This window comes from Mycolicibacterium houstonense, assembly GCF_900078665.2.
Taxonomy (GTDB): domain Bacteria; phylum Actinomycetota; class Actinomycetes; order Mycobacteriales; family Mycobacteriaceae; genus Mycobacterium; species Mycobacterium houstonense.
On record NZ_LT546207.1, the window covers coordinates 4,619,365 to 4,661,823 of the forward strand.

35 protein-coding genes and 1 pseudogene are annotated in these 42,459 nt (G+C 66.0%); 16 read left to right on the forward strand and 20 right to left on the reverse strand.

Features of this window, described 5'->3' with window-relative positions; translation table 11 throughout:
- Positions 1-221 precede the first annotated feature (221 nt).
- The gene (leuS, locus tag BN4332_RS23155) at positions 222-3,065 is read left to right on the forward strand and encodes a leucine--tRNA ligase (protein ID WP_066901871.1); all 2,844 of its coding nucleotides are present in this window, start codon (positions 222-224) and stop codon (positions 3,063-3,065) included.
- Positions 3,066-3,113: 48 nt separating this feature from the next.
- On the opposite strand, the gene BN4332_RS23160 is transcribed toward leuS, so the two are convergent.
- Entirely contained in the window at positions 3,114-3,797 is a 684-nt protein-coding gene (locus BN4332_RS23160) for an SDR family oxidoreductase (RefSeq protein WP_066901841.1), read from the reverse strand.
- 77 nt (positions 3,798-3,874) lie between these two features.
- On the opposite strand from BN4332_RS23160, the gene ggh reads away from it, so the two are divergent.
- A complete protein-coding gene (ggh, locus tag BN4332_RS23165) occupies positions 3,875-5,215 on the forward strand; it encodes a glucosylglycerate hydrolase (RefSeq protein WP_066901842.1) in 1,341 nt (446 codons plus the stop codon).
- 4 nt (positions 5,216-5,219) lie between these two features.
- Here the strand turns inward: ggh and BN4332_RS23170 are convergent, their stop codons facing one another.
- The 12 genes from BN4332_RS23170 to BN4332_RS23225 form a co-directional block, all read right to left on the reverse strand.
- Positions 5,220-5,699, reverse strand: a complete 480-nt coding sequence (locus tag BN4332_RS23170) for a MarR family winged helix-turn-helix transcriptional regulator (protein ID WP_066901843.1) — start codon at positions 5,697-5,699, stop codon at positions 5,220-5,222.
- Between the two features lie 76 nt (positions 5,700-5,775).
- Positions 5,776-6,513: an amino acid ABC transporter ATP-binding protein gene (locus BN4332_RS23175; protein WP_066901844.1), complete on the reverse strand. Its 738-nt coding sequence runs from the start codon at positions 6,511-6,513 to the stop codon at positions 5,776-5,778.
- Positions 6,513-8,285 (reverse strand): ABC transporter substrate-binding protein/permease, encoded by a 1,773-nt coding sequence (locus BN4332_RS23180; protein WP_066901845.1) that lies wholly within the window; start codon positions 8,283-8,285, stop codon positions 6,513-6,515. The genes BN4332_RS23175 and BN4332_RS23180 overlap by 1 nt, the downstream gene beginning before the upstream one ends.
- Before the next feature lie 45 nt (positions 8,286-8,330).
- Positions 8,331-8,996 carry a GntR family transcriptional regulator gene (locus BN4332_RS23185; RefSeq protein ID WP_066901846.1) on the reverse strand — a complete coding sequence of 222 codons (666 nt, stop codon included), beginning with the start codon at positions 8,994-8,996 and terminating at the stop codon, positions 8,331-8,333.
- Positions 8,997-9,099: 103 nt separating this feature from the next.
- Positions 9,100-9,906, reverse strand: coding sequence for an LLM class F420-dependent oxidoreductase (locus BN4332_RS23190; protein WP_074133159.1), 807 nt, complete (start codon positions 9,904-9,906; stop codon positions 9,100-9,102).
- A gap of 44 nt (positions 9,907-9,950) precedes the next feature.
- Entirely contained in the window at positions 9,951-12,035 is a 2,085-nt protein-coding gene (locus BN4332_RS23195; RefSeq protein WP_066901848.1) for a PhoX family protein, read from the reverse strand.
- Between the two features lie 103 nt (positions 12,036-12,138).
- Entirely contained in the window at positions 12,139-13,053 is a 915-nt protein-coding gene (locus tag BN4332_RS23200) for an Rv0045c family esterase (RefSeq protein WP_066901849.1), read from the reverse strand.
- Positions 13,054-13,074: 21 nt separating this feature from the next.
- Positions 13,075-14,646 (reverse strand): alkyl hydroperoxide reductase subunit F, encoded by a 1,572-nt coding sequence (ahpF, locus tag BN4332_RS23205; protein ID WP_066901872.1) that lies wholly within the window; start codon positions 14,644-14,646, stop codon positions 13,075-13,077.
- Between the two features lie 129 nt (positions 14,647-14,775).
- Entirely contained in the window at positions 14,776-15,339 is a 564-nt protein-coding gene (gene ahpC, locus BN4332_RS23210; protein ID WP_066901850.1) for an alkyl hydroperoxide reductase subunit C, read from the reverse strand.
- Positions 15,340-15,522: 183 nt separating this feature from the next.
- A complete protein-coding gene (locus BN4332_RS23215) occupies positions 15,523-16,614 on the reverse strand; it encodes an inositol-3-phosphate synthase (RefSeq protein WP_066901851.1) in 1,092 nt (363 codons plus the stop codon).
- 59 nt (positions 16,615-16,673) lie between these two features.
- Complete coding sequence (locus BN4332_RS23220; RefSeq protein WP_066901873.1) at positions 16,674-17,219, reverse strand: PadR family transcriptional regulator; 546 nt, start codon at positions 17,217-17,219, stop codon at positions 16,674-16,676.
- Between the two features lie 189 nt (positions 17,220-17,408).
- Positions 17,409-18,278: a DUF1707 SHOCT-like domain-containing protein gene (locus BN4332_RS23225; RefSeq protein ID WP_096866973.1), complete on the reverse strand. Its 870-nt coding sequence runs from the start codon at positions 18,276-18,278 to the stop codon at positions 17,409-17,411.
- Between the two features lie 70 nt (positions 18,279-18,348).
- Between BN4332_RS23225 and BN4332_RS23230 the strand changes: the two genes are divergently transcribed.
- Genes BN4332_RS23230 through BN4332_RS23240 form a run of 3 tightly spaced genes read left to right on the forward strand, consistent with a single transcriptional unit; the run spans position 18,349 to position 22,929 of the window.
- Entirely contained in the window at positions 18,349-18,771 is a 423-nt protein-coding gene (locus BN4332_RS23230; protein WP_066901853.1) for a DUF5318 family protein, read from the forward strand.
- The gene (locus BN4332_RS23235; protein WP_200820337.1) at positions 18,764-21,283 is read left to right on the forward strand and encodes a transglycosylase domain-containing protein; all 2,520 of its coding nucleotides are present in this window, start codon (positions 18,764-18,766) and stop codon (positions 21,281-21,283) included. Before BN4332_RS23230 ends, BN4332_RS23235 begins: the two co-directional genes overlap by 8 nt.
- The gene (locus BN4332_RS23240) at positions 21,280-22,929 is read left to right on the forward strand and encodes a glycosyltransferase family 87 protein (RefSeq protein WP_235654178.1); all 1,650 of its coding nucleotides are present in this window, start codon (positions 21,280-21,282) and stop codon (positions 22,927-22,929) included. Before BN4332_RS23235 ends, BN4332_RS23240 begins: the two co-directional genes overlap by 4 nt.
- 78 nt (positions 22,930-23,007) lie before the next feature.
- Here BN4332_RS23240 and BN4332_RS23245 read toward each other — a convergent pair whose 3' ends face one another.
- From BN4332_RS23245 to BN4332_RS23255, 3 genes are all read right to left on the reverse strand, one after another.
- The gene (locus BN4332_RS23245) at positions 23,008-23,598 is read right to left on the reverse strand and encodes a hypothetical protein (protein ID WP_066901854.1); all 591 of its coding nucleotides are present in this window, start codon (positions 23,596-23,598) and stop codon (positions 23,008-23,010) included.
- An 82-nt stretch (positions 23,599-23,680) separates the two neighbouring features.
- Complete coding sequence (locus tag BN4332_RS23250; protein ID WP_066901855.1) at positions 23,681-24,235, reverse strand: ABC transporter permease family protein; 555 nt, start codon at positions 24,233-24,235, stop codon at positions 23,681-23,683.
- Positions 24,236-24,274: 39 nt separating this feature from the next.
- Positions 24,275-24,538 carry a hypothetical protein gene (locus BN4332_RS23255; protein ID WP_066901856.1) on the reverse strand — a complete coding sequence of 88 codons (264 nt, stop codon included), beginning with the start codon at positions 24,536-24,538 and terminating at the stop codon, positions 24,275-24,277.
- A 737-nt stretch (positions 24,539-25,275) separates the two neighbouring features.
- Here BN4332_RS23255 and rpsF point away from each other — a divergent pair.
- The 9 genes and pseudogenes from rpsF to BN4332_RS34610 all read left to right on the forward strand — a co-directional run.
- Positions 25,276-25,566, forward strand: a complete 291-nt coding sequence (gene rpsF / locus BN4332_RS23265) for a 30S ribosomal protein S6 (protein WP_066901858.1) — start codon at positions 25,276-25,278, stop codon at positions 25,564-25,566.
- Between the two features lie 70 nt (positions 25,567-25,636).
- A complete protein-coding gene (locus BN4332_RS23270) occupies positions 25,637-26,143 on the forward strand; it encodes a single-stranded DNA-binding protein (RefSeq protein WP_066901859.1) in 507 nt (168 codons plus the stop codon).
- Between the two features lie 35 nt (positions 26,144-26,178).
- Positions 26,179-26,439 (forward strand): 30S ribosomal protein S18, encoded by a 261-nt coding sequence (gene rpsR / locus BN4332_RS23275; RefSeq protein WP_003884147.1) that lies wholly within the window; start codon positions 26,179-26,181, stop codon positions 26,437-26,439.
- 11 nt (positions 26,440-26,450) lie between these two features.
- Positions 26,451-26,906 (forward strand): 50S ribosomal protein L9, encoded by a 456-nt coding sequence (gene rplI, locus BN4332_RS23280; protein WP_066901860.1) that lies wholly within the window; start codon positions 26,451-26,453, stop codon positions 26,904-26,906.
- A gap of 497 nt (positions 26,907-27,403) precedes the next feature.
- On the forward strand, positions 27,404-28,789 hold the full coding sequence (dnaB, locus tag BN4332_RS23290) for a replicative DNA helicase (RefSeq protein ID WP_019345200.1): 1,386 nt from the start codon (positions 27,404-27,406) through the stop codon (positions 28,787-28,789).
- A gap of 435 nt (positions 28,790-29,224) precedes the next feature.
- A complete protein-coding gene (locus BN4332_RS23295; RefSeq protein WP_074133160.1) occupies positions 29,225-32,809 on the forward strand; it encodes an IPT/TIG domain-containing protein in 3,585 nt (1,194 codons plus the stop codon).
- Positions 32,806-34,077, forward strand: coding sequence for an alpha/beta hydrolase (locus BN4332_RS23300; RefSeq protein ID WP_066901863.1), 1,272 nt, complete (start codon positions 32,806-32,808; stop codon positions 34,075-34,077). Before BN4332_RS23295 ends, BN4332_RS23300 begins: the two co-directional genes overlap by 4 nt.
- 95 nt (positions 34,078-34,172) lie before the next feature.
- The gene (locus tag BN4332_RS23305) at positions 34,173-34,643 is read left to right on the forward strand and encodes an LppA family lipoprotein (RefSeq protein WP_074133161.1); all 471 of its coding nucleotides are present in this window, start codon (positions 34,173-34,175) and stop codon (positions 34,641-34,643) included.
- A gap of 425 nt (positions 34,644-35,068) precedes the next feature.
- Positions 35,069-35,284, forward strand: a pseudogene (locus BN4332_RS34610) (SDR family oxidoreductase); the annotation flags it as partial.
- A gap of 30 nt (positions 35,285-35,314) precedes the next feature.
- Here BN4332_RS34610 and BN4332_RS23315 read toward each other — a convergent pair.
- Entirely contained in the window at positions 35,315-36,205 is an 891-nt protein-coding gene (locus tag BN4332_RS23315; protein ID WP_066901866.1) for a serine hydrolase, read from the reverse strand.
- Positions 36,206-36,453: 248 nt separating this feature from the next.
- On the opposite strand from BN4332_RS23315, the gene BN4332_RS23320 reads away from it, so the two are divergent.
- Together BN4332_RS23320 and BN4332_RS23325 are read left to right on the forward strand one after the other, a co-directional pair.
- Positions 36,454-37,281 carry an NHL repeat-containing protein gene (locus tag BN4332_RS23320; RefSeq protein ID WP_160110914.1) on the forward strand — a complete coding sequence of 276 codons (828 nt, stop codon included), beginning with the start codon at positions 36,454-36,456 and terminating at the stop codon, positions 37,279-37,281.
- A gap of 141 nt (positions 37,282-37,422) precedes the next feature.
- A complete protein-coding gene (locus BN4332_RS23325; protein ID WP_066901868.1) occupies positions 37,423-38,469 on the forward strand; it encodes a coiled-coil domain-containing protein in 1,047 nt (348 codons plus the stop codon).
- A 24-nt stretch (positions 38,470-38,493) separates the two neighbouring features.
- Here the strand turns inward: BN4332_RS23325 and BN4332_RS23330 are convergent, their stop codons facing one another.
- From BN4332_RS23330 to BN4332_RS23340, 3 genes are all read right to left on the reverse strand, one after another.
- Entirely contained in the window at positions 38,494-39,228 is a 735-nt protein-coding gene (locus tag BN4332_RS23330) for a hypothetical protein (RefSeq protein WP_235654179.1), read from the reverse strand.
- 37 nt (positions 39,229-39,265) lie between these two features.
- Positions 39,266-40,036 (reverse strand): DUF1906 domain-containing protein, encoded by a 771-nt coding sequence (locus tag BN4332_RS23335; RefSeq protein ID WP_066901869.1) that lies wholly within the window; start codon positions 40,034-40,036, stop codon positions 39,266-39,268.
- A gap of 89 nt (positions 40,037-40,125) precedes the next feature.
- Positions 40,126-42,213, reverse strand: a complete 2,088-nt coding sequence (locus tag BN4332_RS23340; protein ID WP_066901870.1) for an AMP-binding protein — start codon at positions 42,211-42,213, stop codon at positions 40,126-40,128.
- Positions 42,214-42,459: the final 246 nt, after the last annotated feature.

Consider the following 42,459-nt stretch of genomic DNA (forward strand, 5'->3'; position numbering starts at 1 on the left):
GTCCTTCACTAGGCGCCGAGACTATCCACGGCCGACCGCCTGCCACCAGCAACTCAATCGACCTGGAACCAACCCCTGACTGTGCCGCGACGCAACCGATACCAAGCCGTGGCCAACGGAGCCGGAAGACGGGTGGTGAGCTGCTCAAACCGTGGCCTTATACCCTGAACGGCGTGATCGAACGCGCCACCACCTCCCAGCCAGGGCAATCAGAGCCTGATTTGTCCTCCTCGCGTGCGGAAGAGACCCCGCAGCACCGTTACAACGCGGAGCTGGCGGGCCAGATCGAGCGCGCCTGGCAGGAGCAGTGGCACAAGCTCGGAACCTTCAACGTGGCCAATCCGGTGGGCTCGCTGGCGCCGCAGGACGGCTCGCCGGTCCCCGCCGACAAGATGTTCGTGCAGGACATGTTCCCCTACCCGTCCGGTGAAGGCCTGCACGTCGGGCACCCGCTGGGCTACATCGCCACCGACGTCTATGCCCGCTACTACCGGATGACCGGCCGCAACGTGCTGCACGCTCTCGGCTTCGACGCCTTCGGCCTGCCGGCCGAGCAGTACGCCGTGCAGACCGGGACCCATCCCCGGGTCCGCACCGAGGCCAACATCGTCAACTTCCGCAGGCAGCTGGGCCGGCTGGGGCTGGGCCACGACTCGCGGCGCAGCTTCGCCACCACCGACGTCGACTTCTACAAGTGGACGCAGTGGATCTTCCTGCAGATCTACAACGCCTGGTTCGACACCACGGCCAAGAAGGCCCGGCCCATCGCCGAGCTGGTGGCCGAATTCGAGTCCGGCGCACGAACTCTCGATGATGGACGGGCGTGGGCCGAGCTGTCCGCCGGCGAGCGGGCCGACGTGATCGACGGCTACCGGCTGGTGTACCGGGCCGACTCGATGGTGAACTGGTGCCCGGGGCTGGGCACGGTGCTGGCCAACGAAGAGGTCACCGCCGACGGCCGCAGCGACCGCGGCAACTTCCCGGTGTTCCGCAAGCGCCTGCGGCAGTGGATGATGCGCATCACCGCCTACTCCGACCGGCTGCTCGACGACCTGGACGCGCTGGACTGGCCGGACAAGGTCAAGACCATGCAGCGGAACTGGATCGGCCGGTCCACCGGCGCCTCCGTCGAATTCGGTACCGCCGCAGGCGATGTGGAGGTGTTCACCACCCGCCCGGACACCCTGTTCGGGGCCACCTATCTGGTGCTGGCACCCGAGCACGATCTGGTGGATGCGCTGGCGGCCGACTCCTGGCCCGAGGGCACCGATTCGCGGTGGACCTACGGTGCCGCCACGCCGGCCGAGGCGATCGCCGCCTACCGCGCCGCGATCGCCGCCAAGTCGGATCTGGAGCGCCAGGAGAACAAGACCAAGACCGGCGTGTTCCTCGGCGCCTATGCCGCCAATCCGGTCAACGGCGCGCAGGTCCCGATCTTCATCGCCGACTATGTGCTGGCCGGCTACGGCACCGGCGCCATCATGGCGGTGCCGGGCGGTGACCAGCGTGACTGGGACTTCGCCACGGAGTTCGGCCTGCCCATCATCGAAGTGGTTGCGGGTGGCGACATCTCGGTGTCGGCGTACAACGGCGACGGCACCATGGTGAACTCGGGCTACCTCGACGGCCTGTCGGTGGCCGAGGCCAAGGCAAAGGTCATCGAGCACCTGGAGGCCGACGGCCGCGGGCGCGCCCGCATCGAATACAAGCTGCGGGACTGGTTGTTCGCGCGGCAGCGGTATTGGGGCGAGCCGTTCCCGATCGTCTACGACGCCGACGGCCGCGCCCACCCGCTGCCCGAATCGGCCCTGCCCGTGGAACTTCCGGACGTCCCGGACTATTCGCCGGTGTCGTTCGACCCCGATGACGCCGACAGCGAGCCGTCGCCCCCGCTGGGCAAGGCCACCGAATGGGTTCACGTCGAGCTGGATCTCGGGGACGGGCTGCAGACCTACACCCGCGACACCAACGTGATGCCGCAGTGGGCGGGCAGCTCCTGGTACGAGCTGCGCTACACCGATCCGCACAACTCGGAAGAATTGTGCGCCAAGGAGAACGAGGCCTACTGGATGGGCCCACGGCCCGCCGAGCACGGCCCGAACGATCCGGGCGGGGTGGATCTCTACGTCGGCGGCGTCGAGCATGCGGTGCTGCACCTGCTGTACTCGCGCTTCTGGCACAAGGTGCTGTTCGACCTGGGGCACGTCAGCTCGAGCGAGCCGTACCGCCGTCTGGTCAACCAGGGCTACATCCAGGCGTTCGCCTACACCGATTCCCGCGGCAGCTATGTGCCTGCGGCCGAAGTCGTTGAGCGCGAAGGGAAGTTCTTCTGGACCGGGCCGGATGGCGAGATGGAGGTCAACCAGGAGTTCGGCAAGATCGGCAAGAGCCTGAAGAACTCCGTCTCACCCGACGAGATCTGCGACGAGTACGGTGCGGACACCCTGCGCGTGTACGAGATGTCGATGGGACCGTTGGAGGCGTCGCGGCCGTGGGCCACCAAGGACGTCGTCGGCGCCCACCGCTTCTTGCAGCGGGTGTGGCGTGTGGTGGTCGATGAGGAGACCGGGGCCACCGACGTCGCCGCACACGAGGCGCTCGACACCGACACCCTCAAGATCCTGCACCGCACGATCGCCGGGGTGACCGAAGACTATGCGGCACTTCGCAACAACACCGCGGCGGCCAAGCTGATCGAGTACACCAATCATCTGACCAAGGCCGGGGTGTCGGCACGCGCCGCGGTCGAACCGCTGGTGCTCATGGTGGCCCCGCTGGCCCCGCATCTGGCCGAGGAGTTGTGGAAGCGGTTGGGCCACGACACCTCGCTGGCGCACGGGCCGTTCCCGGTCGCCGACCCGCAATACCTGGTGGATGACACCATCGAGTTCCCGGTCCAGGTCAACGGCAAGGTGCGCGGCAAGATCACCGTGGCCGCCGACGCAGACAAGGCGGCGCTCGAGGCCGCCGCACTGGCCGACGAGAAGGTGCAGGCCTTCCTCGACGGCGCCACGCCGAAGAAGGTCATCGTGGTGCCCGGCCGGCTGGTCAACCTCGTCGTCTAGTGATTGGTGTACCTCCGGTAACGCTGACCGTTACGCGAGGTGCACAAATCACCCGGGGCGGACCACGATTTCGTGCACATGCCCATCGGGCGGGGTGGTGACGGCGGTGGCCACCAGCCCGGCGACGGTCTCGGGCTTGAGGAACTTGGCCGGGTCGTAATCACCTGCGCCGTCGGTCACCGCACTTTCGTAGGCCACGAGGCTACGTTGCATCTCGGTGTCGGTGCGGCCCGGGAAGATCGAGGTGACCCGCAGCGTCGGCTCGTCGGCGCGCAGCGAATCGGCGAAGGCCCGCAGCGCGAACTTGCTGGCCGAGTACGACGCCATGCCGGGCGAAACCTTCTGTCCGGCACCGGAGTTGATGAACACCACGTGACCGCGGGCGGCGCGTAGGGCCGGTAGCAGGGCCAGGGTGAGCGCCACCGCACCGGTGACGTTGACCTCGAAGGAGGCCCGCCACTGCTCGGCGATGGACTCCGACACCCGGCCCGGGTAGAGCACGCCGGCGTTGTGCACCAGCACGTCGAGTTCGGCGAGCACCTCGGTGGCGGCCTCGATCGAATCGGGGTCGGTCAGGTCCAGCGGCCAGGTGGGCGCGCCGAGCCGCTCGGCGAGTGCGTCCAGCCGCGCGGACGGGCGCCCGGCGAGCAGCAGCGTGTGGGTGGGAGCAAGGGCAGCGGCAATCGCCGATCCGATGCCGCCGGCGGCTCCGGTGATCAATGCAGTCGGCACGACTGCAACGTTACTGTGACGCTGAAAGTGACGGGGCCGACCTGCGGACCGGGCGGCGGAGTCGCATCATGGTAGGAATGCCACCGGATCCCAGCTTCGCACCCACCCAGCTCGCCGCGCGGGCCGCCTACCTGCTGCGCGGCAACGACCTGGGGGTGATGACCACTGCGGCGCCACTGCTGTATCCGCACATGTGGAGCTGGGATGCGGCATTCGTGGCGATCGGGCTGGCCCCACTGAGCGTGGAGCGCGCCGTGGTGGAACTCGACACCCTGCTCTCGGCACAGTGGCGCAACGGGATGATCCCGCACATCGTGTTCGCCAACGGTGTCGACGGCTACTTTCCCGGCCCGGCCCGGTGGGCCACCTCGGCGCTGGCGGCCAACGCGCCCCGGGCCAGGCACACCTCGGGCATCACGCAGCCGCCCGTGCATGCGATCGCGGTGCAGCGGATCCTCGACCACGCCCGCAGCCGGGGCCGGTCCACCCGGGCGGTGGCGGCGGCGTTCCTGGACCGGCGGTGGGTGGACCTGGGGCGGTGGCATCGTTGGCTGGCCGAGATGCGTGATCAGGACGGGCACGGCCGCATCACGCTGTATCACGGCTGGGAGTCCGGGATGGACAACTCACCGCGCTGGGACAGCGCCTACGCCAACGTGGTTCCCGGCGACGTGCCGGAGTATCAGCGTGAGGACAACGCGATCATCACCGACGCGACGCAGCGTCCCAGCGATCTCGAGTACGACCGGTACCTGTGGCTGCTCGAAGAGATGAAATCCGTTCGCTACGACGACGATCTGCTGCCCAAGGTGATGAGCTTCGCGGTCGAGGACGTGTTCGTCTCGGCCATCTTCTCGGTCGCCTGTCAGGTGCTGGCCGAGATCGGCGAGGACTACAAGCGCCCGCATGCCGACGTCCGCGATCTCTATTCGTGGGCGGAGCGGTTCCGGTCCGGCGTGGTCGAGACCACGGACGAACGCACCGGCGCGGCAAGGGATTACGACGTCCGCGCCAAGAAATGGGTGCCTACCGAGACCGTGGCGCAGTTCGCGCCGTTGCTGTGTGGCGGATTGCCGCACGATCGGGAACGCGCGTTGCTACGTCTGCTCGAGGGGCCGCGGTTCTGTGGCCACCCGGACCTGCGGTACGGCCTGATCCCGTCGACGTCGCCCGTGTCGCGGGACTTCCGCCCCCGCGAATACTGGCGCGGGCCGGTGTGGCCGGTGATGACCTGGCTGTTCTCGTGGTGCTTCGCGCGGCGGGGCTGGGCCGAACGGGCCCGGCTGCTGCGACAGGAAGGTCTCCGCCAGGCCAGCGATGGCACTTTTGCCGAGTACTACGAGCCGTTCACCGGAGAACCCCTGGGCAGCATGCAACAGTCGTGGACCGCCGCGGCGGTGCTGGACTGGCTGGGTTAGCCGGTCACTCGGTTTTTGCGGCCGCCTGGGCCGGCTCGTTCTGGCTGGCCAGCCGCTCCAGCGGGGCCAGCGCGGTGGCGAGGGTGGCGAGATCCTCCGGGCTCAGGTTGGCCAGCCGGGCGGCCAGATCGGCCCGACGGGCCGCCAGCGACTCACGGTGCTGCACCAGGCCGCGCGGAGTCACCTCGACCAGGACCGCACGCAGGTCGGAGGGGTCACGCGACCGTTTGACCAGACCCAGCTTCTCGAGCCGGCGGATCGCCACGGTGGTGGTGGGGGTGCGAACGCGCTCGCGGGCGGCCAGCTCGGTCATCCGGATCGGGCCCTGGTCGAGCAGGGTGAGCAGGATCGAGAGCTGGGCCAGCGTGAGCTCTCCGGCGGTGCCCTTGTTGGTGTCGCCACGACGCAGCACCGAGAACACCTTGGAGAGCACTCGTTGTAGCTCCCCGGCCAACTCTGTGACCTGCGGATCGTGCTCCGTCATAATTCGCTAGTCTAACCTGTCTGGAGCTGACAGGTCGTCAGCTTGTCGGGTTTGGTGAAGGGGTTTCCCGTCACCCTTACAGAACCTGCGACAGGAAGCGGCGCAGCCGATCTGTTTCCGCCGCCTCGAAAATCTGGTCCGGCGGGCCCGATTCGACCACCTTGCCGTGATCCATGAAGACCACCGCGTCGGCGGTGGAGCGGGCGAAGCCCATCTCGTGGGTGACCGCCAGGATCGTCATCCCCTCGGCGGCCAGCTCGGCCATCAGCTCCAGGATGCCCTTCACCAGCTCGGGGTCCAGCGCCGAGGTGGCCTCGTCGAAGAACATCACCTGCGGGGCCATGGCGAGCGCCCGCGCGATCGCGACGCGCTGCTGCTGACCGCCCGACAGTGTGCTCGGACGTACATCGGCCTTGTGGCGCAGGCCAACCCGGTCGAGTTGCTCCAGTCCCAGGGTGCGGGCATGGTCGGCGCTGAGCCCCTTGAGCTTGCGCGGGCCCAGGATGACGTTGTCCAGCACGGTCTTGTGCGGGAACAGGTTGAACTGCTGGAACACCATGCCGATGCGCTGACGCAGCTGGTCGGGATTGTCGGCGAGCACCGAGCGGCCGTCGAGCAGGATGTCGCCGCGATCGGGCTCATAGAGCCGATTGAGGGTGCGCAGCAGCGTCGACTTCCCGGAGCCGGACGGTCCGATCACGGCGGTCGTGGTGCCGGCCGGAACGTCGAGATCCACCCCGCGCAGCACCGCGTTCGGTCCGAATGACAGGTGAACATCCTTGGCGGCCAGCGCAACTGGCTGTGGTGCCGACATCAGATCATCTCCTGGGTGGTCGCCGGGGGCAGGGGGTCCTCCTCGGTCGGGGGACGTCCTCGGCGCAGCCGGTTGTCGACGTAGTTCACCAGATGGGTCAGCGGGATGGTCAGCAGCAGATAGAACAACCCGGCCGCCACCAGCGGCGACAGATTTCCGGTCTGCGCGTTGAGATCTCGGCCCACCTGGAACAGCTCCCGTTGGCTGGCCACCAGGCCGAGGAAGTACACCAGCGACGATGCCTTCAGCAGTGAGATGAACTGGTTCATCAGCGCCGGCAAAACCCGCCGAATTCCCTGCGGGACGACGATCAGGCGCATCGACGAGGCATAGCTGAAGCCCAGTGCGCGAGAGGCTTCCAGCTGTCCGGGCTCCACGCTCTGGATGCCGGAGCGGAAGATCTCCCCGATGTAGGCCGCAGCCATCAGCCCCAGCGCCGCGATGCCGAGGGGATAGGGGCTGTTCCCGGTGAGGGATCCGACGACCGGCCCGATGCCCAGCCCGATCAGCAGGATGATCACCACTTCGGGCAGGCCGCGGAAGATGTCGGTGTAGACCCGGGCCGGCCAGCGCAGCCACCGGGACCGCGAGATGCCGGCAACCGCCAGCACCATCCCGAGCGCCAGGCCGATGATGCTCGCGCTCACGGTCAGGATCAGCGTGTTGGGCAGGCCGGTACGGAACAGATCGGGGATCGCCTGCTTGTACAGGTCCCAATCGAGAAACGAGTCCGCCAGTTGCGAGAGGGTGGATTTCGGTGCGACCGGGGCCCCGGCGGCCGGTTGTTCCCGACCGGCGGCGATCGCCGCGAAGTCGGGCAGTTGGGGAGTGGGTGCGGCCTTGGATCCGGGCTTCCAGCCGGGCGGCAGCGCGCGCGGGACCCAGTCGGAGTAGAGCCTGGCCCAGGTGCCGTCGGCGATGACCGCGTCCAGTCCGGAGTTCAGCGCGTCGATCAGCGGCCGGTTCTCCTTGGCCACCGCCCACGCCACGAAATTGTCCAGGCTGAAGGTGTTTTCGATGATCTGAGCCGGGTCACCGGGCTGCACCGTGCCCGATGCCTGCTGGGACGGGGCCACCCAGGCGTCGATCTGACGGGTCTTGAGGCTGGCGTAGACGGTGTTGTAGTCGGGGAACTTCACCGGCTGCAGATGCAGCGTGTCGATGACGTAGGCCTCCTGCACGGTGCCCTGCACGACCCCGATGCGTTGTCCGGCGGCGAGCTGGCCGAACCCGGTGATCGGTGACCCGGTGGGCACGACGAGCGAGAAGTAGCCGAAGTCATAGCCGTTGGTGAAGCCGACGGTGCGTCGCCGGGCGTCGGTGGTGGTGATCGAGGAGGACGCCACGTCGAACCGGCGGGATGCGGTCTGGGCCAGCAGACCGGAGAAGTCGGTGCCGACGAAATTGATCCGCAGGCCCAGCTTGTCGGCGATGGCGCGCAACAACTCGTTGTCGAATCCGGTGAACTGCCCGGCCGAGTTGATACAGATGCTGGGCGGTGCGTCCGACAGCGTGCCGACGGTCAGGACGCCCGGCGTGCCCAGCCCCAGGTTCTCGGGGCGGATGGTGTTCAGCGGGGCCACCGTGGGTGTCGTGTACTTGTCGGCGCCGGGCCCGGTGGCCGCGGCGGCCAGGTTGGTGGGCAGCGCGCTGGCACTGTCCACGCCGGGCGGCGCACATTGGTCGACGTCCGCTGCGACCGGTGCTGCACACACCAGCCCCAGCAGCATCAGGACCGTGGTCAGCAGCGCGGCCGATCGTCTGACGTCCATTTGATGCAACCTAGTGGCCGGATGTCCGGTGATGAGTGATTCCGCTCAAGGGGACCGCAAGTCGCCGAACACTCCACGCCGCGTGAGCTCGGCGATCATGATCTGCGCCATCAGGTCGGCGCGCTCGGTGCAGGCCCGGCGGGCACCGTCGGGATCATGGGCGTGGATGGCGCTGGTTTCGGCCTCGTAGCTGGGCAGAAAGTCGGCCTTGGCCTTCGGGTAGCTGATCCAGAACTCCGAGGGGGCGAAGCTCTTGCCTGCGCGGATCGTGGCGTGCAGGCGCGGTCCGGCGTACTCGTCGTTGATCGCGTCGCGGTACACCCAGCAGGCCTCCTGGAAGGACCTGGTGTCCTTTGCTGCGCGCATGATCCGCAACGTGTCATCGAGGTGAGCGAGGATGCGCGGCGTGGGGTTGGTGGCGCAGCGGGCCGAGGCGATGCCGTTGAGGATCCCGTACAGCTCGTGATGTTCGGCCACGGTCGCCTCGTCGAACCGGGAGACGAACGCGCCACGGTGGTAGCGGGTCGAGAGGATACCGTCGTGCTCGAGCTGAACCACCGCTTCCTGGATCGGAACGCGGCTCAGCCCGAGGTCGCGGACGATCTCGTTGCGGTCGATGCGGTCACCGGAGCGCAGCTTGCCCGTCATCACCAGGTTGATGATGTGCGTGACAACCTGATCTTTCTCCTTGACCCCGTAGTTTTTCGGCACCCTTGTTAACTCCCCCATTGAGTTGGGACGCACACCCCCCGTGCGTTGGCGATGCGCAAGTTTCTCACGGGTGGATGCGAAGGGTGATGCGAGTGCCCTCAGCTCATCCGCTGATCTTTGCGTTGCGGCCGTCGCGCCACCGGCAGAGCGCCTCGGCGGCGGTCAGGTCGTAGTCGGGCCCGTTGACCCCGACGGTGAGGATGCTGACCCCGAGATCGGCCAGCGCATCGGCCTCGGCCAGCATCGCGTCGATGCCGCCGGATTCTTGCACCCCGGCCGAGCGCTGCACGGTGGCCGGATCCCGTCCGGTGATCCCGCAGTGCTCGGCGAGCACCTCCGCCTTGCCCGGGTAGGTGTTCCGGTCGACGAAGGCGTGCCAGATGTCGGCATGCTCGGCCACCAGCCGCAGGGTCTTGCGTTCGCCCTGGCCGCCGATCAGGATCGGGATCTCCCTGGTGGGTGCCGGGTTCAGCTTGGCCAGCCGGGCCTCGATCCGGGGCAGCGCCTGTGCGAGGTCGTCAAGCCGGCTGCCCGCGGTGCCGAACTCATAGCCGTACTCGTCGTAATCCTTTTGTTTCCAACCACTTCCGATGCCGAGAATGAGCCGGCCATCGGAGATGTGGTCGACGGTGCGGGCCATGTCGGCCAGCAGTTCGGGGTTGCGGTAGGAGTTGCAGCTCACCAGGGCGCCGATCTCGATGCGCGACGTCTGCTCGGCCCAGGCGCCCAGCATCGTCCAGCACTCATAGTGCGCGCCGTCGGGATCACCGTAGAGCGGGAAGAAATGATCCCAGTTGAAGGCGATGTCGACGCCGATGTCCTCACAGCGGCGCACCGCATCGCGGATATGGCTGTACTTGGGAGAATGCTGCGGCTGCAGTTGCACGCCAATGCGAATGGGATGGCTCACTTTCTCGAGCCTACTCAAGTGCCGGATGGTCTTCGCGCAAGAGCTCAGACGGTGCCGATCTGGCCGCCGGGCTTCCACACCGCGACCACGGCGGGCCGCGCGGGAGTGTCGGCGCCTCCCGGCCAGTGCGACAACGGCTTGTCCAGGCTGTGATCGTCACCCTCGCCCGGATGCTGCACACAGACCGTGACGAGTTCGTCGGTCACCACCGGCCCGCACGTCTCGGCCCCGACCGGCACGGTGAGGAACTGCTTGGTCTCACCGCGGTTCGGGCCGTCGAGCGCCACCGCGAACAGTCCGTCGTTGGCGTCGAGCGCATTGCCGTCGGTCGAGATCCACAGGTTGCCGTGGCTGTCGAAGGCCAGGTTGTCCGGGCAGGAGATCGGGCTGACCCGCTCCTTGTCGAACCCGGCGTAGTAGGTGTCGGCCGCCCTGGGGTCACCGCACACCAACAGCAGATCCCAGGTGAAGTCGGTGCCGGTGTGGTTGTCGGTGATCTCCAGGACCTGGCCGTTCTTGTTCTCGTTGCGCGGGTTGGCGGCGTCGACGCCGGCCTTGCCTTCGGTTCCGCGCTTGTCGTTGTTGGTCAGCGCCACGTAGACCTTGCCGGTGCGCGGGTTGGCCTCGAAGTCCTCGGGCCGGTCCATCTTCGTGGCGCCGGCCTTGTCGGCGGCGATACGGGTGAACACTGCCGCCTCCTGGGCGGTAATGCCCTCGACGAGCGATTCGGCCTGTCCGTTCGGTCCGGACTTCAGCAGGGGGATCCAGGTCCCGGAACCGGAGAACGAGCCCTTGACCGGCAGCTTGCCGGTGCCGTCGATCTCTCCGGCGGGGATGTCGCTGCTCAGCTTGGCCACGTACAACGTGCCCTCATCGAGGAGGGTCATGTTGTGGGCCATCGCGGCGGGATCCCCGGTCTTCCAGCCGGGTGCGATTTTCTTGGCGGAGACGAACTTGTACATGTAGTCGAAGCGTTCGTCGTCACCGGTGTAGACCACCACGCTGCCGTCGCCGGTGACGTAGACGTTGGCGCCCTCGTGCTTGAACCGGCCCAGCGCCGAGTGTTTGACCGGCGTCGAGGCCGGATCCCACGGGTTGAGTTCGACGACGTAGCCGAAGCGGTTGACCTCGTTCGGGGTCTTGGTCAGGTCGAAACGCGGGTCGAAGTCTTCCCACTTGAGCTCGGAGCGCTCGTGCTCGACGCCGTAGCGGTCGTAGCGTTCGGCGTCAGCCGGTTTCGGCGCCGGAGCCCCTTCGCCGGCCCCGAAGTAGCCGTGGAAGTTCTCTTCGCCCGAAAGCACTGTGCCCCAAGGCGTCACGCCGCCCGCGCAATTGGCGAAGGTGCCTGCCACGGTGCGTCCGGTGGGGTCGGCGGCGGTCTTGACGAAGTCGGTGCCCGCCGCGGGTCCGGTCAGCGTGAACGGAGTATCCGCCGTGATCCGGCGGTTGTAGCGGCCCATCACCGGCTTCAGCGCGCCGTCGGCGCCCCGCTCCACCTCGACCACACCCATGCCGACCGCGGCGATCTCGATGTCGAACTGCTCACGGGTGGGTGCCTCGGCGTTGTAGCCGGGGAACATGAACTCCGGTGTCACGTACTCGAAGTTGGTCACCAACAGGTACCGGTTGGCCTGCCCTGCGACCGGCAGCAGTGCGGCGAAGTCGTTGTTGAAGCCGAACTGCTTGCGCTGGGCGTCGGCGGTCTGCCGGTTGACGTCGAACATCGGGGCGTCGGGCAACACCGGGTCGCCCCACGCGATCACCACCCGCTGCTGGTAACCGTCCGGGATCACCACGGCGTCTTCCGTGTTCGGGGCCACCGCGGCGAACTTCATGCCGGGTGGCGTCTCGACCGGCAGCGCGGCCGGTGACGGCGTCTGTCCGGTCTTGGTGTCGGTACCGCAGGCGGCAAGCGCCGATCCGGCGCCGACGGCCAGCACCGTGACACCGGCGGCCTGCAGCATCGACCGGCGTGACATCTGCTTGACGATGTCGCCGAAATACTGGTTGTCACTGGTGTTCGGGGCCGGCTTCGAACATGCGTCACCACATCGGTAGCGGCAGGTCACGTGCTGACGCGACGACGTTCCACGGTGGGTGACAAACAGATTCAACGGTACGAGCGGCATTCCGCGCAGATCCTTCCGCCAGACACCGGCCGCGGGCTGAGCGGCCGGACTCGCGGAAACCTACGGGAGCTGAACTAGCAGCGGGTTAACAGCAGGCAACCTGCTAGCTACCGAGAATGCCGCGCAGGATCTCCACCAGCCGGGCGGGCTGATCGCCCTGCACGGAGTGTCCGGAGTCGGCCACCACATGGGTGCGCTGAAAGCCCGGTGCGGTCCCGGAGAACGTCTCGGCGTCCTCGTCGTTGACGAAGAACGAGTTCGCGCCGCGGATCAGGGTGGTGGGCATGGTGATCGCCGGAACGTCGTCCCACAGCCCCTCAAACCCGTCGCCCTTGCGGAACGAGTCGTAGCGCCAGGTCCAGGTGCCGTCCTCGAGCTGCTTGGAGTTGTGGAAGACGCCGCGCCGCAACGATTTCCGGTCTCGATGCGGGGCCGCGGCGATGGTCACGTCGAGCATGGACTGAAACGTCGGGAAGGTGCGGTGCTCCTGGACCAGGGCCACGGTGCCCATCTGGGCCTTGGTCATCTCGTTGTGGCGTTCGGGTGCCGACGGGGTGACGTCGACGAGCGCGAGTTCGGGCACCAGCCGGGGTTCGGTGGCCGCGATCCGCAGTGCGGTCAGCCCGCCCAGTGACATCCCGACCACCAGCCGTGGTTCGGGGGCGAGTGCCTCGAGCACCGGAATCAGGCTGGCCGCATTGAGTTTGGGACCGTAGTCGCCGTCCTCGCGCCAGGCGGAGCGGCCGTGGCCGGGCAGGTCGACCGCCAGCGCGGGCTCACCGAGCCCCAGGATCACGGTGTCCCAGGTGTGGGCGTTCTGGCCGCCGCCGTGCAGGAACACCACCCGAGGGGCGTCGGTGCCGAACTTCAGCGCGCTGATCGGTCCCTGCTCGATGCGCTCGACCGCCGGCAGCGGCCCATTCACACCGATTTGCTCGGCGTTCTCGGGCAGCAGCGCGAACTCGTCGAGGGTCAGCAGTTCCTCGTCAGAAATCTCCGGGGCCACGTCTGCGGACATTACTCCGGAGCCGGGCCGCCCTCAGCTGCCGACCGGGGCGGTGGTCCGGATCAGGTGATCGAATGCGGACAGCGCTGCCGTCGCGCCGGCTCCGGCGGCGATGACGATCTGCTTGAACGGCACCGTGGTGCAGTCGCCGGCGGCGAACACACCGGGGACCGACGTCTGGCCGCGCTCGTCGATGACGATCTCGCCGCGCTTGGACAGCTCGACGCTGCCCTCGAGCCACTCGGTGTTGGGCAGCAGACCGATCTGGACGAAGACGCCCTGCAGCTCGAGGTTGTGCGACTGGCCCGTGGTGCGGTCCTGATAGGTCAGGCCGGTCACCTGGTCGCCGTCGCCGAGGACCTCGGTGGTCAGCGTGCTCAGCAGGATGTCGACATTGGGCAGGCTGCGGAGCTTGCGCTGCAGCACCTCGTCGGCGCGCAGCACCGAATCGAATTCGATCAGCGTCACGTGGGAGACGACGCCGGCCAGGTCGATCGCCGCCTCCACGCCGGAGTTGCCGCCGCCGACGACGGCGACCCGCTTGCCCTTGAACAGCGGTCCGTCGCAGTGCGGGCAGTAGGTGACGCCCTTGTTGCGGTACTCGGCCTCACCGGGCACGTCCATCGCGCGCCAGCGGGCGCCGGTGGCCAGGATGACGGTGCGCGCGGTCAGCGAGGCGCCGCTTTCCAGCGAGATCTCGATGAGCCCGCCCTCGTCGATCGCGGGCAGCAGCTTCGCGCCGCGCTGGGTCTTCATCACGTCGACGTCGTACTCGTTGACGTGGGCTTCCAGCGCCGCGGCGTACTTCGGTCCCTCGGTGTGCGGGACGGAGATGTAGTTCTCGATCGCCATGGTGTCGAGCACCTGACCGCCGAACCGCTCGGCAACCACACCGGTGCGAATTCCCTTGCGGGCAGCGTAGATTACGGCTGCGGCTCCCGCGGGTCCGCCACCGACCACCAGCACGTCGAAGGGGTCCTTCTCGGTGATCGCCTCGGCGGTGCGCTGCGCGGCGCCGACGTCGACCTTGCCGATGATCTGCTCGAGGGTCATGCGGCCCGAGTCGAACATCTCACCGTTGAGGAACACGGTGGGCACGGCCAGCACCTTGCGCTGTTCGACCTCGTCTTTGAACAGCGCGCCGTCGATGGCGACGTGGGTGATGCGCGGGTTGAGGATCGCCATCAGGTTCAGGGCCTGCACCACGTCGGGGCAGTTCTGGCAGGACAGCGAGAAGTAGGTCTCGAAGTGCAGGTCGGTGTCGAGGTTCCGCACCTGCTCGAGCAGTTCGGGGGCTTCCTTCGACGGGTATCCACCGACCTGCAGCAGCGCCAGGGCCAGCGAGGAGAACTCGTGGCCGAGGGGGATACCGGCGAACCGCACCTCGACATCGGTGCCGGTGCGGCGGATCGCGAACGATGGCCGCCGGGCGTCGTCGTCGGCGCGCGAATAGGTGATCTTGTCCGACATCGCCGCGATCTCGGTGAGCAGTTCGGCGAGTTCGGCGGACTTGGCGCCGTCATCGAGGGAGGACACCAGCTCGATCGGCGCGGTCAACCGCTCCAGTAGGGACTTCAATTGGCCGGCGAGTGAGGTGTCGAGCATGCGGATCAACTCCATCGATGAGGGGACTGGCTGGGCCGGCTGCGGCCCGAAAAACTGTGGTGGGCAGAGGTTCTGGCGAGCGGTACGGGCCGGGCGGACCGGGCCCGTACCGTCGACAGCGGCGGAGAGCTAGATCTTGCCGACGAGTTCCAGCGACGGGGCCAGGGTCTCTTCGCCCTCTTCCCACTTGGCCGGGCAGACCTCGCCCGGGTGGTTGCGAACGTACTGGGCGGCCTTGACCTTGCGGACCAGCTCGGCGGCGTTGCGGCCGATGCCCTCGGCGGTGACCTCGGTGAACTGGATGACGCCGTCGGGGTCGACCAGGAAGGTGCCGCGGTCGGCCAGGCCCTGGTCCTCACGGAGCACCTCGAAGTCGGTGCTGATCTGCAGGGTCGGGTCGCCGATCATGGCGTACTGGATCTTGCCGATCGTTTCGGACGAGTCGTGCCAGGCTTTGTGGGTGAAGTGGGTGTCGGTGGACACCGAGAACACCTCGACGCCGAGGCGCTGAAGCTCCTCGTAATGGTCAGCCAGGTCGCCGAGCTCGGTCGGGCAGACGAAGGTGAAGTCGGCCGGGTAGAAGAAGAAGATGGCCCACTTGCCCTTGATGTCGGCGTCCGACACGGGAATGAATGAGCCGTTTTTGTAGGCGGTCGCGGAGAACGGCTTGATCTGCTTGTTGATCAGGGCCACGGGTACCTCTATTCGTCACTGTCGGATGTTTACTGCGCCTCCCAGCGTAGTTGTTTTCTTGAATAGATCCAGTTTATCCGCCCACTTGTGGTAGGACTCACAACGCCGCGAACCACGCTGCGGCCCCTCAAATACCAAGTGGGCGGCCAGGTTTCACCTGGCCGCCCACTGAGGCAAGAGGATCTAGCCTTCGATGAAGGTCTCCAGCTCGGTGCGCGCGACATCGTCGGCGATCTGCTTCGGCGGGCTCTTCATCAGGTAGGCCGAGGCCGCCTCGATGGGGCCTCCGATGCCGCGGTCCTTGGCGATCTTGGCGGCACGCACCGCGTCGATGATCACGCCGGCCGAGTTCGGCGAGTCCCAGACCTCGAGCTTGTACTCCAGGTTCAGCGGCACGTCACCGAAGGCGCGGCCCTCGAGGCGCACGTAGGCCCACTTGCGGTCGTCGAGCCAGGCGACGTGGTCGGACGGGCCGATGTGGACGTTCTTGTCCTCGACCTTGCCGGCCAGCGAGCCGGTCAGGTTGGAGGTGACGGCCTGGGTCTTGGACACCTTCTTGGACTCCAGGCGCGAGCGCTCCAGCATGTTCAGGAAGTCCATGTTGCCGCCGACGTTGAGCTGGTAGGTGCGGTCCAGTGTGACGCCGCGGTCCTCGAACAGCTTGGCCATCACGCGGTGGGTGATGGTGGCGCCGACCTGGCTCTTGATGTCGTCGCCGACGATCGGGACGCCCGCATCCTCGAACTTCTTGGCCCACACCGGGTCCGAGGCGATGAACACCGGAAGGGCGTTGACGAAGGCCACGCCGGCGTCGATGGCGCACTGGGCGTAGAACTTGTCGGCCTCTTCGGAGCCCACCGGCAGGTAGGAGACCAGCACGTCGACCTTGGCGTCCTTGAGGGCCTGCACCACGTCGACGGGCTCGAAGTCGGAGACCTCGATGGTGTCGGCGTAGTACTTGCCGATGCCGTCCAGCGTCGGGCCGCGCTGCACCGTCACGTTGGTGGGCGGCACGTCGGCGATCTTGATGGTGTTGTTCTCGGAGGCGAAGATGGCCTCCGACAGGTCGAAGCCGACCTTCTTGGCGTCCACGTCGAACGCGGCCACGAACTTCACGTCGCGCACGTGGTACGGGCCGAACTTCACGTGCATCAGGCCCGGCACGGACGCGTTCTCGTCGGCGTTGTGGTAGTACTGCACGCCTTGGACCAGGGACGATGCGCAGTTACCGACGCCGACAATGGCGACCCGGATTTCTCCTGAGTGCTCAGACATGGACGATCTCCTTACTCGTTCTGTGTGCTCGGCCTGGGGGGCCTCGTACGGAGCTGTGCTCATATGTTTTCTGGGCGCCCCTGCGCCGTACGTTCGGCCGCGATCAACTCGTTGAGCCATTTCACTTCTCGTTCGCTGGACTCCAGGCCCAGCTGGTGCAGCTGACGGGTGTAGCGGTCGAACGAACTGCTGGCCCGCGCCACGGCTTCACGCAGACCTTCCCGGCGTTCCTCCACCTGACGACGCCGCCCCTCCAGAATTCGCATCCTGGCCTCGGCTGGGGTGCGGTTGAAGAAGGCAAGGTGGACACCAAATCCGTCGTCGGAGAAGTTCTGTGGTCCCGTGTCGGCGACCAGCTCGGTGAACCGCTGCTTACCGGCATCGGTCAGCTGATACACCCGACGAGCCCGGCGCACCTTGGTCGGTCCCAAGGGTGCGGCGTCCTCGACGATCAGGCCGTCGGCCTGCATGCGACGTAGTGCCGGGTAGAGCGACCCATACGAGAACGCTCGGAACGCCCCCAACAGACCCGTCAAACGCTTGCGCAGCTCGTAGCCGTGCATGGGTGATTCGAGCAAGAGGCCGAGGATCGCGAGCTCCAGCACCGAGATCACCCCCTTTCGACAGATCAGATGGAATTGATCGCTACGACGGATCAACACCTCGCCAAACTGTATCGCGCCGATATATTTGATGCCAAGTGTTGGCCGTTTCCGCGCGCGAGCGTGACGCCGGAGTTGCTCTCGAACGCGAGCGTCACCCCAGCGTGACGACGTGTTGGTGACTGCCGACTATCAGCTGTTGCGGTACATGCCCTTGACGGTGCCGTCCGGGTACAGGTCGATGGACCCACCGCCGAAATCGCTGCTGACGATCACCGAGACGTTGATGGCCTCGGGAGTGGACGGATCCTCCGACGGGGTGATGCGCAACCAGGTGCTGTCGACGTCGTCCCGCTTGGTGTTGAGGGTGTCGGGAGCGCCGCGCATCACGCCGAGGGTCTTCTCGTAATCGAAGGCCGCGAGGTCGACGAGGCGGTCGTCGTCCTCGACATTGCGCGGATCCGAGCTGGGATCGCCCCACCCGCCGGTGTAGCGGTAATAGACCTTCTTGCGGCTGTCCTGCGGGTCGGGCCGGTAGACCATCGCAGAGTCCGGGTCGATGTGCAGTTCGAAGCCCATGGTGTTGCCGAACTTCTGGCGCATCTGGGCGAACAGCCCGTTGAAGCCGTTGAGTGATTGCAGTTGCCGCGGCGGGGTCAGCACCACCGGGGCGATGCCGTCGGGCACCGCCCCCGGGTCGGGATTGAAACTCAGCGGCGATGACGTGTTGCCGTACAGGCCCCAGCCGATCCCGATGCCGAAGATGACCAGTACGACGGCCATGGCCAGCCGCAGGCCCCACCCGGGTGCCTGCGTTCGGGGGATCCGCGGCATCCGGGGCTTGGACAGCTCGGGCAGTTGTACCGGCGCGTTCGAGTTCTGCAGATCGTCGACCAGGCCGGCCAGATCGCCCAGCGTGGTCGCGTTGGTGGCCGCCGCAACCCGTTGGCGGTGCTCCTCCATGGACAACTGGCCTTCGCTCAGCGCGTTGTCGAGCACCTTGCAGGTGTCATTGCGATCACTGTCTTTGGCCCGGGTAGTCGAGGTCTGCCGTGTCGCCACGGAAGATGATCGTAGGAGCTGTGACGCGGTCGCGCCTCGGTGTCCAGGGGGCCGACGTACTCTGGTCATCGTGCGATTGCAGAGACAGGTGGTGGACTACGCGCTTCGGCGACGGTCCCTGCTGGCTGAGGTCTATTCGGGGCGCACCGGCGTCTCGGAGGTCTGTGACGCCAACCCGTACCTGCTGCGCGCTGCGAAATTCCACGGCAAACAAAGCTCGGTGATGTGCCCGATCTGCCGTAAAGAGCAGCTCACGCTGGTGTCGTGGGTTTTCGGTGATCATCTGGGCCCGGTCTCGGGCTCGGCGCGCACCGCGGAGGAGCTGGTGATGTTGGCAACTCGTTACGACGAGTTCGCGGTCCATGTGGTGGAGGTATGCCGCACCTGCAGTTGGAATCATCTGGTCAAGTCCTATGTGCTCGGCGCGCCTCGGCCGCCGAAGGCCCGTGGTACCCGATCCACGCGCAAGTCCGCGCGTACGGCCAGTGAATAACGAAGGGCGCCATAGCCGGTCAGCCAACGACGCCCGTAGCGCGGCTGACCGCCTCGGCGCGCGCGACAACCGGCCACCGGCGAACGAGGGCCGACCGCAGGCGCGGGACAAGCGGCCACCGGTCCGCGACACCGGCCCGGCGCCACGTGAGAGCGGGCCCACGAGTCGTTCCCGGTCCAGCGTCCCGCCCGATGATCGGCTCACCGCGATCCTGCCTCCGGTGCGCGACGGTCGGCCGGCGCCGCTGGATGTCGTCAAGGCTGCGATGGACGGCACGCCGCCACCCAAGCCGCCGCCACCCAAATCTCCGCCGCCGCGGTCCGGGGACGGCCGAGGTCCCGGCTCGTCGGACCCGTCGGAGCCACGGGCCCGCCAGTTCCACGTCAACTGGAAGCTGGTCCGGCGCGGGCTGATCGCCGCGGTGGTGGCGATGATCCTGCTGCCGCTGGTGACGTTCGGGATGGCCTACGCCATCGTCGACGTTCCCCAGCCCGGTGACATCCGCACCGCGCAGGTGTCGACGATCCTGGCCAGTGACGGCAGCGAGATCGCCAAGATCGTGCCGCCCGAGGGCAACCGGGTCGACGTGAACATCGACAAGATTCCGGTGCACGTACGTGACGCGGTGATGGCCGCCGAGGATCGCGACTTCTACTCGAATCCGGGCTTCTCGTTCACCGCGCTGCTGCGTGCGATCAAGAACAACCTGGTGGGCGGTGACCTGCAGGGCGGATCCACGATCACCCAGCAGTACGTCAAGAACGCGTTGGTCGGTGACGAGCGTTCGGGCATCGGCGGTCTGATCCGCAAGGCCAAGGAACTGGTGATCTCCACCAAGATGGCCAGCGAATGGTCCAAAGACGCTGTGATGCAGGCGTATCTGAACATGATCTACTTCGGCCGCGGCTCCTACGGGATCGCGGCGGCCGCCAAGGCCTACTTCGACAAGCCGGTCGAGCAGCTCAACGTCGCCGAGGGTGCGTTGATGGCCGCCCTGATCCAGCGTCCGTCGACATTGGATCCCGCGGTCGATCCCGAGGGGGCCGCCGAACGCTGGAACTGGGTGCTCGACGGCATGGTCGACATGGGCGCGCTGCCGGCCAACGAGCGTGCTCAACAGGTGTTCCCGCCGACCGTGCCGCCCGACCTGGCCCGTCAGCAGAACCAGACCACCGGTCCGAACGGCCTGATCGAACGTCAGGTCACCAAGGAACTGCTCGACCTGTTCGACATCAGCGAGCAGGCCCTGAACACCGAGGGTCTGCAGATCACCACCACCATCGACCCGCAGGCGCAGCAGGCCGCCGAGGAGGCGGTGGAGAAGTACATGGACGGGCAGGAGCCCGACATGCGGACCGCGGTGGTGTCGATCGATCCACGCGACGGCGCGGTCAAGGCGTACTACGGCGGCTCGGACGCCAACGGCTTCGACTTCGCGCAGGCCGGTCTGCCGACCGGTTCGTCGTTCAAGGTGTTCGCTCTGGTCGCCGCCCTGCAGCAGGGCATCGGCCTGGGCTATCAGGTGGACAGTGGACCCCTGACCGTCAACGGCATCAAGATCAGCAACGTCGAAGGTGAAGGCTGCGGCACCTGCTCGATCGCCGAGGCGCTCAAGCGGTCGCTGAACACCAGCTACTACCGGCTGATGCTGAAACTCGAAAACGGCCCCGAGGACGTGGCCAAGGCCGCGCACGACGCCGGCGTCGCCGAAAGCTTCCCCGGCGTCGAGCACACGCTGTCCGAGGACGGGAAGGGCGGCCCGCCCAACAACGGCGTGGTGCTCGGTCAGTACCAGTCCCGGGTGATCGACATGGCCTCGGCGTACGCAACGCTGGCGGCCTCCGGCGTCTACCACAAGCCGCACTTCGTCCAGAAGGTGGTGAACTCCTCCGGACAGGTGTTGTTCGACGCCTCCTCGCAGGACAACGGCGAGCAACGCATCGACAAGGCGGTGGCCGACAACGTCTCGGCGGCGATGCAGCCGATCGCGGGATATTCGCGCGGGCACAACCTGGCCGGTGGGCGCGCGTCGGCCGCCAAGACGGGCACCAACCAGCTCGGCGACACCGGCGACAACCGCGACGCCTGGATGGTCGGGTACACGCCGTCGCTTTCGACCGCGGTCTGGGTGGGTACCACCGAGGGCGTGAAACCGTTGAAGACCCCGTCGGGTGGTTCGATCTACGGGTCCGGTCTGCCGTCGGACATCTGGAAAGCCACCATGGACGGCGCTCTGGAAGGTACCGACAAGGAGACGTTCCCGAAGCCGACCGAGATCGGTGGCTATGCCGGTGTGCCGCAGGCCCCGGCCGCGCCGCCACCGGGAACGACCCCGACCGGCCCGCCGATCACGGTGATGCCGTCGGAGACCGTGATTCAGCCGACCATCGAAGTGGCCCCGGGCATTACGATCCCGATCGGCCCTCCGACGACCGTGCCCATCGGGCCGCCGCCGGGAGCTCCCGTCGTGCCCGGCGCTCCGGGCGTCCCGGTGCCACCGCCGCCTCCGTGACGGATCGGGTATCGCCCGCTCCGCTGGCTGGGCTGGACTCGCCGGCTCCGCCGGCAGAAGACCGGCGGAGTGACGACGATCGCGACCTCCCCAGCCGCAACGACCGGCTGGCCGAGGCGCTGTCGCAGACCGTGGGTGGGCCCGTCGGTCGCCACGCGTTGATCGGCCGGGCGCGCTTCATGACCCCGCTGCGGGTGATGCTCCTGATCGCCGTGGTGTTTCTGGCGCTGGGGTATACGAGCAAGGCCGCCTGCCTGCAGTCGACCGGCTCGGGCACCGCCGGGCAGCGGGTGGCCAACTGGGAGAACAACCGCGCCTATTACGAGCTGTGCTATTCCGACACGGTTCCGCTCTACACCGCGGAGTTGTTGAACCAGGGCAAGTTTCCGTACAAGTCCAGCTGGGTCGAGAACGACGCCACCGGCAAGCCTCGCGTGCAGTACGACGGCAGCCCGGCGATCCGCTACATGGAATATCCGGTGCTCACCGGGCTGTACCAGTACGTGTCCATGTCCCTGGCCAAGACCTATACCGCGGTGACCAAACTGGTTTCGGTCCCGGTGGTGGCCGAGGTGGTGATGTTCTTCAACATCGCCGCCTTCGGTTTGGCGCTGGCTTGGCTGGCCACGATCTGGGCCACCTCCCGAATGGCCGGCCGGCGGGTGTGGGACGCCGCGCTGGTGGCGGGTTCCCCGATCGTGATCTTCCAGGTGTTCACCAACTTCGACGCGCTGGCGACCGCATCGGCTGCGGGTGCGATGCTGGCCTGGGCCAGGCGGAAACCGGTGTGGGCCGGCGCGCTGATCGGAATCGGCGTGGCGGCCAAGCTGTATCCGCTGTTGTTGTTCGTTCCCCTGATTCTGCTCGGGCTCCGCACCGGACGGTTGCGCGAGGTCGGCAAGGCCGCGGTGACGGCGGTGGTGACCTGGTTGGTGGTCAATCTGCCGATCATGGTGATGTTCCCGCGCGGGTGGTCAGAGTTCTTCCGGCTCAACACCCGTCGCGGGGACGACATGGATTCGCTGTACAACGTGGTCAAGTCGTTCACCAATTGGCGGGGCTTCGACCCGGATCTGGGTTTCTGGGAACCGCCGACGGTGCTCAACACGGTCACCGCGGTGATGTTCGCGTCGTGCTGCATCGCTATCGGGTACATCGCGCTGACGGCGAAACAGCGGCCCCGGCTGGCGCAGTTGGCCTTCCTGGTGGTGGCCGCGTTCCTGCTGACCAACAAGGTGTGGAGCCCACAGTTCTCGCTGTGGCTGGTGCCGTTGGCTGTCCTGGCCCTGCCGCATCGCCGAATTCTCTTGGCGTGGATGACGATCGACGCGCTGGTCTGGGTACCGCGCATGCTGTACCTGTACGGCGAACAGAACAAGGGTCTGCCCGAACAGTGGTTCACCACCACGGTGCTGCTACGAGACCTCGCAGTGATCGTGTTGTGCGCATTGGTCATTCGGCAGATCTACCGTCCGGAGCTGGACCTGGTCCGTCATGGTGGCCGTGTCGATGACCCGACCGGCGGGGTGTTCGACGGTGCCGACGACAACCCGCCACGTTGGTTGCCGGACTGGCTGCGTCCATCGGCCGACCGGGTGCGGATCGAGCCGAAGCCGGATCCCGAGCCGGTCCCGTCAGCCAGCTGATCCGCCGGTTTGTCACGCCAGGGCAACCGTGGGCGTCGGGAGCCACGCTGGCGTGACAATGGCGGCTGGTCGGTGAGCTCAGCCCGGATATGGCGGATAGTACGGCGGCGCAACTACATTCTGTTTCGCCAGGATCCATCTCGCGGTCGACGGCAACATGGCCAAGACGAGCGTCAAGATGGGAAAGACGAGGCCCACGAGAATGGTCATGCCGATTTCGGCGGGTTCACGGCTGGGGTTGCCGGAGAAGCCGATAACTGTCTCGCCGAGGGCGGCGATACCGAACAGGATGGCGATTGCACATCCGCCGACAACGAGCCAGCGGCCAATCATCTTGCGTCGGAACAGCGCGATCGCGCCGACGAAGAGCGTCAGGCCGACGGCGGCGCCGGCCACGCCAAAGACGGCGCTCACCGAGTCGAATTCATGGTCAGACCACATGAGGAATACGGACAGTACGACGTAGAAGAGGCCGACGAGTCCACCCGGTATCGCCAGGATGCCCGCGAAGATCGCCGTGGCACCGCTCGGGCCGGGTGGCTTCAGCGGATAGCCGCCCGGGTAGCCGGGTTGCTGCGGCCACCCCTGATGTTGGGGAAAGCCCGGCTGTTGGGGAAAGCCGGGCTGCCCCGAGAAACCTTGGCCGTAGGGCCCATTGGGATAGGTCACAGATTCCCCCGAATTCTCGATGTCGACACGCCGGCACTTTCCAGATTGCGCAGTGAAGCCGGGCTGCGGAAATGTGCCGGTGCTAGGTAGCCGCGACCAGTCCCTGCTTCGCTCTTGTCCACGCCGCCGTCGACGGGAGCAGGGCCAGTACCAGCGTCGCGATGGGCAGAACGAGGCTCAGGATTGCGAGCACACCGGTTCCGGGTGCTCCGTAAGCACCTGTCATGGCGATGCTCATTCCGAGGCTGATCAGGCTCCCCGCGATGATCAAGACCGAGCCGGCGACAATGAGCCTGCGTCCGATCTTCTTGCGCCGCAACAGCGCTACGGTGCCGGCAAGGAGCAGAATCCCGCAGACGACACTGAGCAGAGTCGCGAGGACGGTCATGGTCAGGGCGCCAGGGGTTCTGAGGGCCAGGGTCCGCAGGCCCGCATCGCCCGCCAGAGCGACGAGTCCGGACAGGCCCGCGATGCCGTTGCCGAGAGTCAGCAGGGCGCCGATCGCGGCCAGGGCAGCTGTGATGAACGCCGTGACCCCGCTCGACGAAACCCCCGGCGTGGCCGTTGCTTCCGCCAGTTGGGTTTCGCCGGGCGGACACTCGGCTTGTTGACCCTCGGATCCTGATGCAGAGGTCACTGCTGCTCCGATCGTGATTGGTTGGCCGGGCCGTGTGGGTCAGCCCCAGCCGGGGTACTGCGGATAGTACTGGGGTGCAACTGGATTCGGCTTTGCTTTGATCCACGCGGTCGTGGACGGCAGCAGGGCCAGCACGAGCGTGGCGATGGGGAAGACCAGAGTGACCAAGTTGAGCACCCCGCCGTTGCCGGCGGAGTAGGAACCGTAGACGGCCGCTGTCGCGGCGGCGCTCACGCCGAAGCTGATCAGCCCGCTCAGGATCGCCAGTATGCAGGCCCCGACGACGAGCCAGCGGCCGAGCATCTTTCGTTGGAACAGCAGCACCGCGCNCCCCCGCCGTTGCCGGCGGAGTAGGAACCGTAGACGGCCGCTGTCGCGGCGGCGCTCACGCCGAAGCTGATCAGCCCGCTCAGGATCGCCAGTATGCAGGCCCCGACGACGAGCCAGCGGCCGAGCATCTTTCGTTGGAACAGCAGCACCGCGCCGGTAGCGATCATCAGGCCGAACACGAAGTTGAACAGGACCAGCACCACCAGCAGCGCATACACGCCGCCGGACAAACTGCTCATACCACTCGCCGCGGAGAGGCCGATGGCTGCGAGCACGCCGCCACCAAGGCCCGCCACAGCGCCCAAGGCTGCAAGTACGGCGGCGATGGTTCCCGTGGTGCCGCTGGGTTCAGCGGTCGGCATCCCGTAGGGCTGGTGTGGGAATCCTCCCGGCTGGGGATATCCCGGTTGTGGGTACGCAGTCGGAAATCCAGGTTGCTGCGGATGGCCGGCCTGGTGGGGAACGCCAGGCTGCGGCGGGTAGCCGGGCTGTTGCGGTTGGCCGGGTTGGCCTGGAAAACCGTGCCCGTACGGCCCGTTCGGATAGTTCACGCGATCCCCCTCGACTCCGACAACCAAGGAGCTCACCCTATACGGATTTCGCAGATCAGGACCGTTTCGGGTAGCCTGGGCCGGTTGCCGACGCAGGCGACCCTCCTGCCACGGAATCCGCCGTGGCCGTACACGACCATAGGAGGTGATGAGGTTCTAATGCGTCCATACGAAATCATGGTCATTCTCGACCCCACACTTGACGAGCGCACCGTAGCTCCGTCGCTGGAGACGTTCCTGAACGTCGTCCGCAAGGATGGCGGGACTGTCGAGAAGGTCGACATCTGGGGCCGTCGCCGGCTGGCCTACGAGATCGCCAAGCACGCCGAGGGCATCTACGCCGTCGTCGACGTCAAGGCTGAACCGGCCACCGTGTCCGAGCTCGACCGTCAGCTCAACCTGAACGAGTCCGTGCTGCGGACCAAGGTGATGCGGACCGACAAGCACTAAAGGCTGCGAGTCGTCGGCGAGCCTACGTAGGCTTCGCGCAAACGGACATGCCTAATCCCAGGAGGATCTCGTGGCTGGTGACACCACCATCACAGTTGTCGGAAACCTGACCGCTGACCCGGAGCTGCGTTTCACCCCGTCCGGTGCGGCCGTCGCCAACTTCACCGTTGCTTCGACGCCGCGAATGTTCGACCGCCAGAGCGGCGAATGGAAGGACGGCGAGGCGCTGTTCCTGCGGTGCAACATCTGGCGTGAGGCGGCCGAGAACGTGGCCGAGAGTCTCACCCGGGGTTCGCGGGTGATCGTCACCGGTCGGCTCAAGCAGCGTTCCTTCGAAACCCGCGAGGGTGAGAAGCGCACCGTTGTCGAGGTCGAGGTCGACGAGATCGGTCCGTCCCTGCGTTACGCCACGGCCAAGGTCAACAAGGCCAGCCGTAGCGGCAGCGGTGGCGGTGGTGGCGGCTTCGGCGGTGGCGGCGGCGGTGGTTCGCGCCAGGCCGAGCCCAAGGACGATCCGTGGGGTAGCGCACCGGCGTCGGGCTCCTTCAGTGGGGCCGACGACGAGCCGCCGTTCTGATCAACAACGAAATTTTTGCAAGGAAGAGATAACCAATGGCCAAGTCCACAAAGCGACGGCCGGCACCGGAAAAGCCGGTCAAGACTCGTAAGTGCGTGTTCTGCTCCAAGAAGGGTAAGGGGCAGGTCATCGACTACAAGGACACCGCGCTGCTGCGCACCTACATCAGCGAGCGCGGCAAGATCCGTGCCCGCCGGGTGACCGGCAACTGCGTCCAGCACCAGCGCGATGTCGCCATCGCGGTGAAGAATGCCCGCGAGGTGGCTCTGCTGCCGTTCGGCTCGTCGACGCGGTAGGGGATAGACCAATGAAGCTGATTCTCACTGCTGAGGTGGAGCACCTGGGTGTCGCGGGCGACACCGTCGAGGTCAAGGACGGCTACGGCCGTAACTACCTGCTGCCGCGTGGGCTGGCCATCGTGGCCTCCCGCGGTGCCGAGCGCCAGGCCGACGAGATCCGCCGGGCGCGCGAGGCCAAGACCATCCGGGGCGTCGAGCATGCCAACGAGCTCAAGACCGCGCTGGAGGGTCTGGGCGAGGTGTCGCTGCCGGTCCAGGCCGCTGCCGACACCGGCAAGCTGTTCGGTTCCGTGACCGCGGCCGATGTGGTGGCCGTGATCAAGAAGGCCGGCGGCCCGAACCTCGACAAGCGCACCGTGCAGCTGCCCAAGGCGCACATCAAGTCGGTCGGCACGCATCCGGTGACGGTCAAGCTGCACACCGGGGTGGAAGCCAAGGTGTCGCTGAACGTCGTCGCGGAGTAATCCCGTAGCGGAGTAGTTCGACCAGCACTCAACCGCCCGGGTGGGAACCTGCAGAGGTTTCCGCCCGGGCGTTGCTGTGTCTGGCGAACGTGATGCACGAAACTCTGGACAGCGAACCTAACTCCGTGTTAACCCAGGCGGCCCCTGGCCGCAACACAACACGCCCGGGATGGCAACCCGGCACGACACGCCGAAGAACTTCCCATGCACAGTTACTCACCGCCCCTATGGCACCCTGACCAGTAAGAACAGCATATCGGCGCGAGTTGATCCACAGGTTCTCCCCAGAGGCTCAACACCACGACCGACACCTATCCCCATGCCATCCACAGGTTGATCAACAGGGGCGGTTTCGGTGGGCGCCAGCAACGTCTACCGTGATGCGTCGCAACTCCGTCACGCAGCAGTGTCGGACCGTTGTTCTACAGTTGCAGTACCGATTCGAATACATGTTCGAGCACGTCGTGAGGCCGGTCTCGGAAGGGGGTGGGGAGTCCGTGGCGGTGGTGGACGACCTGGGGCATCCGGACTCGGAGATGGATGGTCCTCCGCCTGGGGAGGACTTCGGCCGGCAGCCCCCACAGGACATGGCGGCCGAGCAGGCTGTCCTGGGCGGCATGCTGTTGAGCAAGGACGCGATCGCCGACGTCCTGGAGCGGCTGCGGCCCGGTGACTTCTACCGCCCGGCGCACCAGAACGTGTATGACGCGATCCTCGATCTCTACGGTCGTGGCGAGCCTGCCGACGCCGTCACCGTCGCCGCCGAGCTCGACCGCCGCGGCCTGCTGCGCCGCATCGGCGGCGCACCCTATCTGCACACGCTGATCTCCACCGTGCCGACGGCGGCCAATGCCGGTTTCTATGCCGGCATCGTGGCCGAGAAGGCGTTGTTGCGCCGGTTGGTGGAGGCCGGTACCCGGGTGGTCCAGTACGGCTACGCCGGGGCCGACGGCGCCGATGTCACCGATGTCGTCGACCGGGCACAGGCCGAGATCTACGACGTCACCGAACGGCGCGCCTCCGAGGACTTCGTCGCGCTCGAAGACCTGCTGCAGCCCACCATGGACGAGATCGATGCCATCGCCTCGCAGGGCGGCATCTCGCGCGGTGTGCCAACCGGATTCACCGAATTCGACGAGATCACCAACGGCCTGCACCCCGGACAGATGATCATCATCGCGGCGCGTCCCGGTGTCGGAAAATCGACCCTGGGACTCGATTTCATGCGGTCCTGCTCGATCAAGCACCGGATGGCCAGCGTCATCTTCTCGCTGGAAATGAGCAAGTCCGAGATCGTTATGCGACTGCTCTCGGCCGAGGCGAAAATCAAACTGGCGGATATGCGTTCGGGCCGGATGAGCGATGACGACTGGACCAAGCTGGCCCGCCGGATGAGCGAGATCAGCGAGGCGCCGCTCTACATCGACGACTCGCCGAACCTGACGATGATGGAGATCCGGGCCAAAGGCCGCCGGCTGGCTCAGAAGGCGGATCTGAAGCTCGTGGTTGTCGACTACATGCAGCTGATGAGTTCGGGCAAGAAGTACGAGTCACGCCAGCAGGAAGTCTCGGATTTCTCCCGAAGCCTCAAGCTGATGGCCAAGGAACTTGAAGTGCCGGTGATCGCGATCAGCCAGCTGAACCGTGGTCCCGAGCAACGCACCGACAAGCGTCCGCAGGTATCGGACCTTCGCGAGTCAGGCTCGCTGGAACAGGATGCGGATATGGTCCTGCTGCTGCACCGCCCCGACGCGATCGACCGCGAAGACCCGCGTGGCGGTGAAGCCGACATCATCCTCGGCAAGCACCGCAACGGCCCGACCGCCAATATCACTGTGGCGCACCAGCTTCACTTCTCGCGGTTCACGAACATGGCGCGCTAAGTCACGGCTTCTGTAGGTTCTCAAGTTTGACTGCATTTTCTCAAGCCCGGCTGCATCAAGACTGGCGGCGGCGGCGTGTAGTTTCGCAGTCTAGTGACCAAGTCTCAATCGCGGTGGCCACTGTCTGGCCAATTGGCCGTTTGATTGGAGACATCAGCTGCACGCCGACCTGGATGTGTGTATTGCTACTCCCACTGACGTGAATCGGTGCGAATCGAGCTAAGCGGAACATGTTGAATCGAGGGTGTTCCCGCTCGCGACTTCATCCGATCCGGCATACGGACACTGGGCCGCCGGTTTCGTTCGAGTAGGGCAGTACTCACGCCAGGCTTCTGCCAGAACCGTACTATTCCCAACACGTGATCGACCGACCCACCGGGCTCACAGAACCCCGAGGGGGCATCAAGCCCGGGATGGTTCAGGCAGGGGGATGTTGTGTCACTCAGGAAATTCGTCGAACTGTTCTCGCGGCGGCTGGCATCGCTTCTAAAATGGCTGAATAAGCTCGGGTGGCTACCGTTCGTCACCGGCCCTCACATCGATGCCGTGTCACCGTCAGGTGGTTGGCCGGGAACCATCGTGACCATCGAAGGTGGAGGCCTTACCGCTGTCCGTGATGACGTCACGGTCACGATCGGCGGCGCGAGGGCTTTGGTGATTACCGCGGAACCGCAGAGGCTTGTCGTACTCGCCGGGGAGGATACGGTCACGGGCCCTGTCGTCGTCCAGACCTCCAGCGCGACGGCGACCGCGGTGACGCCGTTTGAGGTGTTGCCGCGCCCCGATGTCCGCGATCTCGGCGTTGCCGGCCCGCCCGTCTTTTTTCACGGTCCGCAATTAGGAACACCGGCGCTGGGAGTAGCCGACCAGCCGGTGCTGGTCGTCTTCGTCTACCCCACTGACCACGACCCGGGCACACCAGCCCAGCGCGCGGCAACGCTGACCGCTGAACGTGCCAGATTCCAGACGGCGCGTCGATTTTGGCGGGAAGCCTCCTACAACTCGACCAGTTGGCGGTTCGACTTCACCGACTTCCTGCCGCTGCCGGCTGACCGCAACTACTACATGTGGCAGAGGGAGGATATTTACGATCGTCGACGGGCTCTGCTTGAGGCGACCAAACGGGCAGCCGTCATGCACAACGGACAGCTGCGGGGCACCCACCTCGACGACGTGCTGGCCACAGTCCAGGTGGATAACCCGAATGCGCCGAATCCTGTGTCCTACACGTCGAAGAAACTCCACGGGACCGGCGTGCGGATCAAGAGCAACCGAGCGCTCGTCACCGCGGGAACCGATGGCCTCTGGGTCTACGACCTGACCAACAGCCCAGCGACGTATGTGACCAAGACCGCGGCCGGCGGAGGCTACTTCGCGGATGTGGACGTCGTCGGAAATCTGTGTGCCGTCGCCGCCCTTAGTGCGGGGCTACACCTCTATGACGTCACCTATACGTCGATGCCGACACTGAAGGGCAGCTTCACCGACGGGATCCGCCAGGTCAGCGCAGTGTGCGTCGCTCCGAATCGAGCCTACATCGGCATCGACGAGGACATCGCAATCATCGATACGACCAACCCGGCGGCCCCGATGAGGTTGGGACAACTCAACATCGGTGCTTTCTGTCTCGACTTGTCGCTACAGGGAACGACTTTGGCCGCCGCGACCGATGGTGGTGGCGTTGTGCTACTCGATGTCTCGGGGGCCAACCCGGTACGACTAAGTGCCATCCTCAACGTCGAGCGGGTCCACGGCGTGTTCCTGACTGGTGCGCGCCTTTTCGCGGCGGGCGCAAACCAGGGGCTGGCCGTGTACAACGTCGCAAACCCGGCCGCCCCACTGGACAGCGGATCGGTGCCATTGGTCGGCCCCGCCTACGACGTCATCGCCGACGGCAACCAAGCCTACGTATCTATTGGTCGGCGTCGGCTGGCCGTCGTCGACGTCAAAGGACCGACACCGATAGCGCGCGGTATCGCGCTGATGGGCGCCTACCTAGGCGGTTCTTTCGAGGCGGATTTGACGTCGCTGAGAGCGAGCGTCGACGAGGCGGAGCAGAGCCAAAACCTGGCCCAGCGCCATGACGCCCTGTTCATGGACGCGCTCGAGGCTGCCAAAGCGGCGGGTTTCAATCTCGACGGTTACGTTGGGATCGTTGTCGTCGTCAACGGCCCGTTCCTCCGCGGCGCGAGCAACCCGCAAACAATTCAGTTCACGCACGAAGACACCGGTAAGGCGTTGCGGCTCAACAACACTAAGGGTTCCTACTATGTGGCCACCGGAGCGACCTGGGGCAGGATCGCTCACGAAACCGGCCACTGGCTGGGCATGACGGACATCTACGAGGAGTGGCAGGCCGACGGCACGGTCCTAAGGGGTACCGCGCAGGGCTGGTGCATGTCAGGGGACTGCAATCCAGGACCGCTGTTCGGAGGCCACCAGATCAACGAAGTCATGCACTTCTATGCGGGCGACAATGCCCCGACGCTCACGTGGTCTCCCACCGCGCCGCCGCTGGATCGGGTGTACGACATCGTCGCCCACGATGCCGCACAGAACACGATCCGCAATACCGACCCCGAACGTGTGCACACGGTGAAGATAGTGGTCTCCGAGGGGCTGATGTATTTCGTCGAGGTCCGTCAGATCCCCGTTGGATTAGTCTTCGACCAGAGCATCAATCCCATCGACGCGACGACAAACGCGGCGGTTGTGGTCACGCGGGCGCGCCAGGGGACGACTCCGTCGAACACTTTCGAGCGCCCGGTGATGCTCGCCGCGATCCTTCAGGTCGGACAGCAATTCGTCGACGCTGCAAGGGGTCTGACGGTACACGTTGACTCAGTGACGTCGGCGGCCCGGCCCGGGGTCTACCGAGTCCGGATCCGATGGAACCAATACATCCCAGGCGACCCGAACGGCAAGTTCGATCTGACGATCACGCCGTGGAACACGAAGGAATGGGAAACGCCCGATATCTGGGTCGACAGTCCGAGGAACAACTCCGGCGCGACACCGGTCTACGCCGACCACGTCCCAGGCGACACCTCCGCGCCGCTGCGCAACGGCGACCGGCCCTGGGTCAAACACGACAACAGAATCTATACGCGGATTCGCAACACCGGTCCAGAGCCGGTCAACGACGTCTACGTGAGCATCTATACTGCCTCCCCGCCCGGAATCGGCGACAACGGCAACTGGGAACTCAGGGAAACGAAAGTGTTGCCGACGGTCACCGGCTTCGACCCCGCGGTACCCGGCAGTGGAGAGCACGTCGTCGACACCATATGGCAACCAGAAGCCGACAAACATTCCTGCATAAAAGTGGCAATCTTCCCTCAGGCCGGGGAGATCGAGACGAACAACAACCGGACTCAGGAGAACGTCTTCACCTTCGACTCGGCAGGGGCATCAAGCCACGATCCGGTGATGTTCGATGCCGCGGTGCGCAACCCGTTCACGATATACAAGAAGGTCGACCTGCTGGCCCGAGGGCTGCCGTTCGGTTGGCACTGCGTCGTAAACCATCAATGGGTGTGGACCGGCCCGCGCGGGGAGCACGCGGTAGTGGTCGTGATCTGGACCGACCTCAATGCGCCGTACTCGTTTTCTCCTGAACCGGATCGGCATGAGCGGATCGAGAACGCGGCCTTGGCCCGAGTCGAGGGGTGGACGACATTCGACGATCACCGATACCTCCCGATCGGTGGCATCCTCGCTGATGTCAAGGCAAACAAGAAGGTCGACATGACCTGGCGGGTCGCCGCCAATCAACGTGGCGGCTTGACCGGCATCGTTTGCGTTGGCATTCCAGATGTCCCGATCACTGTCGAAGTCACCAACGCTGCAGGCGAATCAACGCTTGTCCACCTCTTGACGGGCGCCAACGGATGCGCAGACCTCTCCCAGGCCAGTCAACTCGGCCTGGCGCCCGGGACGTACGTCGTTCAGGCGTTCGTGACGGCGGGTGGGCCGGCAGCTGAGACCGAAAGCGACGCCCGCACCATCGTGGTCACGTGAGGGCACGTGCGCTCCGTGAGACACACGTCGAGAACGCAGACAACTGGGGCGTTCGTGACTTTTGGGAGGGCCTGACGCCAGAAGAACGTGACGCGCTCTATCAGCGGGACCCCACGATCGCCAACCACAACGGTATGCCTGGCGTGGACCAGGATTACTACAACCGCCAGACGTTGGACCGCGAACTGCCCCGGGCACAGGCTGCCCAGGACCGCGTAGATGCTCTCACGGCGCAGCACCCCGACTGGGCTGACGGCAAGAACATCCCGCCCCCGAACGAGCCCGGCGCGATCTTCGCTGACCGGCCCAAGTACGAGGCGTGGCAGCGGGAGCTCAACGACGCGCAGAACGGCGCCAGGTACCTGCCTGATCTGCAGGCCATCGACAGGGCCGTCCGCGACAATCCCGAACGCAAGCTCATGTTGCTGGACACCAAATCCGGCGAGCAGGTTCATGCCGCCATCGCCGTGGGAGATCCTGACACCGCCGATCACGTCTCGGTGACGGCTCCGGGCCTGAACACCACCGTGCACAGTTCCATTGAGGGTATGGCCAATGAGGCCATGAATGTTCGCAAAGAAGCGCTTGACCAACTCGATCTGGCCAAGCGGGGTGACGAGACCGTCGCTGCCATTGCATGGATCGGTTATGACATCCCTCAGGTTCCCGGCTGGGATCAGTTTGGTATGTCGGCGGATGGCGTGTGGGACGTCATGCATGACGACATGGCCCGTGCCGGCGCACACGACCTGGCCGGGTTCTATGACGGCATCAACGCAGCACACCAGGGCCCATTGGACCTCACCGCGATCGGACACTCCTACGGTTCGCTCACCACCGGTCTGGCTCTGCAGGAGCCCGGTAACCACGGTGTCGACAACGTCCTGTTCTACGGTTCGCCCGGTATCGAAGCGTCCACACCGCAAGACCTACAGATGCAACCAGGCCACGTTTACGCGATGGAAGCCCCGGACGATCCCATTCAGGGTGTGTACGACGCCAGATCCTTGATCCAGGGCATCCCGATTATCGGTTCGTACCTCAACGACGAATTCGGCGACTTCGGCCCGAACCCAGCCACCAACCCCAACTTCACCCAGCTCGCCACCGCCCCCACCACGGTGCCCGATGGCCGCACGCTAGAAGGAGTCAGCGGTCCGCATGCGCATAGCCAATACCCTCAGCTGGGCGATAACAATCAGCCTCGCATCAGCGGCTACAACATCGCTGCCGTCGTGGCAGGCAGAGCCCCGATCCCGGACAAGTGAGCACAGCGCCTATGACCTTGAACCGCACCGTCCACCACCAACTCAGCGCGATTATGTGCCTCGCCTCGATTGCGCTATTAGGGACAGGATGCCACGTGAGCAATCCATACAAGCCCACCGACGCCGGCCAAGCCAGCCAAGCAGCAGACACTCTGAAAACCCTGCCGTCACTTGAGGACACACACACGCAAGTGGAGTCCGCGATTATCAAGCTCGGCCAGCAGATCACCGCCATCGCTCCGTCTGTGACCTGGGAATGGCGACGTACAGACAGCAGAGGCGGCTGCAATCCACCGTACGAGCAATCAGACGGACAACTGATACTGCTACGAAACTACGTATCCGACACCCCGATTCCCGAACAGAACTGGAAGCAGGCTCTCGATCTGGCCCAACAAGCCGCCTCTTCGTTAGGTGCAAACGAGCTCACCGTGTTCAAGGACCACCCCAACGATCACGACCTGCAATTCAGCAGCGACACCGGGACGACACTGCGCTTCGGTTCCCAGGCCGCGGCACTGATCACCGGCAGCACCGGGTGCAGACTGCCAAGCAAATATAAGTAGCGGCCTCAATATCGTCTGCGGTCCGCACGGTGCTACCCAGTTGGTCACGGACCCATCCCGCTGTCGTTGACCGGCCTCGATAGCAGCAACCGTCACGGCTGCTTCTTCGCCGCAGATGCGTTGCAGATCGACAGGCGCTGCGGCAAGCAGGGCTTCGATACGTGTGTGAAGGTCCCCGGCGGTGCGATGGCATAGAGGTTGGCGCCCGGGTACGCGGTGTCGGCGAAGTCATGGCGCCCGCCGAGGGTGCTGCGGGCGAGGCGGAATTGTTGGGCGGCGCAGGCGAATGCTATTGCTGCACCGCCAAGTTGAGCTTCGGAGGCGGTTGCCTGGTCGAAGTCATCCCCGCAGAGGACCAGGAAGCGCCCGGCCGGTTCGTAGTTGTTCGCGGTATCGCCAGCAAGCTCGGGGGACGCGTACCCGAACGCGGAGTCGCACTCAAGGTCGTGTCCGGCGACATGATTGACGGGACCATCATCGTCCGACTGCTCGAACGGCGCGACCCCGCCGCCGTCGATGCCCGCCGTGATCGGGCGGTGCTTCCGACGGTCGAGGAGTTCGCGAGCGCAATCGCATGGGCAGCAATGGATTCCGGCCATCGCGACATGACCTATGTCGGTGGCGAGGACTACCTGACCTGATCTGAGTCGACCCTCACGACGAGCAGGGCGTCAGATGTGTCCGCCCGGGAACATCGTCTTGACGGCCTGGGTGATGGTGTTGCGAGCGGCGGTTTCACTCACCGGTTGCAGTGAGCTGATCGCCATCACGTAGCGGCGCTCGGGCCCGATGACGCCGGTGGACACGTGCAGCTGGTTGGCCCCGTTCCAGCAGCAGAACCACCCCTGCTTGACCGCGACGGTCTCGGCGAAGAGGCCATCCGGGATGCCGAAGCGTTGCGGGTACCCGTCGTTGCCCGTCGGGGTGAACTGCGCCAGGTTGCCGATGATCACCTCGGCCCGCTCGGGGGGCAGCCCGCCGCTGCCGTTCAACAGCTTGTCGTAGTAGCGGACGAGGTCGCTCGCGGTGCTCTGGGTGACGTCCCAGTGCCCGTTGTAGGGCGCGGTGGTGCCGGTCAACCCGTAGCGCGCCACGATGCGGGCGATGACGGCGTTGCCTCCGCTGCGATCCCAAAAGGTCTGAGCCGCGCTGTCGTCGGAGGACCGCAGCATGACGTCGAGCGAGTTGCGGTCGGCCGCAGTCAGTTTCGTCTCGCCTTTGGATTCCTGCAGCAGCAGGTCGTCGGCGATGAACAGCTTCACCACCGAGGCGATCGGGAAGGGTTGGTTGGAGCCGTTCGAGATGAGCTGGCCGGTTTCGCGATCCAGCACGACGACCTCGATGTCGGCTCCGGCCTCGGCCGCATCGGCCGTGGCCTGACGGGTGCGGGCATCGAGACCGTCGAACGACGCGACGGGCGCGCGCGGGGCGATAACTGGTGCCAAGGGAGCGTTGTCAGCCGGTGGCATGCCACAGGCCTGCGCCTCACAACCGGTGACGAGCAGCGCCGCGATGACGATCGCCATGGTCGTCATGGCCGGCTTCGAGGGTCGCCTGTGCATCAGTCCTCCAAATCATCCAGAGCCAGGGGAGTGAGATGGACTCTGCGCCTGCCGGTTGGCTCAGCCTATCGGCCCCGCTCGTGGTCTGAGACGTGACGGCCATGGTGGACGAATGAATGACGCAGCGTTCGAGGATCTGGAGGAGCGGGTGTCCCGGGGAAGGCACGCCTAGTATCCGGTCCGTGGGGATGGGGAAACTGACACCGCGCCTGCGGCAAGGATTCATCGTCGGCGTGGTCGCCACCGTCGTGGTCGGCGCCCTGGTGGCATGTTCGCCGGGTTCTGCGCCGACTGCCCTGGGGCCGGACGTGCCGGTGCAGTCGGGCGAGCAGACCAGGGTTCCGTTTGCCTGGTTCGAGTACCGGCAGATGGGCGCCGACGCGAAGAACATCGTCTATCTCGGCGGTACGGGCGGGTTCGCGACACTAGCCTCGGGGGCGACGGAGCCGACTCCGATGAAGTCCAGCGGGAACCCTCCCGTGACGACGTTCGGGGTTGCGCCCGACGGCCGGCTGTCCTACCTCACTCTAGGCGGAAGCGCGGAGACGATCGCGCCCGGCTCCACCACCGCGACACCGCTACCCTTCGGCAAGCTCACCAAGCACAGCCAGATGGCGGTGGGCGGGGACGGTGCGGTGTACGTGGCCGACAACCAGCGCAAAAAGCTGTTGAAGCTCGCGCCCGGTGCGAGCGCACCGAGCGAGCTTCCCGTCGAATTCGCCGACGGGTTGGGGCACTTGGTGATCGATGCCGATGACACCCTGTACGCAGGAATGGGCGGCGAGATCGTGAAGATCGCGAAGAACGCGAAGACGCCAGAACCGGTTGCGGGGGTGCCGGACAACGTGAGTGGTCTGGCGGTGGACTCCGCCGGCAATCTCTACGCCGCCGATCGTCAGGCAGCCACCGTGTCCCGGCTGCCGGCCGGCGGAGGTGACTGGATCCAACTCCCGTTCAACGGTCTCCGCCGCCCATCCGCGATCACTGTCGACGCCGCGGGCAATGTCTACGTCATGGACATGAGCGTCCATATCAGCGATACCAAGGATTACCTCATCAAGCTCGCAGCGAAGTGATCGCACCCGAACGGTCGCGCCGAGGCGATCGAACAGACTCAACGGCGGACTAGACATCGTCCATGGCAGTTCGTAGCCTGTCCGAGACCTCCTCAGCCGGACCAGGAACGGTCCTTGCAGCGAAAGATCATGACAATTCGCATGACCTCGTTACGCCATGTACTTCGGCGAACGGCGTGCGGCTCGGCGGCTGCGGTCCTGGTGCTCACGACATTGATGGGCGGCGATGCCAAGGCGGACCCTGCCGCCGACGCGATGGCCAAGGTCCAGGAGCTGTCCCGGCAGGCGATCGAGAGTCGCGAGGCCGTGACGAATGCCCAGCGCGATGTCGACGCCAAAGTGGCTGCTCAGACCTCGGCCGAGGAACGCCACCGCGCCGACCTGAAGGCGCTCGAGGACGCGAATGCCCGGCTTCAGCCGTATCAAGCCGCGGTGAACCGGATCGCGGCGATGACCTACATGAGTGGTGGCGACGGTCAGATGGCGGCGGTGCTGACGGCGGCCTCGCCGCAACACCTGATCGACCGGTTGTCGCTCCAGCGGGTGGTCGCCGCCAAGACGGCGGATGACATGTTGGCCTTCAAGTCGGCGCACGAACGCGCGGCCGCCGCCGCCCACGCTTCGGAGGGATCTGCCGCCGACGCCCGTGCCGCCGCCGAGCAAGCGTCCGCGGTGCGCGCTGACCTGCAGGCCAAGTTGAAGGAGTTGTTGCGCCAGATCGCCGAGGCCGAGGCTCAGTACGGGGCATTGACACCGCAACAGCAAGCGGTTGTCGACAACGCCGCGATGGCCGTCATGCCTCCCGGCGACTCGGTTCCCGCCGCAGATATCCCGGAGGCATTGCCTGTCGGTGTGGCCTCCGAGATCGGGCTACAACCCAACACCATCCTGGCCGCCCGGGCCGTCAGCGCACGGTTTCCGCAGATCTCGGACATCGACGGCGTGCGGCCGGACTCGAAGCCCTGGCATCCCAATGGTCTGGCGATCGACATCATGATTCCCAATCCCGAAAGCCCCGAGGGCATCGCGCTCGGCGACGAGATCCTCGCGTTCGCGATGAGCAATGCGGCCCGATTCGGATTGCAGGACGTGATCTGGCGCGGCACCTACTACACGCCGTCCGGTCCGCAGGCGTCGGGTTACGGCCACTACGACCACGTGCACATCACCACGACACCGCGTCGCTGACCGAGAGATTCTGCCGACGGCGCGCTACGGGACCCGCAGGCCGGTGACGGCAAATTTCTCGACTTCGGCGACGTGCCCACCGGTCCACACCACCAACGTCAAAGCACCCGGCTGTGGTGGCGGCGAAATCTGGAGCGTCGCCGACCACGGCTCGGCCTCGCCACCCGCGGAGACGCAGCAGTAGTCCCCGAGCGGGTTCTCCTGAGTGCTTTGGCGGGCCTGCAGGTGCAGGCTTTCATCGACCCCGGTGATGGTGCCGCCCGCTTCGATCACAGCGGCCGCGGCGCTGGCGTACTGAGGTGTGGACAGGGTGAGCACGTCGTCGCGGCTGCCGACCACCTCCCACGGCGAGTTCGGGTCGGTGCCGAAGCGCGCCAGGTGGATTGTTGCGGCCGTTGTGAGCACATCGGTGGGCAACGCGTAGCCGACGCCCACCCAGGCCTCGTCGGCGTGTTCGGTAACCGTGGTGGTTCGGTTGATCTCCTTGAACCCCAAGTAGTCCTGGGCGAACAGCAGTGCAGTGGCCTTCGGGTCGGCGTGCCAGGGCTCCGCGGCGGTGCCCTCCCGAAGCCAGCGGTCCGCCTCGCCGCGCGATGCGAACGGCCACAAAGGTTGGTAGGCGAAGCCCTCGGGTGTCGGGGCGGTCGTGGTGACGACGGGATCGGCCCGTGCCGGGAGAGCCGACGGGCCGGGACCGATGGCGACGGTCGCGCCGAGTAACAGTGCGCACCACGCGGCCCTGCTGCGGGCGGGTGTCATCTCTGGATGGTGCGCCGGGGCGGCCGGTCCGCCGACGTCACGGATGCAGGTTCCATTGCCCGCAATCCTGCGCCAGGACGTCGTTGACGTCGACACGTAGACCGCCGACCACCGGTCCGGGATTCGACGCGGTGTCGATGATGCGCTGGTACAGAACGGCGGCGGGGTGGACCTGCCCGCCTGACCAAGACCGGGTCTGCCAGGCCCACGCGCGACCGGGCGTGCTCGATCTCCCTATGACGCCGTCGGCAATGGCCCACTGGCACGGCCTGATGCCCGCGTAGATGCCGGTGCGCTGCACGCCGAGCACCGAGTTGATTCCGCGAAACCACGGCAGCGCAACGGAATTCCAGGTGTTGCGGTCGATGTCGTCGTCGACGCTGAAGAAGATCGGTGCGCTCCGGCCGCCACCTGCCGCAGTGTGCAGATTCCAGGCGGTGCGCGCATCGGCGACACCGCCGGCATACCCGCGCGTGAAGTCCGACGGGGCCGTTCCCCCCGGCTTGCCGTACTGGTAGTTGCTGACGATCACCAGTCCGGCGGCGGTCAGCTCTCGGGCGTAGGGAAGGGTGATCGGCTTGGCGCCGAAGGATGAGCCGGGCCGCGACGTCGATACGTAGTTGATCACCCCGGAGTGGCCTGCGGCCCGGATGTCGCGGGCCGGGATCTGACGCATGGCGAAGTCGATCAACGTGGGGGCGGCGGCGGACGCGGGGGGCGCGCCGAGACCTGCGGTTGCCGCGCCCAGTCCGGCCAGCGCCGACACCGCGGTGGCATAGCGCAGTGCGTCACGCCGGGAAACCTTCACGGCGTGATGTTAACCAAGTGACGCTTGTTACTGTTGAGGCCTCGCCGGGCGGGACGCGTTCGATGACATTCCGTTATCCGGCGGCCAGGTCACAGCTCGCCCGGCCACCCCGTTTCCAGCGGGAACTGATTCTCGATCAGATGGCGCTTCAAGACCTTCCCCGTGGCGGTGCGGGGAAGCCGATCGACGAACCTGACATCACGTGGAATCGAGAAGCGGCTCAGGCGGTTGCGGACGTAGTTCTTGACGGTGTCTTCGTCGAGCGACGCGCCCTCGGTTCGGACGACGAACGCCGCCAGGCGTTGACCGAACTCCGGATCTGGAACGCCGACCACCGCGACGTCGGCGACCTGTGGCAAGACGGCGATGGCTTCCTCCACCGGCCGCGGAAAAACGTTCTCACCGCCGGAAATGATCATGTCGTCGTCACGTCCGGCCACGAAGAGTCGTCCGGAGCCATCGACGTAGCCGAGATCGCCGGTATCCATCAGCCGGTCTTCGACGGCAGGCGATGCCGCATTCGTGTAGCCGTCGAACAACATGTCATTGCCGACGAAGATCCGGCCGACGGCGCCGACCGGGGCGATGCCACCGTGGTCGTCGAGAATGGCGATGCGAGTACCCAGGGGTGGCCGACCCGCCGTGGTCGGGGCGACGCGCAGGTCGGCGGGGTCGGCGATCGTCGCCCAAGACACCTCGGTGGACCCGTAGAAGTTGTACAGCACGTCGCCGAAGGTCTCCATGAACTTGGTGACGGCAGCGCCCGGAATAGGAGACCCGCTGCTCGCGACCACCTTCAGTGATGAGGTGTCGTATCGGCCGACCACGTCGGCAGGCAACTCGAGAATGCGCTGCAGCATCACCGGAACCAAGACCAGCACGGTGCAACGATGGCGCTCAACGGCTTTGAGGCATTCTTCGGCGTCGAACCGGTCCATCAGCACCACCGTGGCCAGCAGTGGGGCACTCACTTGTAGCGCGGCCAGGCCCCAGGTGTGAAACAGCGGCGCACACAGCAGCATTACCTCGCCGTGGTGCAGCGGCATGCGCGACAACATCGCGGCGATCGCGCCGAAGCCGGGCGGAGTGGGACGCCGGGCGCCCTTGGGCGTGCCGGTGGTGCCCGAGGTGAGAGCTATCAGCCTGCCGGGTTGTTTCGGTGGGGCCACCGATGCCGCACCGGTGCCGGTCGCGATGAGGTCTTCGATCGAGCGGCGCTGCGGGGTGGCCGAATTGGCGCGCAGTGAGATTCGCGGGATATCCGCGGGCACATACCGCACCTCAGGTTCGAAGTCACCGTCGACGAAGATGGCGTCGACGTCGTGACGGTTGACGATGTCCTCGATCGCGCGAGCGGCCAGGCCGGTGTTGAGCAACACCAGGTCGGCACCCAGCTTGCTGGCCGCCACCATGCACTCGAACATGGCCGAATGGTTGCGGGCGAGAACCGCGAACGTGCTGTCGCTGGTGAAACCGATTACCGCAAGGCCCGACGCCAACTGGCTGGTGCGCTCGGCCAGATCGGCGTACGTCGACGTCCCGTACCGGTCTATCGATGCCGTGGTGCGTGGTGATCGCACGGCGGCCGCCGTGAGTCCACCGGCGAGCGTGAACCCCCATTTGGCAAGCGAATTGAGTTGGCGAAGACCGCGATCGGGTCGAGATGCGCGCACCACACCGCTGGTGATCATGGTCTTCAAGACGTTGAGATGCAGCGATCGACCGTCGCCCATGTTGACCAGCTGTGCGGTCGGCCTGCCGGTGAGATGGTCCGAGATTCGCTGCAGCCCTTCGCGGATCCAATTCTCGACGGCGCTGTCACTGGCTTTGGCGATGTCGGGATGCAGCGCGCCGACGGCGAAGATCCTCAGGGCGATCCGGGCGCCGCTTCCTTGCGGGGTCAGCCGAATCGAGGCGAAACAACGGCCCGTCTGCGGTGCATCCAGGCGCAGCTCCGTACCGGGCAGGCGGACCGTCCTGCGCATGTCATGGACCACGACGGCACCGCGCGGGGTGGCCACCCGCACCTCGAACAACTGCGGGTCTCCGGCGACCTGTTCGCACGAACCGACGCCGCGAAAGAACCGTGGGTACAGATTCGGTGCCTCCAGGATGGGCCAGATTTCCGGGCAGGGGTGATCGAGCGTTGTGTCGACGGCGATCACGTCTCGTGCCACGGTGGTTCCGCCAGAGCGTCGGTAGTCAGCTGCGACTAGCCATTTTGGTTCATCTGTCGGCGGTACGGACCTGTTTCGCCAACGAAGCCGGAGGTAGCCATTCCGCGAGTCCGGTTCCGGCAGGGGCTGGAGATGCACCGTATCCCTGGCTACGCTCACGCCGTGACGCCATTTGCTTCACGGCGTGAAGTCCTCAGGTACGCGGTGCTGGCAGTCCCGGCGTTGGCCGCGCCGGCCGCGTTGGGC

Bases quoted from the DNA above. Each gene is read 5' to 3' on its own strand.
- ggh (WP_066901842.1), top strand. From the start codon at position 3,875: ATGCCACCGGATCCCAGCTTCGCACCCACCCAGCTCGCCGCGCGGGCC.
- BN4332_RS23170 (WP_066901843.1), bottom strand. From the start codon at position 5,699: ATGACGGAGCACGATCCGCAGGTCACAGAGTTGGCCGGGGAGCTACAA.
- BN4332_RS23175 (WP_066901844.1), bottom strand. From the start codon at position 6,513: ATGTCGGCACCACAGCCAGTTGCGCTGGCCGCCAAGGATGTTCACCTG.
- BN4332_RS23180 (WP_066901845.1), bottom strand. From the start codon at position 8,285: ATGGACGTCAGACGATCGGCCGCGCTGCTGACCACGGTCCTGATGCTG.
- BN4332_RS23195 (WP_066901848.1), bottom strand. From the start codon at position 12,035: ATGCCGCTCGTACCGTTGAATCTGTTTGTCACCCACCGTGGAACGTCG.
- BN4332_RS23200 (WP_066901849.1), bottom strand. From the start codon at position 13,053: ATGTCCGCAGACGTGGCCCCGGAGATTTCTGACGAGGAACTGCTGACC.
- ahpF (WP_066901872.1), bottom strand. From the start codon at position 14,646: ATGCTCGACACCTCACTCGCCGGCCAATTGAAGTCCCTACTGGAGCGG.
- BN4332_RS23215 (WP_066901851.1), bottom strand. From the start codon at position 16,614: ATGTCTGAGCACTCAGGAGAAATCCGGGTCGCCATTGTCGGCGTCGGT.
- BN4332_RS23255 (WP_066901856.1), bottom strand. From the start codon at position 24,538: ATGCTCGGCCGCTGGCTCGTCGTCGGGGCCTGCATACTGGCGATCCTG.
- rpsF (WP_066901858.1), top strand. From the start codon at position 25,276: ATGCGTCCATACGAAATCATGGTCATTCTCGACCCCACACTTGACGAG.
- rpsR (WP_003884147.1), top strand. From the start codon at position 26,179: ATGGCCAAGTCCACAAAGCGACGGCCGGCACCGGAAAAGCCGGTCAAG.
- rplI (WP_066901860.1), top strand. From the start codon at position 26,451: ATGAAGCTGATTCTCACTGCTGAGGTGGAGCACCTGGGTGTCGCGGGC.
- BN4332_RS23315 (WP_066901866.1), bottom strand. From the start codon at position 36,205: ATGCACAGGCGACCCTCGAAGCCGGCCATGACGACCATGGCGATCGTC.
- BN4332_RS23325 (WP_066901868.1), top strand. From the start codon at position 37,423: ATGACCTCGTTACGCCATGTACTTCGGCGAACGGCGTGCGGCTCGGCG.
- BN4332_RS23330 (WP_235654179.1), bottom strand. From the start codon at position 39,228: ATGACACCCGCCCGCAGCAGGGCCGCGTGGTGCGCACTGTTACTCGGC.